The organism is Bradyrhizobium sp. 147 (genome assembly GCF_023073935.1).
Classification (GTDB): Bacteria; Pseudomonadota; Alphaproteobacteria; order Rhizobiales; family Xanthobacteraceae; genus Bradyrhizobium.
This window is the reverse complement of the sequence record NZ_JADPKL010000052.1, coordinates 1-57671: the sequence shown is the minus strand read 5'-3', so window position 1 is coordinate 57671 and position 57671 is coordinate 1. Positions and strand designations below refer to the sequence as shown.

The window sequence follows — 57671 nt, the reverse complement described above, 5'->3', positions numbered from 1 at the left end:
TCAACGCGAGGGTTGGCGGCGCGTCTGGAGCCGAACGGTGGAGCATCGTCATCCAAAAGACCCGCCAACTCAGGATGCAAAAGAGCGAGATCAGATTGGTCAGACGCTGGGCGGTCCTGAGCTTTGACTCCTCAGCTTTGCAGCCTGATTTGAGGATCTTGTGGAACACCTCGATCTTCCATCTCAAAGCATACCATTCGAGCTTCTCAATGGCGTCGGTGCGGGAGCTAACAGGTAGATTTGTGATCAGCTTCCACTGGATTTTCTTTCTATTCTTCGGCGTCACGCGTTCTTCGGCATGGATCACCGTCAGGGTCAGCGCTGGATAGCGCTTCTGCTTTCCGATCGGCGGCAGGACGCGAAGCTTGCGATATCTGATCTCGAGGACGGCTTCATCGGGATCGCCGTTGTTGTTTCTGACGTTGATGCGATGCCGTCCCTTGACGGCAACCTCGTCCATTTCGTCGGCGATCGTGTGATTTCCATCCCCGGCCAAACGGCCAACGCAAGTCCTAATTACGAAATGCGTTCCAGCCTCCCGGGCCGCGCAGAACAGCTCATAGATGTCGCTCTCGCGATCACCGACATGGATGCACCGTCCCGGATCGCCCAGCAGCTCTGTGGATTGACGGACATTGTCCAGCCACCGAATGCTCTCCTTCTTCTCGATGGGAACGCGCGTCGGATTGATCTTCTTCTTAAGCGCGGCAGTCCCCTTGAATTTCTTCCGGGTCCAGAATTTGACCGCCGTCAGTCCAAGCGGCAGCCCTTCGGTTGTCACCGCCAGGCTCGAGTGCATCAGGATGCCGCAAACCGTGTGCGACCTCAGGCGGCCCGCCTTGTCGCGCCCACTGTTTATGCTCTTGGTGATCCCGATCGCGTCTGAGTTCTCTCTTTGATAACTGAACTCGGTCGTATCGTGGAGCACTAGAATAGGCCCGTCGGTGGCAATCGTGCGCTCCCGCGTCGATTGAAAGTGGCCGGCCAGAATGTCCGCCTCACTGACCCGGTCGTTGGAGAAAAAACGATACGCGGCCTTGGTATTAGCCCAGTCCTGGCACACCAGCGGAATGCTTTCTCCCATGGCGCTCCCGATCTGCGCTACCAGTTTGCGGAGCGGCTTATTCAGGCGCTCGTCGGCAAGGTTGCAGCCAGCGAGCTCGCGATCAAACCATCCGTCGGCTTCTTCGTCCATTGGCACCGCCCCATGCGAATCGGTGCCAGACAAGGAATCACGGTCGATTCCTGCGATGCAATAGTTGGTGCGCTCCCTAAGCCCTCTCGGCTAAATGTGGGTAATTGAAAGCCTCACCGGATGCTTACATTGAAAGTGACGCCGGAGAAATACGCTCGCAATATCCTTAAGAACGACAAACTATTTGTCTCGGATGTCGCGGCAGAGCACCCTCATTTGCTGTCTGTAATCGCTGAGTTATGGCTTGCGGCAAGCACCAGCTGACGGTCGATCGAACGTCTAGGAGCAGCGTCGGCATCGTTTGCCGCAAAGTGACATTGCCGCCGCTAAAAGTTGGTACGCCCACCTCGAGCTCGCGTTCACGCTCGTCCTCGCTCTCCCACCCGACACCCTCAAACGTCCGGGTCGCTTGATCGAGCAGCTGCTTCTTCAGACATAGATCTAGCTTGGGCGAACATCATAGCGCTGGGTCAGATCAGCCACCGTCGTCGGCTGCTCCCGCACAGCTTCCACCGCCATCTTTGCTTTAGTGCCGTGTCGATCTTGCGGCTCGCCTTCCTCATGCTTCCCGTCTATCAAACGGAGCGGCCTCTTCCAACCGAGCACGTGGTTCCGAGAGCCGGGTCCATTTCACTGTTCCATTTGGTGGACGAAACGAGGGGCTCAATAGGTGTAGAGTATCGCTTCATAACGAACATCTATTTGTCGTTGTCGTAGGAAAGGAGCACAGAAGATTCGAATGCGACGGATGGCTGTAGTTGCGCGGTCAAGGTCGCTATTGTGCATCAAGGATCACGACCAGAGCATTCGTGCTTGTATTGAAGGCGCGTTATGACTGGCATCAGCGGACTCGGGAATCGCATTTGGCAATCTACAAACGACAGCGCTGAAGTCGCGGTCAAGTCTTACGCAGATAGGGTTTCTAGCGAGGAGGGGCAAACGAGCGGTTCTGTCCTCGGGCCGAATGGAGCCTGAGCCTCAAGATTTAGAAACTTATTCTGCTCGTGTCCCTTTCGACGATACGGCTGCGCAGTGCGGGCATCGTGGAATCGCCGAGATCCCGTATAGATCTTATAGTCACGCACCACGTTGGGCCGAAAGTTCGTCGCGTTCTGACGGCGAGCCCTGGCGGAGCGATCGAGCAACCGGAAGCTCGCGCACAGAGGCGAGCCGCCTGCATGGGCAATCCGTGCCCGACCGGGCGGCTGAATCAGGAAGACGGCGTGTCGATGATGTCGCCACGCAGGGCGTCCATGGTACAGGCTTAGGGCGCCCGTATAGGTCTACGAATGCGCTTAACAGCGCGCTAAGGGATATTGATCGGGCTCACGACGTCCGTGGATTCTCAGGTGCAGTGGTGAACTATGCCAAGCGGCTGCAAATTCCAGAGAAGGCAACGTTCCTGCGCAAGGCCGCCGCTGATTTCCAATACAGATTTGTTGGAAGCTTGCAAGGCCTTGGCAGCTCGAGTATCGAGGCTCGATAACGCGCTTATGTATGAGATCGAGGACCGAGCCCTTCCGCTCTTCGCCGCATCATTCGGTCGACACTCCCAGGTGTCGGCATGCCGCAGGGGCGCGATCAAATCGCGGAATTTTGTTGCGATGAATGCCGCGGACTTCGAAGGCAGACTAACCAAGGGCTGTCCTTACTGGTGAATGGCTTCAGCAAGTGGCCGGACGCGACGGTCTGTCGCGAGGCCACGGTCGCGATCGCCGGTGAGGTTATTCGCTGGAGCGGCAGGCTCTCTGCTATCCCGCAGGGGCTATCAACCTGGTGAACGGCTTTAGCAAGTGGCCGGAGCAGGCGGCTAACCTTCGAGCGGCGATCGCGATCGCCAGTGAAGTCCGTCGCCGTGCCGACCGCACCGACCGGCTTTTTGATTTTTCTCCGCAGGCGCTCGCGAACCTGGTGAACGGTTTCAGCAAATGGCCGGACGCGGCTGACTGTCGCGAGGCTGCCGTCGCCATCGCCGGTGAGGTGCCTTCCCAGCTCTCCAATTTTAAGCCCCAGCAGCTGGCGAATCTGGTGAACGGTTTCAGCAAATGGCCTGATGCGGCTGACTGTCGCGAGGCTGCCGCTGCCATCGCCGCTGAGGTGCCTCTCCAGCTCCCCAATTTTAAGCCCCAAGAGCTGGCGAACTTGGTGAACGGTTTCAGCAAGTGGCCGGACGCGGTGGGCTGTCGCGAGGCAGCTGTCGCCATCGCCTGTGAGGTGCCTTCCCAGCTCTCCCGTTTTGACGCGCAGGCGCTGGCGAGCCTCGTGAATGGTTTTAGCAAGTGGCCGGAGGGGGCGGGCTGTCGCGAGGCTAGTGTCGGCATCGCCTGGGAGGTGCCTTCCCAGCTTTCCAATTTTACGCCTCGGGCGCTGGCGAGCCTGGTGAACGGTTTCAGCAAATGGCCGGACGCGGCGGGCTGTCGTGAGGCTGCCGTCGCGATCGCCGGGGAGGTTCCTTCCCAGCTCTCCAACTTTGCGCCCCAGGAGCTGGCGAGCCTGGTGAACGGTTTCAGCAAATGGCCGGACACGGCGGACTGTCGCGAGGCCGCCATCGCCATCGCCGGGGAGGTGCCTTCCCAGCTCTCCCGTTTTGACGCGCAGGCGCTGGCGAACCTAGTGAACGGCTTCAGCAAATGGCCGGACGCGGCGGCCTGTCGCAAGGCTGTTGTCGCCATCGCCTGTGAGGTGCCTTCCCAGCTCTCCCGTTTTGCCCCGCAGGCGCTGGCGAGCCTGCTGAACGGTTTCAACAAATGGCCGGACGCGGCGGCCTGTCGCGAGGCTGCCGTCGCGATCGCCGGGGAGGTTCCTTCCCAGCTCTCCAATTTTAAGCCCCAGGAGCTGGCGAACCTGGTGAGCGGCTTCAGCAAATGGCCGGACGCGGCGGGCTGTCGCGAGGCAGCTGTCGCCATCGCTGCTCTCCCGTTTTGACCCGCTGCAGCTTGCGGGCCTGGTGAACGGTTTCAGCAAATGGCCGGAAGATGCGGCATGCCACCAGGCGGTAGTGGACATCGCGCGCGGCCTCGGCGGACCGGGCCGAGGCTTTGGTTCGTTCACGATGGTTGAGTTCGCCAGGATCGCCAATGCTCTTGGGGCGCAGTGTCATAAGCGGCGAGAACGGTGGAGACGTTGCGGAGACAGCCCTGCTGAAGAATAGCTTACATCGGCTGGCTCATTACCTGCACTATGCCGATGATCGGCTGGAGCAAGCCAACGTTCTGAGCATCGCCATCATTTTCAAGGCGCTGGCGAAGGTCGGGCTGTTTGAGGACCTCGGTTTGCTCGCACCAACAGGGCTGGATCGCCTTAGGGAATTGCATCGTGCCCTTGGTTTTGCCGCGGAGAATAACCTCGAAACCACGGGCAATCTTTGCGCTGCCCTGCTGCCGCTGGCGCGCAGCCCGCATCTGCGCTCGCACCGCAGACAGGCTCTGAACCTGCTGAACGACATCCAACCCGTCGTGGAGCGCAAGATCGAGGCGCATCTCAACGCAAGCGAGGCCGAGCGGACTCGTGGGCCGTTCGCGAGCCGCTGCCCGGCTTTGTCGATCTATCAAGTGCTGAACGCCCGTGCGGTCCTGGAAACGTTGTTCAGGCGGCAGTATGTCGAGGGAAGCAAAATCGATTTGCTCGTATGGCGGGACGAGCTGAGCGCAAGACCAGGAGATCTTGTACAGCACGCGCGATCTCATCAAAAGCGATCTTTCCAATAAGAGCTGGAACCTGATCGCGCATATCGAGGCGGACGATCCCGTCGACGCGCTGGACTCGTTTATGGGGCGCAGGACGCAGCGAGGATCCAGGCGCAACATCCGGCATCCGTCTTCGACACGCATGATGTGCTGCGGGCGATGGACCATAAGCCCAGACCGCCGCAGGGTAATGCGGGGCCAATGCAGCTTTTGGTTGTGTGCCTGCAGGGGCGGCGAGTGGCGACGGAGCCTGAGACACGCTATTCGATTTTCCATCGCCTGACCTCCGGGGCATTGCCGGTGGTCGCGGTGCAGCTGCCGGGAAAGCTCAGCACCTTCATGTTGGCGCGGTCGCTCACCGTCGATGGTAAGATGGAGCAACTAGTCGAGCGCGCGCGCGAAGTCTGTAAGGTCGTTGCGATACCCGAAGGTGTCAGAACCAATCCCCACTGGTCAATCGAAGGGGCGCGTACAGGTGGCTTACCTCGGACTCCGAGGCCGTCATGCCGAATTCTGTTCAACGAAGTGGGTGATCTCTGCTCTTGAGCAACGATGAGCATCGACCGACCAGGGACACTCTCAATCTCAAAGCGATGGTGGTCGTGTCGCTCGAGAGGGTTGCGCTTGCTCGGAAGCAACTTTTGGATTTCAAGAAGCTCCTCTTCGAGGGAAATGACAAGGAGAATGTTGTTCTTTCCGCGTGCCTTTACGGCGGCTGAGTCGCCCTGGCGAATGACGAGCCGGATTCGCCGTACTGCGTTTGATAGCGCTAGTCGTTTATACGCAAACGATTGCTTGCAATTAGTTTCGCGATTCGCATAAATACTATGGAATATCCGAAGCGGAGTTTTTGTGAGAATCCATCTGCCGAAAGGACTGTCTAGCTAAATTACTCTCGTCGGTTTGCGAGCATCGCTACAGTAGTTGGCCGGCCACATCTCATCAGGCGCCACGATCAGAATGCCTTTGGCAAAGAAGGTTGGATCATCGTCCCCCAGCAGCAGGAGGAACAGGCGGCGCTAGCCGAAAGGTCGCCGCTCGTTGGCGAGATCGCGCAATCGGCCACGCAGAATGCGACGGGGAGCCCTAGGCGGTGTGGACACTTATCGCATCCATAAGACGATGGCTGCGAGGGTGACGACGGCGAGGTAGTTTCGTGCGGTTGTTTCGAAGCGGGTTGCGACGGGGCGGAATTGCTTGAGCTTTGAGAAGCAGCATTCGATGAGATGGCGCTGGGCATAGAGATGCTTGTCGAGCGGATGCTTGAGGGCTCGTGACGGGTTGTTGGGAATGACAGCGAGCGCCCCTTTGGCTGCGATGGCTTGGCGCAGGTGATCGGCGTCATAAGCTGTATCGGCCATGAAAACCTCGGCAGGCAATCCCTCGATCAATTCGGCGGCTTGCGGTGCATCGCCCTTCTGGCCTGCGGTGATCGTGAACCGTACAGGACATCCCAAGCCGCGAACGGCCATATGTATCTTGGTGCTCAGGCCGCCGCGCGAACGGCCAATCGGCTGATCTTCAGACCCCCTTTTTTGGCCCCGGCAGCATGCTGATGGGCTCGAACAATGGTGGAATCGACAATCAGGTATTCGAAGTCCGGATCGTCGGACGTCGCCTCGAAGATCCGCCACCAGACGCCTTTGGCACTCCATCGGCTGAAGCGCCGGAACACGCTGTTCCAGTCCCCAAACACCTCCGGAAGATCACGCCAGGGAGAGCCCGTACGAACGATCCACAGCACACCTTCCACGAACATCCGATTGTCGCGCCCAGTCGAGCCCTTCTGGTCAGGCCGACCTATGATCAGCGGCGCCATCCGCTCCCAAGCCGCGTCGCTCAACACCAGCCGATCCATCACACCCAAGACTGCCTCCCGAAACGCAGCTTTGAATCTGATTTGCTCCTACAAGGAATCCTTAGAGTCCACGCCGCCTAGGGATCAATCGGATCTACCGACTTTATCGCGAGGAAAGGCTCACCCTGCGGGCTCGCCGCAAGCCTGTCGGGACTCGGGCCCCGATTCTGATCGAGGTGAGGCCTAACGCGCGCTAACGTCTTCGTGGCGCATCACGCTTTGCTTGCCGATAGTCTCACAAGGCCTGACAGCGAACACGCATCTGGAATCGCCAGCCATAATCCTAAGATATGATCTCAGAGCGAAGATCTATTTGACGCAGTGCATCACTATGTACCAAGTATGGCAGAGCCACAATGCGGGGGTTCGATAAGTGCAGCGCCCCAGACCTGCCTCGCTCTTAGAGCTGAATCGAAGCCAAATATTCGCTGGTCTATAGAAGGTGAATTGTGAGAGCTATAAGGGAGCTTGGCAAGGAGCCGATCCTGGGGTTTGGCGCCCACGAAGCTGAGAGCGCGGACGACTCGCACACGGCGCCAATTGGCAGCCTTGAAGCAGTAGATAGATCACTTGCCGTTGTGGAGCACTGGCACGCTGAACCTTTGGGATCAAGCGCACCATTATCTCGCAACAACCTTCGCATCATCGGTGACCTTGGTGCACCGCCGGACTTTATTCCACCACCACCGGATTTGCTCCATTTGCCGCCGGATTTACTCAAAATTCTAGTTGAGCAGCTGAGGCTAACCGATCTGGTGAGTCTGTCGCAAACGAGTCGCGATCTGCGAACTGATGTCCCCAGGCTCTACGATTCTGATCGTCACAAGATGACCCGGATAGCTATTCGGGTTCAGGCTGTCTGGGACAGATTAGTGACTCCCGCCCCGGGCATCGCGGGCCGGTTTGCCGAGCTATTGATACATGGTGTAGTCCAATCACTCGCGATCAACATCAATTTTCTGGCATTGACGCAGCAGGAGCACCTCGTGGCGCTCGCCGAAGGGCTAAACGCCCCCGAGCATCGCGGGTTGGCGGTGAGAACCCTCGGAAGGTGCCTCAAGGAGCTTGCGCCAGCACTCCAAGAACGTCTTGTCGCCCTGGCCGAGGGGATTGTCCACCCAGCGCATCGTGCCTGTCTCCTCCACGCCCTAGGTGCGTACATAGGAGAGCTTGCACCCGCGCTGCAGGAGCGCCTCGTTGTGCTCGCAAAGGACCTTGGTGATAGGAGGCGGCTACAGGTTATGGAGGGCCTGGTAGAACATGCGGAACGACTTACGCCCGCGCTTCAGGAGCTTCTGGTTGTGTTCGCAGATGAGTGCGTCCTGCCAGAGGACCTCGGCAAGGCTTTGGAGATCCTAGGGCCAGGCGCGGGACAGCTTGCCCCCGCGCTCCAGGAGCGTCTGGTCGACCTCGTGGAAGAATTAGACACGTCCGATCGTGTTAAGGCGCTGTGCGGCTTCGGGCGGCGCATTGATAAGCTCGCGCCCGCACTCCAGGAGCGTCTAGTCGACCTCGTGGGGGCGTTAGACACATCCGATCGTGCTGAGGCGCTGTGCGGCTTCGGGCCGCCCATGGATAAGCTCGCGCCTGCACTTCAGGCGCGCCTAATCATGCTCGTCGTGGGACTAAGCGGTTCATCGGAGCGCGCTAAGGCCTTGATGGCCCTTGCAGAGTGTATAGACCGGCTAGCGCCTCAGCTGCAGGAGCGCCTTGTCGCCATGGTGGACGGCTTCGAGCCCATCGACGTGGCTTGGGCCATCCGAATTCTGGGAAGCGCCCTAGCACGGCTTGCACCGGCGCTCCAGCAGCGGCACGTGGAGCTCACCGAGCAGTTGATCGAGCCAAGGCACCGCATCCTAGCTCTGGCCGGCTTTGGACACGGCATGGCAGGGTTGGCGACCGCGCTCCAACAGCGGCTCGTTGTCATCGCCGAAACATTCAATCATCCAATAAATCGCACCCGGGCCTTGAGCAGCCTAGGAATAGGCCTGGCGGCTCTGACGCCCCTACTCCAGGAGCGGCTCATTACGCTATGCGAAAGAATTGACGACCCACATTATCGTGCTGAAGCCTTGGCGAGTCTCGGAGCACACCAAGAAACTCTTGCGCTCCCGCTGCAGGAGCGTCTCGTCCTCCTTGCGGAGCGGCTTGGCCCGTCTGAAGCTGGCCTTGCGGCTCTTCAGGGGTTTGGAGAGAGCATTCAGTGCCTTGCCGGGCCCCTTCAGCGACGCCTCGTCGTCCTTGCCGAGCGGCTTGACTCACCTCAAGATCGCATCTTGGTTCTTTACGCGTGGAGAGCGAACATTCAGGGGCTTCCGGCACCCCTTCAGGAGCGCCTCGGCATTCTGGTCGAAGGACTGAACGGCCGCGGCTGGAAGCGCGCCGCGGTATTGGCGCTGGGAGCTCGCGTCGCAGGGTTAGCGCCCGGATTCCAAGGCCGCCTGATCACACTTGCCGAGAGGCTTGACGCCAAAGATCGTATCGTCGCCCTAGAATGCCTTGGACCAGGGATTGGAGAGCTTTCGCCCGAGCTTGAGGCGCGCCTAGCTGCTCTGGCCGACGGGTTCGAGCAGCCCGTGCATCGGGCTCGGGCATTGGCGGCACTGTTGCCGATGGAGCCCGGAGCCATAGCGGATTATCCTCCGGTCCGCCCCCACAATCGAGCTGGCTCGCGGATCGGGGGGGCTTATGACGGCCTGCAGATACGACCACAGCGCGCTTGGCGGCGGGCCCTACCATTTTTTTGAAAGGAGCTCGCAAAGCGCGGCCGCATCGAGCATCTGCTCGGCCAGAAGCCTCTTCAGCTTCGTGTTCTCCTCTTCCAAGGCCTCAGCCGCTTCGCTTCGGAAGCGTCCACGCCACCGAATTTGGCGTTCCAATGTAGATGGTCGCGTCGGAAACACCCTGCTTGCAAGAGGTCGGCTGTCTTCGTCCCAGCCTCATGCCCCTTCAATACCGTGATAATCTGCTCTCCCGTGAACCTTGCTCGCTTCATCTGTCCGTCCATCTTTTGATCGGAGGCGGGCAAACTGGACCATTTTGGCTAGAGTTTTCGTATCGATTCCCCGGTTGGGAGGAGCGAAGGACGACGAAGGCCTCGAGTTTTTCGGACGCCCAGAAGGCGTTCATCCTGGAGCAGGGCTGTGACGGGATTGCGGTGGCGGAGATCTGCCGCAAGTCCGGGATCAGCCAATCGACCTACTTCAACTGGAAGAAGAAGTATGACGGACTGCTGACGACCGAGATACGACTATAACCGCCAATCCCCACAAGGTTGAGGTGTGCACAGGGCGGAATGAGGTGGCGTGAAGGATCGACTGAATGAGGTTCTTCAAGCGTACTATTACGTACCCGCACCGACCCGGCAAGGCTGCGAGCAGTATTACCTGAGCCGCTGGAATTCGATGAGCGCCAAGCGCTTGTGAATGCGGATTCCGATCGATGTCGTCCAGGATTGAACGAACCCGCTACGCGGGAGTGGGAGCAAGCCTGGTGAACTGAGGTGTCCTGTCTGAGAGGATGTTGGTCTTCGCACCCCTCTCAAGACAGGAGACCCAGATGGCTACGATGAGCCCTCTTCGGCAGCGCATGATCGAGGATATGACGGTCCGCAATCTGTCGCCGTCGACTCAGCAATCCTATATCTATGCGATCGCAAAGTTTAGCGCCATTTCGGCGACGCCCCGGACCGGTTGAGTTTCGAGCAGGTCCGTGCCTACCAACTGCACCTCATCGGCCAAAAGCGTTCGTGGTCCCCCATCAATCAGGTGGCCTGCGCGCTGCGCTTCTTCTACGGCGTCACACTCGGGCAGACGGAGGCATTCGAGCGGATCATCGGTGGCCAGAAGCCCGACAAGCTTCCGCTCGTGCTTAGTGCCGAAGAGATCAAGCGTTTTCTGGACGCGGCTACAGGGGTGCGCAACCGCGTCGTGCTGGCGACGGCTTATGCGGCTGACCGCCACGAACATGTCTTCGCGTTGACTCAATCACTGGAACTCTACGACGTTTACCAGGCAAAGATGCTCGACTGTGATCGCAAGCTCGAAGTCCTGATCAGTGCATTGAACACCAAAGGAGCAAGACCGGTCAGAAAGCTAGCCAAGCCACGCGTAAAGACCAAACAGGTCAACACCCCCACCTTCGATGTCAGGACTGCACTGTACGGCGTGCTCGGCGTCGATTTGACTGAGATCCATGGGTTGGGTCCGTCGCTCGCATTGAAGCTAATCGGCGAGTGCGGCACGGATTTAAGCTCATGGCCGAGCGCCAAACACTTCACTTCCTGGCTCTGCCTCGCACCCGGCAACAAGATCTCCGGTGGCAAGGTGCTGTCCGCGCGCACACGGAGATCCTCAAGTCGCGCAGCTGCGCTGTTGCGGTTGGCAGCCACAACCGTGTGGCGGAGCGAGACAGCGCTGGGAGCATTCTATCGTCGGCTGTCCTCACGTGCGGGTAAATCGAAGGCCGTGACGGCGACCGCTCGCAAGATTGCGGTTTTATTCTACAACACACTCCGGCACGGCATGAGCTACAGGGATCCTGGTGCCGACCAATATGAGCAGCAATATCGTAGCCGCGTCCTCGCCAACCTACAGCGCCGGGCGAAATCGGTAGGCTTCGTGTTGCACGCCATTCCGGGCGACGCCAATCCGGCTGTTTCTTAGGAAGTCGATCGCAATCTTTGCCGGACCCCGGACATGAGCTTCCGTTTCATCGAGGACCATCGCGACGCCTATCCGGTGCGGCTGATGTGTGCCGTGCTCGAGGTCTCGCCGGCGGGCTACTACGCTTGGCGAGAGCGCCCGGTGAGCGAGCGCGCGACCGCCAATGCCGCTCTCCTGACGCGATCAGGCAGGTTCATCAGGACAGCGGGTAGCGTTACGGCAGCCCGCGGGTCCATGCCGTGCTGCGAACCCAAGCCGCGGCGCCAGCCGTGGGCGGATCGAACGCTTGATGCACCGGCATGGCATCCGCGCCATCATGGCGCCGCCGCGCCGGGTTCGCACGACCGACAGCCGCCATGGCCTGCAACTTCACCGCTGCCGCGCCGGCTCGGGTCTGGCTCGCCGACATTACCTACATTCCGACCGCTGAGGGCTGGATCTATCTTGCCGCCATCATCCTGGATGCGAGCGCCGATGCGGCTATTTGGCTCGACACGTGGTCAGCTTCCCGAGAACTAAACCTGCTAGTCCTAAGAGGTAGAAATAAGTGGGGCTGAGAAATAACTGGAGGCAGATCCGCGAACCGCATCAAAACTGAAACATCATCAACGGAGTTACGAAATGGATCGAGTCCATGGTGCGCTCAAAGCGGCGACATTGAGCCCCGATGCTACATTACACGCCGCTCAGCAACCTGAAGCGATAGGCCAGGGGGCGTGTGATCAACGCCTGAGCGAAATCCCACTGCAGCTAGAGCAACAAGCCAGCGGAGGTCCTTCCCAACCTGTTATCTCGAAGGACCTTAACGATCGTCTCGATTTGGTCGGCCGGCCACCAATAATGAAGCTGGTCGTCATTTCGAACCGCGGCGCTCGCTTCGATCCCAATATACCCCAGACCGGCGGACTTGCAGCCGGCCTCGAGCCAGTCTTGGAATGTTCCGGGGCCATCTGGATGTTCTCCTCGGATATCCGCGGCGAGGGGACTGAGAAGCCCCTGCCGCTCGAGAAGGTTGGCAAAGGTCGTGTGGCCAAGCTCGATCTTCCGGTTGAGCACTATCCCGGCTACTATCGAGATTATTCGAACTCGACGTTGTGGCCGGCATTGCACTCCCTGTCCGACCGGATGTCGAGCACGCAAGAGGGGTACCGCAGCTATCGAGAGATGAACGACTTTATCGCGCGCGCGGCGTTTGGCTTGCAGGATAGGGACGCATTCTGGGTGCACGACTATCATTTATTTCCTCTCGCGGCCGATCTGCGTAAGCTCGGCATCGAAGGGCCGACCGGCTTTTTCCTGCATACGCCATGGCCCGCCCCTGACATGATCAAGCTCGTGTCCAATCATCGCGAACTGATGAAGTCGATGTTGGAGTACGATCTGCTGGGTTTTCAGACGAACCGAGACGTGAATAACTTCCTCGCTTGTCTGCGTTCCCATCTCGCGCTGGAGAGCAAGGATGGCGTTGTGATCTCGGAGCGGGGCCAGACGCGATGTCAAAAGTTCCCAATCGGTATCGATCCGAAGCGGTTCGCAGAATACCTGGCTGCAGACTTGTCTCCCGCAGAGCAGGAGAAAGTTTCGTCCCTTCTGAAAAGCGTCGAGGGCACCACGTTTGCGATCGGCGTCGATCGGCTCGACTACACGAAGGGCATCGACCAAAAGGTCGAAGGGTTCAATCAGCTTTTGGTGAAGGCCGAGCCGCGCAGCATCTCGCTGTTGCAGATCGCGCCTCCATCGCGTGCCGACGCTGAAGAGTATCAGAGGTATAGAAACGAGGTAGAGAGCCGGATCAACCAAGTCAATGCCGAGCACGGCACGGACGAGTGGAGCCCGATCCACTACATTAACGAATCGTTCAGCCAGTCGGCACTTGCGCGTCTTTACCGCGCTGCGCGTGTTGGCGTCGTGACGCCGTTGCGGGACGGCATGAATCTCGTCGCGAAAGAATATGTTGCTGTGCAGAATCCAAAGGACCCCGGCGTTCTGGTGCTCTCGAAGTTCGCGGGTGCGGCTGAAGACTTCAACGACAAGGAGGCGCTGCTGGTGGATCCGAACCGTCCTGAAGAAATCAGGGAGGCAATTTGGCAGGCGGTCAACATGCCGCGAGAGGAGCGTATCAGGCGCTGGCGGTCGATGATGGACAAACTTGAAGCGTATACGATCCACCACTGGTCGGCGGACTACCTTCGAGAGTTGGACAAAAGCCAACTTCGCGCCGCTGCAGTGATCGCCTACGACAAGGTCAATCCCGCCCGCACGGAGCTGAGGGGGCGCCTATGCGAGGGGAGTCTTTGAGGCTTTACCGGACCCGGTGAAACACACACAGGATAGCCTTTGGGCGCCGCCGCCGACGACGGCTCCGACCATCGGCCCCAACGGGCAAGAGCCGGCCGCCAGCGACCGATTGGACGAAAAGTAGTGCCCAAGGGCGAGATTCCCGATATTGCCGGTCACGAAGATCTGAGGCTGCTCGTGATAGATCCACCGGTCCATATGACAGCGCCCTCATCTCCTCTGGCCACCTCGCCTCGGCCGCCGAAGCCGTGAGTGCCCTGCTGATTGCGCAGGTGGGGAAAGTGCTCGAAGTAAGACCTCATGTCGGATGCAAACTGATCGCGGTATCTGATCTCTCTTCAAAACCCGAGTCTAATACTGCCAAGTGACAATTCAGTGCGAGCGGGTTCACCTACTGGAGGCGATAGGAAGTGCGTATCACAAATAGTCAATTCGGAACGGTGTTTCGGGCGGCGCCACGCACCGAGATCGCACGACAGGGCTTGATGGTTCGGCCGCGCACGACCAAGTCGAATACGACTCCACCGACCAAGTGCCTTGCCACTCGACAGATCCCTCCTGGTCTTCGTGGGTCCAATCAACGCTCGAAATCCAGTGGCGGAGAGGAAGCACGCGGAAACTGCAACTTGCCGGGCTTGGCCTCTCGCGTGATGAAGTATGCTTTTGGCGCGCTCGGAGCGGTCTTTTTTTATGACAAGATGGCCAACGACTTTTTCCTCTCCACTACGTCTTTGCACGACGGAAAAGGGGGCTTCAGCAGCGACACCAGACTTACCAAGGCCGAAAAACAAGCGGAAGAATACTTTCAAAGTTATTGCAGCCTTTCCGATGAAGAGAAGAATCGCATTGCCAGCCAGGTCAAAGCCCCTAGACTCATTGGCGCTAACAGGTTTGCATCCATGATAGACTACCGTGCTGCCACCAAGGTTCACATCAAGAACCTGGTAAATACGGAGCAAGCACACATCTCCATCATGAAAAATATCAAATGCCTCAAAGGGGGTCGGATGACAATTGAGGGTATCTCGAAACATGCTCCAACGATCGTGCCGGACAGCGTGGATTTGACGAGTTCACCAGAATACCTGAGGAAGAACAAGTACTCCCTGTCAGGTGTTAGAAATGAACAAACCGGCTCGACCGGTTATGCATCGAGGACGATAACGAAGCCATTTATTGAGAGAGGGCTGGATCATTTCATTGCAGAAGTTGAAAGCGACAGATCTCTTTCACCCAAGCAAGCCGTCGAGGCACTGGAAGCCCACCTCAATAGCGACAGACGCCTTGGTGAAAACGCTCAGCTGATCGCGGGCCAAGCGTTTTTGATTGTTAGCCGGGCCTATGAGAGCAAGTGGGGAACCGCACACAAGGTTTTGATGCCTTATCTTCATGAAAAGGGATGGCTGTCTCTGGCGGAAAATGAGAAATTAGGCAAGACGAGGCCATTTGCTCGGGAAGATATGGAAAAGGGCTTGCTCAGGAGAAACACCAGCGTGATCGGCCCGTTTTTTCATGATGCGTACGTCCGTGTGCATAGCGCACTTTCTGAAATGGAGCTGGTATCATCAAAAGACTTTTCGCATAGGGAAGTCAGAGAAATGAGATACCTTCCGATTGCTCATTTTAGGCTGAATGATAGCGAAGATGGATTTGAAGACTGCTCGGGTCTAAGCGACTCGTTCACATCGTTCAACATTGCAGTTTGCATCAATCACGCGAGAATGATGAATGGCGACGAGCGTTTGTCAAAGGATGACGTGGTGGCACTTGTTGGATGTCTGAATGCGGTTTTTGATAGTGCGAGCGGAGTGAGGCATACTCTACAGGAAAACGCGAGAGGATGCTTTGCCGGGGCTGGATACGCGACGGAAGACGCAGACGACTTCTACAGAACTGTATGCAAGAATGCGTCTGATGAGTTTTATGGTGGCAAAGCCAGATACGCTAACCGGAGATTTCTTGGGTTCTGAGGTTGTGAAGATCGAATCCAGCAAAGAGTTCAATTGAGTGTCGGCTTCGCCTCTGCTTGCGCAGTCAGCGCTCTTGATCCTCGCAGAGGACGCTTCAACTATTTGCGGATCTTCATAGTAGCGAATCCACCTTGGGCTGCTCGCGGAGTGGATCCTGAAATCCAAGTTGGCCTTTGTTACTCCATGGGGACGCGAAGTTTCCGGCGCGTGCCACTGGTCGACCGGGAGTTGGCTGGTGACGAGGGTGGAGCGGCGGCCGTAGCGATCCTCCAGGATCTCCAAGAGGTCGTGGCGGGCGCCGGCATCGAGCGGCTCGAGCCCCCAATCATCGAGGATCAGCAGATCGACACGGTCGAGGCCGCGCAATAGGCGTGGATGGCGGCCGTCGCCGCGCCGCGAGAGCGAGGTCATCGAACAGCCGCGGAACACGTTGATAGAGCACGGAGCGATTGTCCCGGCAGGCCTTGTGGCCGAGCGCCGAGGCGAGCCAGCTCTTGCCGACGCCGGCCGGGCCGCAGATCAGCAGGTTAGCATGGTCGTCGATCCAGCGTCCCTCGACAAGCTTGGCAAACAGTGGGCGGTCGAGGCCGCGCGGGTGCGGTAGTCAATGTCCTCGACGCACGCCTGCTGGCGCAGCTTGGCGTAGCGCAGGCGAGTGGCGAGCCGTTTGTCGTGCCGCAGCGAGGCTTCACGCTCGAGCAGCAGAGCAAGCCATTCGGCGTGACCGAGGCTGCCAGCCTCACCGGCAGCCTCGATGGTGACGAAGGCCTTGGCCATGCCGTGGAGGCCGAGGGCGTTGAGGCGGTCGAGGGTCGAATGGGTGAGCAAGGGATGGGAGCCGGAAGAGGCCGCGTCACCCGGGCGACATCATCCCGGAATACTGGGCGAGATCGTCTCGGAACGGGTGGGCGACTTCAAATCGGAATAGTGGGCGAGATCATCTCGGAACGATGGGCGACATCGAGCGGAATCCGCAAGCTTACGGTTCTTACCGACACCGATTGCAGTGTCATGCGTGAATCATTTGGGCGCTGTTCGGCTCTGCTCCATAGTCAGCCAGGAGAGATCAACCCAAGGCTGGCTGCACCTTCCGTTATCGAAGCCGAGATCGATGCGCTGGAGAAATGGATCGCCGACATCCGGGCCCGCCAAGAGAAAGCTGCTTGATCACGCTCAGAACGGGCATGTCAAAAGCGGCACCAACGGCGCCGCCGCGACCCCAGCCACTACATGAAAAGGCTGGCTGGGTTTGCAAGGCTAGGGGCATCTGGCAACCTGTGGTAGAGAGGAGCTGTCAATCCCTCTCATTTGGCAAACCTGGAAGCCCTGTGACGATGCTCGTGGGCGCCGTCGCTGACGCGCCTCGCTCAAAAGTCAACAAGAAGCGCGTACTCAACAAGTCGGGCATCAATGCCGAGATCGCCGACACGCTTGCGGACCGCAGTAGGCTCACCGAAGTAGCTTACTTTCCAGCGCGACCGACTTGCATCGATGTTACGGATCACTTCTTGGAAATATGGATAGTCGACCTCCGAGACGGAGTGCCCCATGACTAGAATTTTCTCAACCGTCGCGAGCTTGCGGAAGAACGCTTGATACCTCTGAATGATCTCCTCAGTTGGCTTGAATGTCTCTTTGAAATAGGAATCAACCAAGGCTTGGCCTTCCACGACACGTGTATCAGCATTCTCGGGGTCGGTGCTAATCCGATAGGGATCAAGATTGTCGTCGGGCTCCCAGCCGTGTCCAAGCACGAGCAGCGCCTCCGGGTCGCTCGCCGCTCCGTGGATGTGCAGGATGTTTTGATCCGGCACGTTGTAGAGGTGCTGCAGTGATCTGGTATAATTGAAGTTCAAGAAGGAGGCTGATGGATCAATCGGAAGCCGCAGGTTCTCAATTGGCGGAGCGTCTGGGATGCGCAGCTGCCGGATCCAATCTCCAAAACGCGCTCGCAATGTCTTCGAAATCCCATCGACAACTTGCTCGATCTCGTACTGGTAATCGTGGTGATAGGCGTCGCTCCATTCTTCGGCGCCATAAGGCATTAAGAAATCGGATGCGTCCTCGATCAACGTATCACTATCGAAGTGCGCGAGCCGTGCCTCGAACTCGGCCCAAAACGCCGCGTTGACGTCGAAATAGCGTTCCACGACCTGATACGTCGCGTGGTCGACCGCCTTCAGGTATTCACCGAATGCCCTGTAAGACGATTGAATTCCGTGATGCAAATCGAACCCATTGCCAATGATGTAGAGTGTGTCGCTCAAACCGTCGTCATCTTTCTCAATAGCGAGCCGTGCCTAGCAGGACTTCGATCAATTCCGCGGCTCGAGCCGAACAGAGTGGATGCGTCAACCCTCTACCCTCTTCGTTGTTCGAGCATCATTCGACTTTTCACGCAACAAGAAGGCAATACATGCTAGCGCCGAAGAGGCACTTCCACACAACCTGCGTCCGTCGGGAGTGGTTCGAAATCGTGCCGCCCGACATCCTGCCCTTTCTTGCGCGAGCCGGTCGGGGCGAGTTCGTCGCCAAGAACGCTTGATGCCTTCCAAATCGTCGGCTATGAGCGCGCCCGGTCTCGGTGTGTGGAAATGGGCTGACCTAGAGATTGATGATTGCTGTCCCTTGTGGGGATGTCTGTGCGGCATGCATTTTCAGGAAGCCTCACAGATGGGATTACAGCATGCGCTGCGACATGCTGTGCGATTTTTAGAGCTCGGGCTGCACGACGAATTTCCGTGGCGATGTCGCTCCTTCCTAGGAAGGGGGCGTGACAACGTCGCGTTTGCATCTAACAGGTGCGGAACCAGCAGTCCCGGTTTAGTCTTGCCGTAGTAGAAAACTGCCTTGTGACGGCGGTTTTACAAAAGAGAAAACTATCGGCGCTTTTTGGACGCCAATCGGTGGCTTGATCGCAAGCAGCCTTGCATCCGGGCGCGGCGAGGGAATCGGTTCGCCATAGATGCGGCGCGTCTCTTCGGTGTAGAACTCGACATAGGCGCCACCGATATCGACTTCGCCTAGCGCCTTGGAGAGCGGCTTGCCCTGCTCGGAGGTGCCGATCGCCAGATTGTTTTTACCAAAGGCGAGGTGAGCCGACTCAGGCGCGATCAATGTAGCAGCCCTCCCGCAGAAGTGACGGGTCCTTTCAGACGCTAGCGCGGGATGGACGAGCCTTGCGCGGGTTGTGCGGCGGCGGTCGGGGTCGTCGCGTTGCTCCTGGAGGTTTTCAAATCCGCGCAATCAGATCTTCGTCGAGCGTGAAAAAAGGCCGCGCGAGATACCGCGCGGCCGAGTCAGGGAGGAAACGCCCCGAAGGGCACTGAATAGGAGCTCGGCAAGTAAATGAACTCACTGGGAACTCCAATCTTGCACGAAACCTCGTCAGATCGTGCAAGCGGATATCGGATACTCATTTACCTGGGAGGATTGGAGGCGTTCGCAGCCATATCTTGCAGTTTTTGTGCGCAGATTTCGTCAAGTTCGCAGCAACTGCTATCGTGAAGCGTTTCTCGCGAGAATATTCGCTTGCGTACTGTTCATTGAGGCCTTCGAACACTCGCTCGGTGTACGCGTCCGTACCCTCGATAGCTCGATTTCAGGATCAATCTAAATTAGTCAGCGCTCGTCAACGAGCGGCAGAGAAACGTTGAGCTCGGCGATTTAGCAGGATAGCTGCGCGACAGTGCGAACCAGCATCGGGCGCGTCCGGACAAGTCATTTGAGAGGCAAAATGCACAAAGTCGCGATCAGAGATCGTTGGACATCATCACCGCGTCGCGGATTCCACGTTGGGCTACTCGAACAGCTGGCACTCCCGGGGATTTCAGGGGTCATTATCACAGGCGCAATCTGCACTGTCGCACGCTCTACGGGAGCGTGGCGCAACGTGAGTCGAATGCCAGCAACGAATTCAAAGGTCATGTCGTATCGTTGTCATAAACCTTCTTGGAATCCGGGCAAATTGCAACCGAATTCGAGGGCAAGCCCAGTGAAGAATCGATCAAGAAACATGCCGACAATCATTAGCGCCAGCTCGCAGCATCCAGTCGTATTGAGGGATTCGTGACCGATTTGCGCGACGATGACCCCATGAAGGAGGCGACCTCCCTGCGGTCTGTCATCAATCTCTATGCAACACGCTTCCAGAACGTGGTCTCGGCCCAACGAAACCTTGGCTTCAACGAGAATTAAGGAGTTCAATGCAAGTTACGAATGGCCGTGCGCGCAGTTGAGCATCGGGTGAGCGAGCTCAATTAGCCTCAGCGCGCGATATTGATGCTGAAGATGCGCCGCCACGAGAAAGAGTTCATGTAACGCGGCGAGGACAAAGCCATCGCGATGAAAATCGTCAAAAAGAGCCTCTTCGAGGCTGGATTCCATCACGGAGGTGGTTCCTCGGCACTGACGTGGCGGAGCAGGAGCATCACAACTATGCGCCATGAGGAGGACACGGCCGCGACGTTTCAGGTAATCAACAAACAACGGCAACTGTGGTGAAGTTCATAGTCTTGGAATCAGCTAGTAGTTCATTCGAAAGTTTCAGCGTACTTCCTCGTGCTACCATTCTTTGCGCCTTGCGGAGTCGCCAAGTGTTGGACGCAACGACCACTGCGCTTTTGCGTGCTGTTCTTGAGGAGGTTTGCGAGGGTCTGCCTCGCAACGAAACCGGCACTCGGGCCCATGTCGCTTCCAAGATCTTGGACGCCGCCAACAGAGGTGAGATCACGGCGGACCGCCTTAGGCAGGTCGGCATGGAAGCTCTTCGCTCTGCGCCAACAATGTGGCGGTAGGTGCGGACAACAGTGATAGTGTTAATGTGAACTTCCAAGTCACGGTGCTGAAGATCCTTGTGAGCTACCCGGACGGGTTCGAATCGATGCCGGACCTCAAGCGAGACATGGCCATTTTGGCCACGAGCGGTCCCGATTGGGCGGCGCGCACCAAGAGAATGGGCGCCCGCGTGCCCGAGCTCGACCTTTTTTCGCAGCGACTCGTCGAGCGTGTGAATGGAGGGTGGCGCATCACGGACAAGGGACGAGCGGTGCTCGAACTGATGGAGCCGGGCCCGATCACGCCCCAAGTCCAGGCCAGAGGACAGGAGAGCTCCTGAGCTGCCATCGCCAGTGCCGGCACGATCCCATTCTGTCGAACTACGTCGGCGCCAGCCTGAACGACTGGGGCCGCGCCGGTCCTCGAAGAGCCGAACGTGCGCACCGCATTCTTAGACCGACTATCTAGGCGATTAAGGCCGCGCCCGACGATCAGGTTGCCGAAGGAGAATTTTCGATGCCGTTGTGGAGTTCGAGCTTTTTATTTGGAGAGCTGGAACGAGAAGTGCTGATATCTCAGCACATATCAGGGAAAGGTGCTGTTGCTTCGATCAGATCCAAGATCCCGGGATGGCAGTGCGCCATTCATGTATGGACCTCGAGTTTCGGCGCGTGAGCCGTTGGCTGGAGCCACGGCGCAGGCGCGGCCAAGTGGGACGGAGTGCCTGGGAGCCTCGCCGCCTCTCCGGCAACAGTATCGCTGATGCCGCTCGGCATAAAGCGATCGATGGCCGACACGCTTGGTTCGCATTGACTCACGTCAATTCGCTCCCGCCTCGTTCTTGAAGCATCCCTCTTAGACCGTCGTCCGTGAACAACGCCTAAGGTGCTGATCAGGAATCGGTTTTCCGGACGGTGGCGCGTTTCGGATTGCAGGCTTTGATAGGTTTGAGCATCGGAAGCCTGCAACTTGCAGTTTGAGACTCCGTCGAATCGCGAAAGCCGGATTCGATGGCCGCATCGGAGGAGCCGATGCGACCGAAGAAGCCGAAAGCGACCGAAGAAGGCGATCTATTTCGTGCCAGGCTCGACCAGATCATCAACATGAAGCACGAGCTGGTGCAGCTCGCCGGCAAGGTCGACTGGGATTGGATCGATGCGCAGATTGCACCGCTGTACAGCGACAAGGGGCCGCCCTGGGATCGAGACCCGCTTCGTGGTTGGGCTGCTGCTGCTCAAGCACATTTATGACCTCTCCGACGAAGTCGCGTGCGATCGCTGGGTCCATGATCCGTATTCCAGCACTTCACCGGCGAGGCGTTTTTCCAGCATGAGTTTCCGCATGAGCGCTCGGATCTCAGCCATTGGCGCACGCGCTTTGGTGCAAGCTCGAGCTTCTGCTGGCCGAGAGCCAGAGGGTGGCGCACTACGCCGGAGCACTGCGCAGGCGCGATCTCAAGCGGGTCACGGTGGATACCACGGTGCAGCCCAAAGCCGTCACCTTCCTGACAGACGGCAAGGTGCTGTGCGAAACAGCATCACCCAGGGTCTTGCCAGTCCGGACAGGGCTCGGCCGAGGCGCGCCGAAGCAAAAGGTCTCTCTCCGATCAGCTCCATGAGCTTGGCTTGTGCTGCGCGAGTTAAGTGCCACTGCGCCAACTCGGCACGAAAGACTGGCTGAGCTGCCTCCGCGCAAGCGCAGAGTAACTGCTGGCTAACGAGGCCGCCGCAAGACCAACCTGAACTCTCACGATCTCCGCCGGCCGATGGCCCGTCGGATCTGATTGACCAGATAAGTCCCCCAAATGATCATCATGTCGCCGACACGTTCCGCGCGCTTGCTCTCAAGGAACGTTGACCGGCGGCATGGCCGCGGTCGGGCGCAACACGAAGCGTTCTTGCTGCTGCCCGCGCGCCGCCAAGATGATTGCAAAAACCACAAGGAAAATTAGAGACCCACGCATGACCAAAAACTACCTCCGAACATGAACCCCTCACATCCGGGCCAAACGACACGCATCGCGGGCAGGATGTCGCGCCGCTCTTCAGGTGCCGTTTGCTGAGCCGAAAGCAATAGCGATCATTCGTGCCGTAACACGGCCGAGTAGCCTTGTGCGGTGCTCAAATAATGCATTTTCGAGGCGCAACAGCCGGAATTATGTGCGCAATCAGGATAAGAACTCACCGCGCGGGCGCAGGAAGGGGGCCCGGTTGCAATTCAGGCCGCAACTAGGGGCGCTCATGCGCGAGCATGATTTTGTTTCCGGCCGCCTCCTGGGGGTGACCGCCGCGGGACTTATACTCCTATGTTCCAGCCTATTCGCCTTCGTCTTCTTGTAGAGCTTAAGCAATTTAAGGCCTCGTATCGCCTCTGACGCCAAAGACCATAAGTTTTTTCGACTGCCGACTTGCCACCTTGGCCAGCTTGATGTGCCTCGCGAAGAGCTCTTCTGCTTTTTTTCTGCCGGAATGACTTGAAGGCGCCGCTGAGCGGTGTGATTCTGATGCTTTTGGAACAGTGCGCAGGCCCTTGGGCTGCTCGGAGGCACAGAGCAGGGCGACGGCGCTGCCCAGGACGATGCCCTGCTCGATAGCCGCGCGGGTCGCATGCATCGCGTCATCAACGCGATCCTTGCGCTCCTTCGACTTTGGTCGCGCCGCCAACGCGGATCACCGCGACGCCGCCGAGCTTGGCGAGACGCTCCTGAAGCGTCTCAAGGTCGTAGTCCGAGGTGGTCTCCTCGATCTGAGCCTTGATCTGGGCCACGCGCGCCTCGACGTCGGCCTTCTGCCGGCGCCGTTGACGATCGTGGTGTTCTCCTTGTCGATCATCAACTTCTTGGTGCGACCGAGCATGTTGAGCGTGACGTTCTCCAGCTTGACGCCGAGATCTTCTGAGATCGCCTCGCCGCCTTCGCTTGATCCGGGTGGCGGCGCAACCAAGGCGCTCGAATTGAGGGAGGATTAAGTGCTGATCTATCTCGACAACAACGCGACGACACGGACAATCCGTCCATCCTACAAGCCATGTCGCCGTTCTTCTCCGAACAGTTCGGCAATGCCTCCTCCGCCCATGCCTTTGGCCGAGAGGATGCGGAGCCGTGAAGCAGGCGCGTCGCAGCGTGCAAGGATTGTTAGGGAGCGCGCATGATCACGAAATAGTCTTCACATCCGGCGAGAGCGAGGCCAATAACACCAAATTCCTTTCTGCGCTCGCGACGCAGGAGCGCCGCGACGAAGTCGTCACCTCCGTCGAGCATTCCGCCATCCTTGCGCTGGTCGAGCAATTTGGCGACAACGACGGTTAAGACGCGCGTGATCCCTCTACATTCATACGGCCGGCTCGACATCCGGGCGTTTCGATGCGCGCTCGGACCGCGTACTGCGATCGCGTCTGTTATGTAGGCCAACAACGAGACCCGGCACGATTTTTCCGGTGGAGTTTCTAGCCGGGTGACGCGAGAGGCGGGCGCGCTGTTTCATACGGATGCGGTGCAAGCCGTAGGCAGCTGCCCATCAAGCTGAAGGACAGTGCCATCGACATGCTGTCGCTGTCCGGGCTCAAATTGCACGGTCCTAAGGGGATCGGCGCGCTCGATTTGCGCGAGGCACAAAAAAATTCAGGCCGCTGATCTCGGGCGGCACACAGGAACGGCGGCGCCGCTGCGGAACCGAGGATATCCCCGGCATGGTCGTCGGGTCTTGAAAAGCCGCAGAGCTTGCGGCGGCTCGGCTCGAGCCGGAGCGCTTTCGCATTGGTGCATTGCGCTACCGCCTCCAGCAGGGGATTTTAGCCACCTCCGACTGCATGGCGCTTGGCGATATCAGCAACCGGCAACCAAGTAGGACAAACATCGCTTTTGACCATCTCGAAAGCGCGCAATTCTCCACCATCTCAATCGTGTGGGCATTGCCGCTTCGCTCGGATCAGCCTGCGGATCCTGCTCAATCGAGCCGTCGCATGTCCTGCACGCCATGGGCTTGCCGGAGAAGAGCCTGCACGGCGCGGTGCGCTTGCCCCTGTCGCGTGAGACAACCCTCGAAGAGGTCGACCAGGTCGTCTCCGTACTGTCAAACATTGTGGCTCAGCTGCGCGCCAACTCGCGGGAGCATGCTAAACCACGCAAGTATACATCGCGGTCCAGAAAATTGACCTCATGAAACTCTTGAGTCGCCGCTCTCTTGATGCGGGCCGTTCGCAAGAAAGCTCTCGAAGAGCCGATCGTGGGATCCGAGTATGAAACGCTCTCGCGCGGTTGGATCAGAATGGCCAATGGCTGGATGACGATCTGCCCGAGATGGCGAGCGACACGCCGCTGCCGATCACAATAAATGCCAGGACGCGGGGGAGGACGGGCGAACTGATGAAGGCGCTCCCGCGAATTGAGTTTGTCAACGCAGCCGACGCGAAGGTGATTCTTACCGATCTTGCGGTGAGGATGAGAGCCTAGCATTGTTCCGTATCTCGGACTTGGCCTCGCCGAGTTGATCGGACCACATATGCCAATGACACAGGAGGCCTTCTGCCTTCTCCAGCAAAGTTGCGCTACCGCGCCAGGCCAAAGGCAATGTCTGGGCGCCGGCGCAGAATGTCGAGAGCGACATACATCGCTCCACCGTGACGGCTTTGATGGTCCAGGCGTTCGCCCGCCGGTGGAGTCGACACCACTGCATCATCATCTAGCATCCTTACTGCCGGTGATAGTCGACTCTTGGTACGACGGCCCGATGCGGACGGCACTCGGTCGACGGATGGGGTGAGATGCAAAGTATCGCGCGCTCCGGCATCCACGTCGATTGCTGGTATCCAATTTACGATCCGGCGAGCCAAAAGGTTGATCATGCCTCGGCGACCCATTGGCCTACTGTGCTGCGCAAGGCGCACGGCAGCGTGCTGCCGGTCAAGAGCTTTCTGATTACTGACGCTGATTATGTTGAGGTTCTGACTGCAATCGGCATCCAGACACCAGTTCCCAATCTCATCAAGGAAAGGCGGAACGGACGGAGCTTCCTCTTCTTCGGCTGTCTCTTCAATGATCGGCTTTTTGCTATTTATGCGCGGCAGATCACCAAACGCTCGGCTGACGTCCATTACGCATGGTCGATCCGCAAGCACTCTCGCGCAACGAACTCTACTTTCTGATCGAGCAACACCTCACACCGATCGCGATATGACTCCCGCACGCGATAGAGATGTTGAGCGCCAAGTAGCGGCGCGAAGTGGGCTGCTCGCCGCGGTCCGCTAGTAGGAAGAGGTCGCATCGCAAACGACGGGTGCGGGTTGGGAGAATTCACGCGAGCTCAATGAGAACCCAGCGGCCATCTCCGTCACAATTGCGACGCCTGTCGCATTTGCTACGTGTGAACTGTCGCTGACGCGTGCACAACTGTGCGGATCACGTCTAGCTAACTCATTCACAGGGCGGGGAATGCCAGCCATCCGAGATGGCACGAGAGTTGCTAACTCTCGTTCTGTGGCCGCTCAGGCTGTTCGCCAGGTGCACACTGGGTAGAGAATTGAATATGAACGCTGTTGCCGGACGCGGAAAACATGTCAAACATGCTGAGGATAGCGGCGGGATGCGGGTCATCGCCGATTATAAGGGTTCCTGGAGCTCTTCGAAGAATGGCAAACGGAGCTATGGGTCACAGGCTGCCCCAGGCGATCTGCCGTCCGAAATCTCGGACAAAGTTAGGACTCATCCCTGCTATAGCGAAGAAGCTCATCATCCTTACGCTCGCATCCAAAACTCGTCGGGCACCGTCGTGGCCAAGATTGGTGGCTACCCAAGAGACATTCTGATCAATGCTGGGATCGAGCCGATCGATCAATCCGAACACGATCGTCGAGAAATCGGCGATCGGATGGTTCAGGGGCTATCTCCACAAAATCAAGAGCGGTGAGATCCGGCACGTCAAGCGCGGCGACGCCGCGATGCGGCAAGAACCGTGACCTCGGTCGCGTAAGAGGTTGTATCGATGCCATTCAAGATCATCGCCTCGCAATGTACGAGTTCCTCGGCTTGTGAACCCTTATGCCCGAATGTTGCAATGTCGGTGAAGGCCGGAAACTTCGTAATTGAATCCAAGAAGTGCACCGAATGCATCGTCTATTTTGACGAGCCGCAGTGTGTCGCTCTCTGTCGAGTTGAAAACACCAACGTCATCGACACATCAGTGCCGCGTTACCAGGCGCCTGCCTAAAGGGGTGTGCTCGTGAACTTCATGCCGAGCTCCGTCACTGCAAAGTCGCGAGTATCGCCGTGTGCATCGACGGCTCCGCAGGCGTCGACTTGCAACTTCCTGTCATGGCCATGGATTGCTCAGGATCAATCGCCAACATCGATGCGTAGGCGGCGCCGCGGGGCCCGTAAGAAAGTCATGGAGCGCAACGGTCCAAAGTTGCGCCCCGATGCCGAGCACCCACTAAGCAGCGCTGTCATCGATTTGACCCACGCCGCTGTGCTGACGGGGCTGTTCTTCGCCGGGCCAGGTGCACCGCCTTGCAACGTCGAAGGGGCCACCTGTCAGAGGAGGAAAGCTGTCCATGAACATGGACCAAGTCATTCCACTATCAGGCAGCAAGGGAGCGTTGGTCGCGCACACGCGGCTCGACGAAGGTCTGCTACCCGGAGCCGAGGATCAGCAACAGCAGACCGGACTCTTCTATCACTCTGGACAGAGTGGCCGAAAGCACCTGCTCGAAGCAGAGACGTTGGCTTCTGTCCCGATCGAGCTCTACCGCTCCGACTTCGACAGACTCGCTGGGCCAAGACGTCGGAGGTGGCAAAGCTCTGCATTTTATTGCGGCTGTTGGATCGGGACGCAGCGCATCGAGTCGCGCCGGCTTGGCTGGCTGATGAATGATGAGGCCATTGAGTTTCGCCGCATGGTGGCACGACGTATGCGGCTGCTTGGCATGGTGAACGACCCCGACACCTCCGTGCACCTCGAGTTCGCGCAGCGACTGTCACCTCATTCGGTAACCGCTCTGAACCGCGAACCTGAACGGCATACCCGCTACGAAGTGGCGATTCGCCTCGCGGATGACGAGTCGGTATGTCTCACCGCAGACGAGGACAATATGCTTCAGAAGAGCACCTCTGCTCGCGTCTCCGTGCGCCCTGCAGGTTCGCGAGGGGGGCGGTGCATGAACATGATCGTTCGCGACAGTGATGTGGTCCAGCTAACCGGGCCGCCCGCGTTCAGCTTCGGCGAAAAGGTGCGGGCCAGCAGTACCATCCGCAATGACGGTACCCTTCGCGGTAAGGAGATCGGCGACATTCTGGCCAAGAAGGGCGACGTGGGTTATGTCGTTTCCATCGGCACGTTCCTGCAGAAATTCTATATCTACGGTGTCGAATTTCTTGAAAGTGGCTACCGCGTCGGCATGGGGCGCAAAGAGCTCGACCCGGTCGACGAGGGCGTGGATGATCTGCCATTGCCGGAAGTGGCTGTGTCATGACAGAGCCGCGCGTTCCAAAATATCGATCGGGCCAGCGCGTGAAAACCGCTGTCAAGCTCATCAATGACGAATCAGTTGCCACCGCGCCGCCTGATGGGATCCTGGTCGGCGCCGGTGCTATCGGCGAGATCGTCCGGGTCGCGATGCATACCGAAGCCAGCGTGCCGATCTATCTTGTAGATTTTGGTGAGCGGCTGGTCGTTGGTTGTCTTGAAGAAGAGATCACAATCCTTTGAGGGGATGTTCTCGCAATGAGAGTGTCGAGAGAGGTACCGGTCGGGCTGATCCCGCATCCGAACGAGCTAGATCGCAAGCGGATCGAACGTGCTTTGATCTCGCGCAAGCATTATCGCTATGTCTTTCCGAGTGTGACGCCGGTAAAGGCTGGCTATCTCATAGAGAGTCCCTGCTGCTCGCGCAATATCGACAACGATGGCGGTCAGATCGATGTCGCGCTATTTCATTACGATGCCGTGAGCGGGATCTGGAAACTGTTCTTCAAGAATCATGCGCGAGGAAGCTGGAAATTTTACAGCATTTTCCACCGGCTTGCGTCGGCGATCGATGAATTGAACACGGATCCCGAGCGGCTCTTCTGGCAGTGATGCTCACTTGGCAGTAATCATATAGGAGCCACAATGGCACTAGCCACAGAACAATTGATCGAAATAGAACGCCTGCTTGCGACAGCTAACACAGACACTAGCGCCGTTGCTGACCTAAGGCGCCGCTTTCCGCAGCTCACCTTGGTTCGATGTGATGCATCGGATGTGACGCAGCAGCCATTCCGGCGTCTTCCGCAGTTTGACCTGCATCTAATCGATGGATCGGACCACTGCATGCAGATTACGGCCGACCAGGCGCGAGCGACTGGGTTGGTGCTGGCTAGAAGGCATGTTGGGCGGTGATCGGCACTGGACCCGCAGAGAATCGCCTCGATGACGCCGAGGCGGTGAATGCAGTTCCGCTCTCGGATCTTTATATCATTGTTGCCGACTCTCTGCCGTCGAAGCGCTATTGTGTTCGCAGCGAATTTCCAGTCGGTCGACGACTGAGACGCTCGAACGAGCTTTCGGGGTCTATGTTGGCCGCAAGTATAGCGTTGCGGTTCCAAGCGCACGATTGGGCTGCTGCTTGGCCTGTAGGCCCTCGTTATCGAGCGGGAGCAAGAGGTAATCAGCCTCCTCCTATTCGTTTCTCAGACCCTCCATGCCATCAATCTCGCGGACGCGCGGGCGGAGTTTGCCGACATCGACTGTTGGCCCGAAACGTGACTCAAGGCAATGCTGAAGAACGTATGAGGCCTAACACACAGGCGATTGTCGCCGCCAAGCCGAACGGACCACCCGGCACCAATGCAGGTGCGAAGTTCAAGTCGCGGCGCGAGGTCCACCCAAAAGGGGGCGAAACTGAACACGTCACGATCGAGCAGCCCACCGGTCTCTAAACCTGTCAAAAAAACGGGAACGATATGAACCCGCAGATCATCATTCACGTCCGCTTCGCCCCGAATGGCAGAGTGATCCAGATCAGCGAGCGCCCGGCGAGGCTCACGCCCGACCAATGGTTTGATGTTCTCAAGGCCCGAGCCGGCTCTGCCTATCGCCCACTGTCCCGTGGTTGTGGCGTTTTTCGGCTGACCCGGGCCGCAGTTGATACCTTCAAGCAAGAAGCTGTGATGCTGGCATGAGCGAAGAGATCATCGATATCGTGGCTGAGCCATAAGATTGAGGTGTTCGCAGGCTGTCCAGCCGATGCGGTCGAGCGGGTGGCGCTAGCGCGTACAGTCTGTCGCAGATCGAAGACATCGGCGAGGGCCTGCCGGTTACAATTCTTGTGATCCTGACTTTCGGCAATGACACGATTAGGCCAATCGTTGCTGGCACGACGGAGTCTGGCTTAAGATCAGTTACTGCGGGTTGTTCTCCGGATCGGTCATGATTCAGATACAACGGCACGGTGCGACCTTGGAGGTCGACAGTGGGTTTTGCATCGGGGCCCCGGAATGGACACGCGCTGAGATCGGTTGCACTCCACGCTGTAGTCGACAGTTGGGTCCGAGTGTCCGGGGGTGCGTATAGTCGCGATCCGTCGACTTTGCGAAACACCCACGTGCCGGCGGTCTCGTTCCTCCGATAACCGATCGACAGGCCTCGTCCGATTGATACCAAGACGGGCGTTTTGCGCACCGGCTTGTCCCGCCGCGCACTGCGGCTTTCGAGCGTCTTGTCCCTGATGCGCCTGACCATCGCCGATGCCTCAGCTTCATTGCGAAGTGTCCAGCCGGAGTTCAGTGGACAAGAATGTATACGGGACTGATACTGGCGGACGCCAGCGCACTCGATTCCTTGAGACGGCCGGCAAGTCGAAGATCTCTATAATAGGGCGCCGTGTCCCTCTCTCAGCTGAACAAGAACAAGCGTCGCTCAGAAGCATGCCTTGGCCGCGGAAGGAGCCCATGGGAGGGAGACAAAAGCTCGCTAGCGTTTCTTTCCTGCGGAGCCTTTAGCGCCGTCTTCTTTTCGAAAGCTGTACAAGCGGAAGACACCGATCAGCATATGTTAGGTGAATCATCCCGTTCACGTCGCGATACGCGAGAACCGACAAGTCTGAGTTGACAGCTGAATTAGACGGTTGCGTCTTACAAGGGATATTTTCTCAAAATTACCCAGATTCAGAGTTCGGTCGCCGCGACCAATGCGACCTCATCTGGAATAATCACGATCGGGCAGGGCCGTAAGGTCGAAGCAGAACAGTTCGAGTCATCTCCAAAACGCTGAGCGAAAAACACCGCGTATCCACGGACGACCGCTGGGACAAAGGTCCATCGCTCCGATCTCATTGGCAAAGGCTGCCGCAGAGCCGGAATGATCTCGTGGGATTGCGCATGCCCTGCATCGGAAGAGATAAGGTAAAGCGGGTTATGGCATGAGCTACACCAACGCAGCCTTTAGTTTCTGGTGGACCCGCTGGAACAATAACTACGAAGTCTTCGCGGTGGCTGGACGCCCGATGATTGGTTCGGCCTCTCTTGCAGGCGGCGAACACTGCGAGGACCATTCTCGGATCCTATTATCTGTTCGAGGCGCATCGAATGTTCTTGATGACCTGAGCGAGCCCAAAGATATCTGACCATCAAGAAAATCTGCTTGTTGGACGCCTGCTCATGGCAAATGCAAGGAAATACGCCTATGGCCGCCTCTTCCCAGTCGCACCGGCTTTCACAAACCGGAGTTCGTGCCCTTGAGAGGCAGCGCCGCGTGCTCGAATGCATGATCGACGAGCGCGCCGATGGATCTGCATTCTGGCTCATTGTTCCGAGCAGTTCCTGTTATCGGAGCAGGAGTGCGATATTTTGGTTGATTTGTCCCTGGCTCATGTGGGTAGTCGCAAGGCGGTCATGATCACATGCAAACATTTCAGCACGCAATTTGCAATCGAGCGCGTCCGCTATGCGGCCGCGCGTGGCGCAAGCCTTCTGATGCTGATGCCGCCCTACCACGGCGTGAGCCTCAACGCAGACGCGCCCTCGGTGCTCGATCGTTTCGGCCGCATCGCAGATGCAGCCAAGATTTCGATCCTGGTCCTGAATGCGCTGCTCAGTGGCGTGACGTTAACAATGTCCTTTCTGGTGCGCCTTGCCCGGGAGATGCCGCGCTTTGGTTATTTCAATACGTGATATAGCTGAAGGAAATTCACCCCGCACTAGCTCGCCCGCGAGGTCAATCCAATGGCGCTCCATTGGTGACGCTAAGCCGCCCACATGTCCGCTCCCGAAGGGACTACATTCAATCAGCTGCCAGGGATCAAGAGAGGTGCGGTACAGACAAATTCACCTCCACCAACAGCGCCTTGAGGAAAAGAGCTTTAGCGGCTTATTGGAATTGGGGAACGCGACGCAAGCCGACCGGGCGCGCACAAGGCCGGAACCGGTGGTTGGCTGTCCCCGATAAGGTTTGAGCCTTTCAACTCGTCAGTGCGCGCTTGTCGGCTGAAGACGTACATTCGTAGAGGTGCTAGGGAGGAGGTTTAGAGATGACCGGGACGCTCAATGGCACTACCTCGCATGCCTGGAGGAGGCGGTCGCGCTCGAGAGTCCGCAATGCAGCCATGGAAATCGACAAAATCGATGCTCGTCTTCTTGATCTCGTTCAACGCAACAATCGCCTAAGCAGTGAAGAACTCGGCGCGAAAGTTGCCCTATCTGCATCCGGAGTTCAGCGCCGGCTAAAGCGCCTACGGAAAGAGGGCGTGATAGAATCAGACGTCTCAATCATTTCGCCAAGGGCGATCGGCCGAAACGTGACTATGCTGGTCCTCATTTTCTTTGAGCGCGATCGCGCCGACATCATTGATCGCTTTAAGCGGGGCATCCGCACTATGACGGAGGTGATGAGCGGAGTTTACGTCACGGGCCAAGCTGATTTCATCCTGTTGGTGACTGCAAATAACATGGAAGAGTACGAGCATTTCACCCGACGCTTGATAAATGAAAATCCAGATATAAAGCGCCTCGAAACTGTAGTTGTTCTGGACCGAGTCAAAGCCGGTTTCATTTTACCAATGGGGTCTCTGGCATGCTGGTGACCAATCTCGCCGTGACCCTTAACGCCCTCATCTTGGATCAAGCATAATCGCTTTCCACGCGGTGAGAGCGGTAACGACCATCTCGCACTCTCGGCCCGCGTCGATGCGGTCCGATTAAATGAGGCCGCGTTCCAGCACTTCCATCTGGCTCGGCGCATGCTCCTCAACAGCAATGTCCGAGGCTAACACTATGAGGCTGCACTTGTTGTGCGGTTTCGGACTGCCGAACAAGTCAGGTCAGGTTCAAGACGCCTTGCGATCGACAGGTCGCTAATTTTTCCGGGCATAATCAGAAGCTTTATTCAGCAAGGCGCTGGTGCGGGATTGCTGCAAGCACTCGTCAAGGGCGAGCGTCAACGCAGGCTCGCAAGAGCGATCTCTCCTTTTGAACCCGGACTGGTTCGAATGGCGCGCTACTTATCGGTTGATAGGAAGATTGATACAATCGCGCTCCCAAAGACGGCATGGGCAGTTCGATCACGTCCCAGAATACGCCGGCAGCAACACGGGCAAAGCTCTAACTGACGCGGGCGTCGGCGGCGTCGAGGGGCCAAAATGGAGATGGGATAGACGATCGGAATATCGGCTGAGTGAGGACGGGTACCCCAACTGGCGACGTCGCTCCGGCTTAGCACCTCTATTAACTTCCTGGAAGAGTGCGGCACCTGTGAAGACATGGATGACATCTCGTGCGAACCGTCGACATACGTCGACTGCAACGGCATTTGCGATCTGATTCGCAAGTTCAAAGCGCAGGAGATGTAAATCGCGATATTTGGTGAGAGGATGGCAATGTATGCCGCCAGCAGCATTTCAAGAGACATTCCGAAGCATGCCAGCTCTGGCGTCGTGCAGCTCGGCGGTCTGCTCTGCAGACCGAAAAGGAGGCGCATGGGCCGAGAAGCGCTTGTGAGTGCCGCTCTGTTGAGCTCTCTTTCCTTCTCGTCCACGGAGCGTTCTCTCCCGTGTCTGAGGTTTAAATGACGCGTTCTAATGCTTCTCCTTTCAAACGGCGCGAGCATCCAGAGATAACAGTCGGCGAATCCTTGACTTACCAATACCGGAATTGGGCCCCCCATCTCCCCCCTGTGCAAACCACACAGCGACCAAGCCGACTTGGAGGCAAGCGAAAGTTGGGTTGTCGGCAGATCAGAGCCCGACATTTGCGCGGTACCGGCATTCATAATGAGGATCCGCGGCATCAGCGACCTCGGGGCAACGTTATTCGACCGAAAGGCGCCGAAATGAACAACTCACAGCTGCCGTGTTCGCATAGACGCGGTGACCCGTGGGGTTCTCGCGGCCCTCAGCGGCCATGCCTGCGGGGTAAAGGAAATGCCAAACCCGATCGAAATCTTCATTCGCCGTCGTTGTGCTGGCTTGATCGTGTAAGACCCTTCAGCGCGAAATGCTGGATCTTGCCCAACGCCGTTCGTGACAATTCTTCCGTGAAAATAATTTCGCGCGGCACCTTAAAGCGGGCGAGCTGCGAGCCTGCATGCGCCATTAGTGCTTCCGCGTCAAACAGAACCCCCGGCCGCCTGATCACATAAGCGATCGGCACCTCATCCCAGCGCCGGATCGGGTCGACCGACAACGGCGCAGTCTGCGACATCGGGATGCTCCATAAGCGCGCGCTCTACTTCCGCCGGGTAGATATTTTCTCCACCGGAAATTACGAGGTTCCTTTTGCGATCATGAACCCAAAAGTATCCACCGGTATTGCGGCAGCCGATGCACCGGTGAGATACCAACCGTTGTGCAAAGGCTCGCGCGTTGCTTGTTGAGCGCCCCAATACCCGCTGAAGACATTGGGGCCCCGTACGGCGATCTCGCCCGGGCTGCCTGCCTGCAACTTGTTGCCGGTATCGTCGAGAATAGCCGCTTCGCAGCATAGGCCGGGCAAGCCGCTCGCGCCCTTACGCGTAAGATCGCCGCCGAGCCTCGTATAAACAGCAATAGGCAGGTCTCGGTCGAACCGTAAACCTGCAGCACTGGCACCCCACGTGCGACAAAGCGATAAGGTGCTGCGGGACCATCGTTGAACCGGTGCAAATTGCCTTCAGTGAAGAGAGGTCCGTCGGCTGCCACTGAGGATGGTCAGTTAGGAATTGCATCGTGGTAGGCACCAACGCGGCCAGCGTAGGTCTGCCGCGTTCGATCGCAGCAAGCGTCGCCTCGGGCGTAAATCGCGTGTGAATGGTGACGGTCGCGCCGTGATGTAACGCCGGCGTGGTCTGGATATTCAGGCCGCCAACGTGAAACAGCGGAAAGACTGTCAGGACATGATCGGTCGAGCCGAGCTTATGCATGTGCTGACTCATAATTCATTCCACAGCAACGCTTCTTGACGCAGCACAGCGCCTTTCGGCGGCCCTGTGGTACCTGAAGTATAGACAATCAGAAGCGGCAAGACAGGTCCGTGTGCCGCCTCGGCCCTGGTCTACCAAGCAGTCCCACTTACTTCCGCCGAGAGGCGAAAAGTCCAACCCGGCAGCAAAGGTGTCGGACAATTGCCCCGCCAGAGCTGGTAGCAGCGCATCAAAGGCCTGTTCTAGAACTAGCACTTTGGGACCGGCGTCGGAGAGGATGAACAACTGTTCCGCGACCGTAAGCCGCCAATTCAATGGAACGAGCATTGCGCCGAGTCGCGCGCAGGCATAGAGCAGGGCCAGGTAGTCGGGCCGGTTGAGGCCAAGGATCGCGACGCGGTCGCCTCTCTCGATGCCGAGCTGTTGTTTTAGAGCACGAGCGATTTGCTCGATCCTTCGAGTGAAGGCGGGGTAGCTTAGGGGCGCCCGTCGAAGTGGATCGCGGGTTTGTCGGGAGTAAAAGACGCGTTACGCTCAATCAGTGTGCAAAGATCCACCTTTTTCCCCCTTTTCGCTCAGGTTCGTTACGTACTTGCAAAAGTTGCTTAAACCCCTGACTTCCTGAGTCGTTCGGAAGCTCTTGATCGCGATCAGATCGCATCGGATGGCCTTCAGGCACGCGAGCAGTCAAGCGATCTCAGTCGGAAGCATACGGTCTTGACGACGTCATTAGCCCGGGCTCGATGTAAATCTCTTAAAGCGTAAAGACGGAGGCGCTTCGTCACGGGCTCCGTTTTGTCCGACAGCGCTGCCGTGCATCTGCGCGTAGTGATAAGCGCACCATGACGTTATCTTCTTAAGGTTTCCGACTTGCAGGCTCACCGCACAAATAGGAGATCTGGAATCTTCATCTTTCAAGCCAAGTATGGCTCGGCATTGACCTTCAGTGTGGTCGACCAACAGAACGTTCTTGGCACCGTCTGGTTTTTTCATCGTGCTGCCCCGAAATGCGAAGCAATCTTTCGCGATTGTCGCGCCGGTCATGCCGACCGACATTAGCCGCCTAAGCTGATTGGAACTATCGGAGGCCGGATCGACCATCCTGCATTTCCGAGATGATGGCGCCGTGCGAGCTCCAATCGGGCTGAGCGAACACAACCGAAAACTCCTTGGTTCAACTGATCTCCACGGGTGTCCCGACCCAGAGGAGGAACTCGGTTTCCAATCTGCAATAAGGGGAGCCGCACAGCGCGGTGGGGGTGACGTTGACGTCCTCTGAATTGACCAGCTCTCCAGCGATGTGGATCAGTGAAGGCATATGGTGCAGGCCGTAGATTGTTGAGCCCATCAGGACCACGCGCAAGCCGCACTGTCCGATAATCGAGGTAAGACGGTGCGGTGCGATTCTGACATGCTCGAACTTCGCAATCCTTATCTCGACCAGCCCGAGACTGCTGTACCTTGAGATCGTACAGTTTAACCTTACGTTCGATTCAAGCCCCTTGGTGTTGTCGCTGATCAAACTTTTTCCGAGGCTCACCTGGCAACGCCCACGGGAAAAGTGGAAGAGCTCGCTGTGCCAAGCTTAAATTACTAGCCGAGAAGTACACAGTACCACCTCTTCCGCACTCGACTCTCACGCCATAGCGTGCCTTTTGTCCCGCCAACGCGATTCACGAGATGCACCCCAGCTGCGGCGCCTGCCCCGAAAGAACGAGCCGCGTGAATGCGCGAGCGCGCCGCCGTACGGCCGCAAATGGCGATGCCAGCTATCGCGTCACGCAGCAGTCATCGCAGCGTCTGATAGAGCCGATGCTATAGCCGCCCAGGCGATTCAACTAACGAAATGTAGAGCTGCTCATAGTGGGTATGCGCGCCCTTGCCGTCACGGCGAGGCCGTTGAGTCTTGCGGTACGCGACGCTGTAAAATCGCCGTCGGAAACGCCGTTGGTGAAGACGTCGACCAAATCGAGCCGAGCCCGGCGGCAAGGGTTTGGCATGATCGAAGAGCGCAGCTCCGGCGCTTCACTTCTCATAGGGTGCGCTCCAGCTCCCCGTCGCTTCGAAAGCGGAGCTGCTGCGTCTGTGACGCAACCGCGGTAAGTGCCTCGACGTGTGGCAGAGGCAACTCGCGCTTTGCGCTTGCAATCTCCTCGCGCTCGTTAGCTTCGATGTTGGTGTTAAAAATGTCGTACATCGGCCGTGTCAAGCATTGGAGATCGCGATCAGGTGTTTCAATCGCGCGGCTGCCGCACCGCTATTAAGGGATTCGTGCCCAAGGGCGACGCCGTCCTTCAAGCTGCTTGCGTGGCCGGCCACGATCATTGCCGCGGCGGCGTTGAGAAGAGCAACATCGCGGTACGGACTTGGCATGCCGTCGAGCACGCTTTGCAGCGCTATTGCATTGGAATCGGCGTTGCCGCCCCTCAGCGCCTCGTTATGGCAGCGGGCGAGGCCCGCTTCTTCGGGGGTGACTTCGAAGGTGCGGATCGCATCTCTTTCTAGCGCGGCAACAAACGTCGGCCCGGTGAGGGTGATCTCATCGAGTCCATCTGAGCCATGCACCACCCAGACGGACTCAGCACCAAGGTTCTTTAACACCTGCGCCAAAGGCTGCACCCACTGCCGCGAAAACACGCCGACGATCTGCCGCTTGACTCCGGCCGGATTTGTGAGCGGGCCGACTAGATTGAAGATCGTGCGGGTTCCAAGTGCGGCTCGGATTCGGGCAACGTGGTGCATAGCCGGATGACGGATGGGCGCAAGCATGAAGCCGATGCCAGCTTCGTGCACACAACGAGCGACGCCTACAGGCGGGAGGTCGACCTTCACACCGAGGCGGGCCAAGACGTCAGCAGCGCCTGATAGTGAGGACACGGCGCGGTTGCCATGCTTGGCCACAGGAACGCCGGCCCCGGCGACGATGAATGAGGCGCATGTCGACACGTTGACTGAGCCCGAAGCGTCACCGCCCGTACCAACGATGTCGACAGGATCGGGGGGCGCACTGACCCGGAGCATTTTGCTCCTCATGGCCGAGGCTGCGCCGGTGACTTCTTCTACGGTTTCGCCACGTACCCGCATCCCCATTAATAATCCTCCGATCTGGGAGGATGTCGCCTGGCCCGACATGATGATTTCAAAGGCCGTTGCGGTCTCCTCGCGGGTCAGCGTGGCACCTGTAGCAACTTTGCTAATGATCGATTTGAGGGCGTTCATTGCTCTACACGTGCTTAGTCGTTCCAATTGGCCTCATTCGAAACGGGCGTTAATGAGGGCATGCAGCTCGGCAACCGGTCCGGCTCGGACCGCGTATGCGTTGTCGAGGCATGCGTGGTGTCAGCTTGAACGTCAGTCGGCTCTGCAATCCTACAACCTGACGCTACGTAAGAATCAAGCTATCCATGGCGTTCACTTGCAAAGGAGCAAGTGTTCTTTGCTCGAGATCAGATCAGACGATTGGACGGCAAGACGGTGGGTGGTTCCATAGTCGAGCATGGCGGGACAACCTCTTCTGCACCCCGCCCGTCGTGGAATAGTTGACTGAGATCGGTATGATGGCTTGCATGTCTCCTCCCAAGGACCGTTATCGTCGATGATGAATGGACCCAACAATTCATCAGTAGGGCGCACCTTAGATCTAATGTGACTGACGCGTTCGTTAGTGGATCAGAGTCAGCAGGGCAGCCCGCGCTTGCATCCATCGCGAACTCCAGATGTCGATGGCTTCGACCCGCAGGAGCCTCGCAATACACTACGCAATACTAGAAGGGTAACGAGCAGATTATCTCGAGTGTTACGCAATTTGCGTAGTCCCCACGCGAGGTTCGATGCGCGGCCAATCAGGGCTATGCGACCCCAGCTCGGCCTACTTCGGCGCAACCCGTTATCCTGATCGACAACGTGGTCACCGAATTCAACGCACCACTTAGAAACGGGCTGGTCTAATTTGACCAAGGTCGCGAATTCGAGTTCTGCCCGGAATGTGGACGACACCAATCTGGCTCATGCCGGGGACAGGCCGATGCGTCGATTTGGAGCCCAGCTAGGGAGTAGAATCTACAGAGACGGACGTTCGACTCCTGCCGGCTACATTCGGAATACGCCATAATGGGGCGCTTCGATGGGAGCATTCAGCGAAGCGCTCAGCGCGATCGGGAGTACACTTCGGGTATCGACTGGATCAAGAATTCCGTCGTCCCAGATTTCGGAGGTTGCATAGTAGGCGCTGGATAGTTGCCGATACTCGTCGAGAAGGGGACCTCGAATGGCTGCCAGCTCCCGCTCTGCGAGCCGCCCACCGTCACGGGCCAGTTGTCTGGTCTTAACGTGGTTTCAGCACACCTGCCGCTTGCTCGGCGCCCATCGCAGAGATCTGAGACTGCGGCCAGGTGAAGACGAACCGAGGATCGAAAGCACGTCCCGCCATAGCGTAGGTACCTGCTCCGTGCGAGCTGTTGCAAACGACCGTAAATTTCGGGACCGACGCCCCCGAGACGGCCATGATCAGCTTGGCACCATCCTTCGTTATGCCACGGCGCTCGTACTCGCGGCCGACCATGAAACCCGTCGTATTCTGCAGGAAGAGCAGGGGCCTCCGGTTCTTGTCGCATACGTTGGATGAAGTGAGCGCCCTTCAGCGCACTTTCGCTGAGCAGCACGCCATTATTTGCAAGAATCCCTATTTGATATCCATGAAGCCGCGCGAAACCGCACAGCAGGGACGTGCCGAAACGCGGCTGGTATTCGTGAAATCGGCTACCATCGATCATGCGGGCGATGATCTCCCGCATGTCGAACTGCACTCGAGGGTCCTTTGGAATAATGCCGTATAGTTCCGATGCGTCGTAAGCAGGGGGCTCCGGGGCGGCTTGATCAATCGGAGTCTTCGCGGGACGATGGAATCGGGCAACGATATCACGTGCGATCGCAATGGCGTGCATCTCGGAGCTTGCGGAATAATCGCTCGTGCCCGACACGCTCGTATGCATGTAAGCGCCCCCAAGCTCCTGTACCGATACGTCTTCACCGGTAGCAGCTTTCACGACTGGAGGGCCACCGAGAAATATAGCTCCCGTATCCTCGTCCATAATGTTGAATTCGCTAAGCGCCGGGACGTAGGCCGCTCCCGCTGTGTAATGACCCAATGCGATCGCGACCCGCGGTACTTCCATCTTGGAGAGAATGGATTGGTTACGGTGGATCCGACCCGCGAAGTAGCGATCAGCAAAGAACTCTGCCTGAAAAGGTAGGAATCCTCCGGCGCCGCCGCACAAATGAATCACTGACAGACGATTCTCGATTGCGACGTCCAAGGCTCGCACTATCTTCTCGACAGACAACGGATACCATGCGCCGCCCTTTACGCTTGCGTCGTCTGCATGAACCATCGCCTCGCGACCCGCGACGATCCCGATGCCGACGACCTGTGCCGCGCCGGGCACTTCGCCGTTATAGGCCTTGCTAGCGGCCAGCGTTGAAAGCTCGAGGAACGGAATTTTTGGATCGAGCAAGGCGTCGATACGATCTCGCACAAACAGCTTATTTTGGCGTCGAAGGCGCTCGAGCTCCCGCTCGGGCCGCTGGAAGCGGACAGCACGTTGCCGCTCCTTTAACTCGTCAACAAGGCGCCTGTTGTGGAGCTAGTTTTGACGAAAGTCTTGCGAATTGACGTTCGCCCCAGAAGCGATTCGTAGCATTTCAGCGCCCTTCTTTCGATAGCGTAATCAGCACAGCATCCCGCTCGAAGCTCTCTCCTTCTTTGAAATGGATTCGATCGACTACGCCATCCTGTGAAGAGCGAATAATAGTTTCAGCTTCATGCTCTCAATCATCATCAGCGCCGCGCCTGCGGATAACGGTTGACCAGGCGAAACCGCGATCGTAACGACTACTCCCGGCATCGGTGCGCGGGTCGTGAGCGAACGTTCCTCTTGGTTCACGCAAGCGAGCGTTCGCAACGGGTCGCTGTAGCGCAAAACGCGCATCATGCCACGGATGTGGACGTGAATCAGGTCGCCTTCGACGACGAAGCGGACTCGTTCGGTCTCGCCAGCAATGGTCTGGACACCTGAATTCTCGCCGTATTGGGCAAACGCGACCGGGGAAATGACTTGGTCGCGCAAGTGAAGATGATAGGAGCCGGATTGGCAGGGTGAAAGCCATAACCGATAATCGACGCCATCAACCTCGACGGAGTGATACACCTCAATTTCTCTAATGGCCGAGCGAAGCGTGAAGCGCGGGCACGGCATCGGCCGATTCGCGGACTTGTCGGGTCAGGAGAGCAGCTGATGCCAAGAATGCCGGTAGGCCGGTAGCAGAGTTACCACCGGCAATGTGCGGGTTTTCCTCCAGATGTCCCGTATGAAACTGTCCGCGGACAAACGACTCGTCGGCAAGGATGCGGGCGAGGAAGCTAGCGTTTGTCTCGCAGCCGAGAAGAATGACCCCCTGAATCGCGTGATTGGCCGTGGCGGTGGCCAATGTGCGCGTCGGCGAATGCGCGATGATCTCTGCGAGCATGGGATCAAACGCAGTGGTGATTGGCTGACCCTGCGTGATGCCGCTGTCAATCCGTACCCCGCTCGGATACTCGAGAAGAAGTACTTTTCCGGACGTCGGAACATAGCCTGGTTCGGGGGCTTCAGCGTACAGCCTTACCTCGATAGCGTGGCCGTTCGAAACGATATCTGACTGAGCAAAACCAAGTTCTCGGCCCGCGGTGGCATAGACCTGTTCGGCGACAAGATCGATGCCGCTGATCATCTCAGTCACGGGATGTTCGACCTGTAGGCGCGTATTCATCTCGAGAGAGTAGAATTCTCCTGCATCGAAAATGAATTCGACGGTTCCTGCGTTTTGATAATCCGCGGCGCGTGCGATACCGACCGCGGTCTCGCAGACGCGTTTCCGTAGTTCTGGCGACAGGGCTGGCGAGGGCGCTTCCTCGATGATCTTCTGGAAGCGGCGTTGCACCGAGCACTCCCGCTCAAACAGGTGTACAATGTTCCCAAAAGAGTCGCCGAGTACCTGCACTTCGATATGCCGCGGGTTCTCAATGTATCTTTCGACGTAAAGCCGGTGATCCCCAAAATACCGTTGCCCCTCAGAGCGAGCCTGCTCAATCGCGCCTTCCAGAGCATCGACGTCGCGTACAATCCGCATGCCCTTGCCGGCCGCGCCCCCTGACGGTTTTACCAGCAAAGGGGTTCCAATTGCACGCGCCCTGGAGACGAACGTCGCTGGATCGTCCTCCTCAATTTGCAGATGGGACCACTGGAAAGCCGCTCGACTGGACGAAGCTGCGGGCCCGAATCTTATCGCCCATCAGTTCAATAGTTTCGGGTGCGGGGCCGATGAACGCAATGCCGGCCTTTATCACGGCCGTGGCGAATTGAGCCTGTTCGGAAAGAAATCCATAACCTGGACGAACAGCGCCGGCGCCGGCCTTATGAGCGGCGGCAATAATTTGTGCGATGTCCAGATAGCCGCGATCGGCGTGTGACCGCTGATAAGAATCGCTGTGTCGGCCATGGAAGACTGCCGGGCTTCGCGCATCGACCTCGTGGTAGACAACTGCAGAACGAAGGCCCAGCTTTCGCAACGTCTTGATGATGCGGGCGGCGATCTCGCCTCTGTTGGCGATAAGGACTGTATCGAAAGGCATTGTGTGCATTCATATCCAAACAAACAACTCAAACGAGACTTCGGTCACTTGCGAGCGGTTGGTCCGCTTTCGATGGCTCCGCTCGCTTATCTGTTGACAGTGAGTCGGCCTTCCACCGCTTAATTATTACCTTGCGGCTCGGTTTGGGGAGCGCCGCGCGGGGACGATCGAAGGTGCAGGATGGTTCGTAGTACCTCAATTCGAGTCTCCTTTTTCTTTGGCGGTATCGCCAATAGAAATCACGTCGCGACATTGATGAATCAAGCTCGCCTGCCTGGCTCAGAGACTGTGCCTTGCGCAGGAACACCAATACCGCAACGTACCGACCTAAAGAGGATATCGTGACGCGCACACAACGAACGCATTGGTTTTGCGTCCCAAAGCCAAGTGCTGTGCAGTAGTTGTGCAACGGCATCTCTGTGCTCGAGTCGGCGGGTGCGCGAGATCAGCCGCCGAACGACGCGAAGAAAGACGCTTGCATGGAGGACGTGTTTCGCCTGGGTAGCACCCACATCCCGGATCGCACCGCCATCACCTGTCTACAGGAAAAACAGGCCGGAACCGTTCAAGTCGTTGATGGCTCGGAAGTGTTGCTTTGTATGCCAGAACCGAAGGCTGCGATGTGTTGACGATTTACAATCAGCATCCCGATGTCGGCGTAACGCGTGTTGTCTTGCCGGACTCGACCTCGCAAGTTTGCCTGGTTCCGGACGAGCTGATCGAGCAGTTGCACGTCGACAAGGCACTAACGTCTTCCCGACGGCAAAAAAGGCCCGGCCTCATTTTGAGAAGCCAGGCGAAGTCAGTCTGGGAGGAGCGACGCTGCTACGCATCGTCCCGACCGTCGGCAAGGGAGAGTTGCCGCCGGCTCATTTACGGCGAGCGTTCGCCGCAAATTCGAAATACGACAAGATCGTTATGCCATCGTCCCACACCCTAGGAGTAGCTTACGTTCGTTTGTCAGAGGTCGCGATCTCATTTCATGATCGTACAATGTGACGTTACGTGCGATTCAAGGCCTTTCAACGAAATGATCGCACAAATTTGTCCAAGCTCCTGGCTTCCCGGAAGTAGCCAGGTCCGTACGTAACGCACTATCCATTCTGTCTAGGGGTGGGGGCTTGCCCCGTGTGTCAAACGCCATCCGGAACTGCCCACTTTGCGTCATGAAGAACTGCCCCCACCATCCGGATTGTGATCTCGGTTGAAGGTTGTTTCCGCCGGTGACGGGCCGGAGGGAGGCGGAGCCGACCGGAGGGCCGTCACCGGCGGTCGGCGTCTTGACGAGGCCGCTTTTGCGCTTGGCGCGGAGCCGGTAGCTGTCGCCGCGGATCGTCAGCACATGGCTGTGGTGCAGGAGCCGGTCTACCCGCATCATTTCCTGTTTGGGCAACGGCTTGAGGTGCTGAAGGAGCGGTCGGGGCGCGGTCCCGCCCACGTCGTTGTCGCGCTGCCGGACGGACGGCCGCGGGCGGTTCGGATCGCGTCGACGGATCTTGCCGAGACGCCGATCACGCCCCACCCGAACGCCGCCGATCTGCCGCGCATCAGTGCACGTACGCTGATCCTATTGATGCAACATTTGAGCGCGAGTCTCAGCCTTCTCGACGAGAAGGTGATTCGCGATGACCCACCGACCGCTTCCAGGTCGCGTTGCGTATCGACCACTGCCGACGTCGGCAAATCCACCCGGCCGACATTCCGCGCCTGTGGCCGAATCTATCGACCGCGACGCAAACCCAGATCGCTCAAATCCTCGCCACGCTGCTGCGGCGAATGCAAGCGGTTCCCGGCACGCCCGGAAGGGGATTGAGCCGTGCTGATCAGCTCGACCGTCGCTGACGAGCGGCTCACGACTGCGCACCGAGCCAAGTTGGCCTATGTCTACGTGCGGCAGTCATCCGTGAACCAGGTGCGCCAGCACCAGGAGAGCAAGCAGGTGCAGTACCACCTCGTCGATCGCGCCATCGGTCTGGGCCGGCCGCCGGAGCGCGTCCAGGTCATTGACGAGGATCTGGGCAAATCCGGTGCTGGCGCTGTGGATCGCCATGGTTTCCAGAAGCTCATTGCCGAGATCGGCCTTGGCAACGCCGGCCTTGTGGTGAGCCTCGACGCTTCTCGCTTGGACCGCAATAACCGGGACTGGCATCAGCTGCTCGAACTGTGCTCGGTGTTCGGCGTGCTCATTGCGCATGGCGAGCGGCTTTACGATCCGCGCGCCTACCACGACCGCCTGCTGTTGGGCTTGTCCGGCGTCATGAGCGAGGCGGAGCTGCATCAGCTTCGGATGCGCCTTCACCAAGGAGAACGCCAGAAGGCGGCACGGGGCGAACTGCGGCTGCCCCTGCCGGCCGGGCTCGCCTATGATCGAGCCGGCACAATTGTTCTCAATCCCGATGAGGAGGTGCAGGCCCGTCTTCATCTCGTGTTTGCCAAATTTCGGGAACTGCAAAGCGCTCGCCGTGTGATGCGGTACTTGGAGAGGAACGGATTATCCTTGCCGGTTCGGCCGCTGCTTGGACCATCTCCACACGAGATCGTCTGGCGTGCGCCAGATAGTGCACGCGTCCTTAGTATCCTTCAAAATCCGGCCTATGCTGGGGCGTATGTTTATGGCCGTCGGCAAAAGGATCCGAGCCGATGCCGGCCGGGATCGCTGACGGGAACGGTCAAGGTGGCGATCGGGGGTTGGGCGGTTTGCCTCCACGCCGCTCACCCAGGCTATATCAGCTGGGAGGAGTTCATGGCCAACCAGGGGCGACTGGCAGATAACATCTTCCGCTATGAGGCAGGACACTCTGGCGTACCGCGCAAGGGGGCAGCCCTGTTACAAGGAATTGCGATCTGTGGCCGTTGCGGACGGCGCATGAGCATGCGCTACACGGGCCCGAATGCCGACTATCCGGTCTATTGCTGCCGCTCGGATCGGAACCAGCAAGACAGTGCACTATGTCAGGAAGTCCGGGCCTTGGCGGTTGACGCGCTGGTCGAACGGATGCTCCTCGATGCCCTGGTGCCGGATCAGATTGAGATCGCACTCGCGGCGGCGGGCCAACTGGAGCAAGAGAGCCGTCAGCTCGAGCGCCAGTGGGCGCTTCGCGTGGAGCGCGCCCGCTACGAGGCCGAGCGCGCTCGGCGTCGGTATGACGCCGTCGAGCCCGAGAACCGTCTTGTGGCGCGCTCTCTTGAGCGGGCTCGGGAAGACAAGCTGCGCGTCGTCGAGGCGGTCGAGCAGCAGCATGCGCGTTGGCGCGCGCAAGAGCCGCTCCTGATTGGCCCGGCGGAACGCGCCGGGCTACAAGCGCTCGGCGAGAACCTGCCGCGGATTTGGAATGCGGCCACCACGTCGGCAGCCGATCGCAAGCGCATTCTGCGATTTGTCATCCGCGAAGTCGTTCTTGATCAGAAGCGGACCCGAGGTCAGGTGTGGCTCAAGATCGTCTGGCAGACCGGCGCAACCAGCGAGCATCACGTACAACGGCGCGTTCACACCTGCCGCGATTACATCGACATTGATCGGTTGCGGCGACGGGTCGTCGAGTTGAATGCTGAGCACAAAATGGATGGCGAGATCACGGCAATACTCAATCAGGAAGGCTTTGTCGCGGCCCGAGGCTGTGCCTTCAAAGGCGAGAACGTCTGGCTTTTGCGTACCCGCTGGGGCATTCCCACCGTCAAAATCAACGGCGTGGACAAGAATCCGATGCGCTGGCCTGATGGTAGCTTCTCGATTCAGGGCGCAGCGGCCGAGCTTGGCGTCACCCAGAAAACGGTGTTCGATTATCTCGCGCGCGGATTGCTGGCAGGCCGTCAGTTAGCCAAAGGCCAGCCATGGCAGATCGAGCTCTCAGACGAACAAATCAGTCGGCTGCGCAATCGGATACGACGTACCAAGCGTTCAAAGACGGAGGCATCATGAAGTCATCGGCTCGGCAATGACATCGTGCCATTGCGACACGGGCACCTGAGTCGTGATCAACAGCGATCCCTTGTCGTAGCGATCGGTTGAAGCTGGCTTCGGCATAGGTGTAGTTCGAGGCGCCGAGCACGGCGACGAAGATCTGCATGCTGCGCGCCTCGCCGCTGAGCCCGTCAACCACCTCCATGGTATGGCCGGAATAGTCGACGAACAGCTTCTCGCCGGCGACATGGACCTGGCGCAGGGTCGGCTTGAGGCGGCCGGTCCACTCCTTGTAGCGTTCGCAGAACCGCGCATAGCTGAAGCTGTCGGAGTTTGCGTCGCAATACTCCTCCCACAACAGCATCAGCGTAACGTTCCTCCGCCGCAACTCGCGATGCACGAGCGCCCAATCCGGATGCGGGCGCTCGTCGCTGGGCCGATCGGATGGTGGCTGATACAGGCGGTTCTCGAGCCGACATCGTCATCCAGCTCCGGCGGCAACGGCCAGGTCAGGCCGGCGCGGCGGGTTCGGTTGAGGTACTTGCTGACCGTGCCCTGGGCCAAGCCCAGACTGCGGGCAAGGGCGCGTTGCGACATGCCGACGCTGTAGTGCAGGCGTAGAACTTCACGGATGTGGCGCATGGACAGTCTCTCGGTCGGCATCTCGATCCTCTGCGGTTAGGCAAAAGACCAAGCTACCCGGGTGGCAGACTGTCAGCGGCGCGCGCCTCCTAATTGCCCCGATCGCATCGCTGGAAATAGCGATCACGATCCGCTTGGAAACGGTGATCACGAGCTCAGGAATGGGTGATCACGATGCCCTGGAAGCCGTGATCACGATCGGCTGGAACACGCAGCAATACGCCCAACGACTTGAGTTGTAGGGCGTGTTCGTGAGACGTCACCGTCTAGATCACTGCGTCTCAACAATCTCCGTTAGCTCGGCCACCCCTCGATGATTCGAGCCTCGACGCTCGGGCCGCTCTCAATCGAGTATCGAGGATGAGCATCGCGAGTGCTCTGGGCGCCTGATCTGTCCCACCTGATGGCCGCCGCTAACGTGGTAGCCCTGTGCCAAATCCCGTCCGGCTGGTCCGGGTGCGACCATAGCCGTAAAGCGGATGAACGCCGTAGGGGTAACGACAGTCGCGCCAACGATCGCGAAGATCATTTGCCAGGTCGGCGAAGGCCTTTCGCCATCTGGGCGATTCCATGCGTCGCGTTGTAACCGGCGAACATGGCGGGCGCGACATAGACAACGGTGATCACGAGCCGGAGCCAAGTAGACGTCACGAAGGCGAGCGCGAGTTGGCCTATACCGAACCTCGCGCCGCCCGCCACGACGGCCACCACGATGCCGCCGAGCGCGCCGGCCCCCGTGTAGAAGGCCCAAAGGCCAATCGTCACGCCTGCGAAGACGGGCAGCGCGAAGACTGCGAGCGTGAAGAGCAGCCAGGCGGAGAAGCCGATGACGAGGAAAACGAGCAGTCTTATTGGCAGTCACAAGCGCTTCATGAACACCGCGCGCCGGCATGCGCGGATGCGCAAGACCTGGACCGCGGCCGGCCGCCATGCTGCGGATAACTGCAAGGCCGTCGTCAGGGGTTTTACAGTCGTGACTACCCGCTGTCTATCGCTGCGACCGCGGCAGCGTTATGCTGGGTCAGCGTCGGAGTATGATGTTCGGGGGACTTCGCATCGATAAAGCGGCGCTGGCCGATCTCTCAGATCGATACTTTCATGCCCTGGAACTTCCAAGCCTGAACGGCCAAAGCTTCGCGCTTACGCCGCTGCCAACACGTCTTTGGTATTCATCGGCGGCGGCGCCTGGCGCATTAAGGTCCTTGAAGCGGCGGTAGATCACCAAGCTGCGAGGATTTGCCGCATCCTGAAACGGGTATGAAAGCCAACCAGGCTCGACGCGACAGCACTGGGGCTTGAAGTCTACGTAGCGTCAGGTTGTACAGTCTGAATCATACATGCGGACTTCGCTCTGAAGCGTCATGATCACTAGAAGAGGCTCGTTGGTTGTAGCGAATGTGAGGACGTTGAACTGAAGAACTGATGAGGAAGCAGAGCTTGCAGTGCAAGTATCGAAACCCGGACGCCTTCCATCAGCAATGGGGCGGCCCAATTTCGATCGCGATGTGCCGCATGCGAACTTGCCCGGAAGGAGGGCGGCAACAGGTGGCTTTTGGATTGTGCGAGTATTTGGGTTTCGTTTCTCCTGGATCGTTTTGAGGTTTGGCGAGCGATTACCTGTTGCCCAGGAAGCCGGGGCGCTCTTCTGCAGCAGCCAAGGCTGGGCAGGTGTGAGTAATGCACGAGCTCGGAGCGGCACTAACGGTCCCTTTTTGTTCAATTTGGCGAATCTTGACGTCCGGCTTTTTGAATCCGGTCTCTGTGGTCAGTGCACCGGAGTGTGGCCGCGGGGCAGCTATGAAGAGTCACCTCATCTAGGGAGAGTCGTGTGGAACCCGTCTATAACAATCCGGACGATTGGATGCGCTGGTACGCCGAGCTGCAGCGGCAACAGACCGACGTTGACCCTGCAGATCAAGCTGGCTTCGAGCAGCAATTGGGCGAGCTGCAACTCCGCTCTGCTGAGGAGAGTTCCGGGGTTAGTTCGCCCGACACTCCAGCCGCACGGTCGCATGAAAACATCCAGCGTACGGACGTTGGTGGTTCGATGCGAATGCGGCCAAGGTCCAACCTGCGGGACAACTCGTTCAGCAGCACGCGTCACAGTGTCGATGTTCCTAGCGCTCACCTTGGCGCGGGTGCGACGGCCTCGCAGTCTAGCTTGCGTGACCAGTTGTTCAGTAGCACGCGCTACACAGCGCCATCGGAACCGCAGCCTGCGGCGCGGACGAAGGATAGCAAAAGCCGTGGACTGTTTTCTCGTGTTAAGTCAGGGTTCGGCAAAGTCTTCGGAGGAAGTGGTGGCGAAAAGTCGTCCGGCGGCTCGACGTCCGAGGTGGCCTCTTCAGAGCTTCGGATGGATTTCGCCAAGCGTGGTCGCCCCGCTGGCCAGGACATGCATCCCGAAGACGAGGCCCGCATCGAGCAGTTCGCGGAAGCAGTCCGAGGATATGAAATTCTCCCCGACGGTAGTACCGGCCGAGGGGACGGAAGGGTTTGCGATGGTACCCTCAGGACCAATTTAGGGCTTCTTAGGGGGTTTGCTCGTTGGCTCCGAGCAGAGAACAGGGGTTCGATGGCTTCTCGGCTTTTAAACGATCCAGAGTCACTAGCCGCTGATATCACGGATTACAGGGCGGGCGGTGGGGACAATCATAACCGTCTCAAGTCGGCACTGTCTCATTTCAGGAGGTTCGCGCCCAACGAGCAAGAACTCCAAGCCGTCGGGCCCGGGCCGCGCCTGATGGGGCGCCAAATACATTATCCTTATCCCGAGGACGCCCACCTCATTGATGGCCTGGCCAATGAAGAGCTGAACAAGCTGGGATCGGATTCGACTTCCCAGAGGAGAGGTGTCTCGGAACGGGCCAGCAAACAACGTAGGTTTAGTGATTGGCTCCAAAGGGAGGGTAGGGGGAACATAGTCAGCCGACTCACCGGCAGTGATCAGCAGCAACGGTCGTTGATGGAGGATTACAGGGCCTTTACCAAAGCCGAGGGAAAAGTGGTCGTGAGTTTCGATCGGCTTCGGCAGTATCTAGGCACCGAGCCCCAATTGAAGCATCATCATCCTTATCCTTATCCCGACGACGCCCGCATGATTGATGGCTTGGCCAACGAAGAGCTGAGCAAGCTCGGACCGGACTCGACTTCCCAGAGGAAAGCTGTCCGGAATATGGCCATAAATCAACGTAGGTTTAGTGATTGGCTGCAAACAAGGGGTAGGGAGAGCATAGCGAGCCGTCTCAACGGCAGTGATCAGCAGAAATGGTCGTTAAAAATAGATTACCAAGACTTCCGAGACTGCACCGAAGCCCTCAGAGGATTTTCCGTGGGTTTCAAGCGGCTTGGGCAGTACCTACAGGTCGTTGAGGCGAACGCGGCGTCGGGGTTGTCCCCTCAGCAGGCAAGTGGGCGGGAATCGGCCGGTCCGGAGGCCGCTTGGATCAACCTACCGGGTTCGGATCAACCTGGCCGCTGCAGCAGGTTGATCCATCGATTCAAGGCCGCAGCGAATTATCGCTTGGCCCCAAGGATTGGTTGGGCGACGAGCATATCCAGAGGGATTACGAGCTCCTGGAACAGGAGTTGCAGGGGAACAATCCAGATCTCGCCGCCCGGACGCGGTTCGTGGATCCCCTCATAGCCAATTATCATCTGCGCTTGGGCCCCGAGAGCGTCGCGCTAAGCGCATTCCAGCGCATCGTCCATAATCAGTACGGTAACGACACAGCCGACTTCCTGTTCGTGCCAGTGAACGATGCCAGTGCTACGGATCGTCATCGTCGTGGCACCCATTGGTCGCTGCTGTTCGTTGATCGCAGCGACCGCGAACGGCCGGTTGCCTATCATTATGACTCCTTCCTAGGATACAACGACAAGCTTGCAAAAATGCTCGCACAAAGGCTGGGTACGCGTCTGGAGCCTGTCCGCATGACCCGGCAGGGGAACGGTTGGGATTGCGGAGTCTTCGTGGTTGACGGCACGCGGGCGCTTGTTAGGCGACTGGCGCAAAGACGGCCGCCAGCCGTGCTGCACCTCGACAACCTCGTCGCCGATCGGCAGCAACTCCAACGACGTTTGAGGACCGCTCCCAGCAGTGCGCGAGCGGCGGCTGCAGCGGATCGACCGGGACCCTCAACGCAACTTTTCGATTCGCCAGAGTTTTGGCGTGGAGTGGATCAAGCCGGCCAGCCTTCCGCCGATAGCTGGAACACAGCGAACTTCTGGCAGGATTTGTCGTTACCCGCCCATTCGCCAGTGCAAAGCGTCAATCCGCCAAGCCCACCATCATGGGAGCAAAGCTTCGGGACATCGATAGCGGATCGACCGGGACCCTCAACGCAATTTGTCGATTCGCCAGAGTTTTGGCGTGGAGTGGATCAAGCCGGCCAGCCTCCCGCCGACAGCTGGAATACAGCGAACTTCTGGCAGGATTTGTCGTTACCCGCCCATTCGCCAGTGCAAAGCGTCAATCCGCCACCATCATGGGAGCAAAGCTTCGGGACATCGATCTTCGCGCCACAGTACATGCCGCCAGCGCAAGACTTAGGAGGATTCGTCCCTCCGAGTTGGCAACACGGCAATCAACCGGCGCCGGAGAACCTCCGGCGCGGAATGCACTGGCATAACGTGCTGCCGAGCCCGGACCGACCACAGACCCACATCAGGATTCATGATGTGCCCTACACGGCCACTCTGGGGCGATCAGGCAAGCAGAACGACATTCACGTTTTCCTGGAATAGGGAGGAAAAGATCGAGCAATAGATGATAGTCGTCCGTGAAGAACCAAAAGAGCTATCGCCCAAAGTTGGTGACGGCGGGAATCGGAAAGGCGGCATATCGTGGGGGTGCTTGAGGCCTCCACTTCTCCACCGAAGGAGCGATATGCCTTGTCCAACGATAACGTCATCCATCTGATTCAGCCTGGAATCTTCGACGATCAACTCACAGAAGTCTTGCGCAATGGGGCGCGTGTCCTGCTTACCCAGGTGGTCTAGGCCGAGGTTGCAGACTTTCTCGGCCAGCATTCCGATTTGAAGACCCGGGACGATCACCAGCGCGTCGTCCGCTAAGGTCACCTGTGCGCATTTGCCGATGGTGAGCAGCGGCTTTGACCGACATGGTGATTGGTTCAGGGGTTTGGGTTGACGCCAAGAGTTTGGTTGCGGCCGTTCTGCTTTCGCATGCTTTCTCCGGAGAGTTGGAGGCGGTGAGCGTTGTGAACGAGGCGATCCAGGATGGCGTCGCCGAGGAGCAACGCTGCGGTTCGACGTGATCAGCATGGCGCCGGTTTCGTAGCGCCGGCTCACCAGTTGGAAGAACAGATGCGCCGCGTCAGGTTTAAGTGGCAAGTAGCCGAGTTCGTCAACCATGAGCAGCTTTGGCTTCGACAGCGCGAGCAGTTTCTCGTCCAGGCCTCGCTCGCCGTGCGCCTTGGCGAGGCCAGCGACCAGCGTCGTCGCCGTGGTGAACTGCACCGTGTACCCGGCCAGGATTGCCTCTCGCCCAAGCGATCGACAAGTGCGTCTTGCCCACGCCTGGCGGGCCGAGCAGCAGCACGTTCTCTCCGTTGGCTATCCAAGGTGACGCGGCAAGATCGCGGATCTGCTTTGGATCGATTGACGGCTGCGCCTCGAAGTCGAAGCCAGCAAGCTCCTTCACGGCCGGGAAGTGTGCGAGCTTCAGCGCCATCTCGATGCGGCGATGATCCTTGCGCGCGATCTCGCGCTCGCACAGTAGGATCAGCGTCTCACGCGCCGACAGGTTCGCGCGCGCCGCCTCGTCGAGCAGGCTGTCGAGCTGGTCGCGGCCGCTGCGGAACCAGCGCTAACCCAGCGCCTTACCTATGGAGTTGCACCAACTCAGTTGCGCAGATGTGTTCGCCCTAGCGCCTCTCGTTGCGCTTGATGACACCGCGATGAGCGTTATCCAAAATGGCTCCGAGAAGGAGTCTAAAGGGTCGTTACGGCAACCTGATCAGGATTTCGAGACAACGTCACCGCCTCCCAAACAGCCGTTCTTCAGGCGGCATGCGATCCATTAGATTAGGATGAGTGGAGCGAACGCGGAGCCGCGCGCGAACGGCTTTACCGCCGGAATCCATCGATGTGCGCAGGCAGCGGTGAGCACGAACGAACTGGGCATCCTGGTCACTAGCGCTCCTCAGGTAATGTAGCCCGATCGAAGTTGTCATCGGTGCGTGCCGAATGGGATACCTGTCACATTCCGACGCGGCTAAGAACGGCTCAAGCCTCATTCCAATTTCAAGACGAACTTCGCGCCGTCCCGCAGTTCGCAGACCAATTCCCCCTGGTTCATGATCTTGGCCGGCCCGGCCACCAGCTTTGAGGCCCGCACCGTGAGTTTGCCTTCGCGGCTGAGGCTGTGGCGGATGTATTCCGTCACTGGGTACCCGGAACTGTCCACGGTTTGATGAGCGTTGGAGAAGTTGATGCCGTTCTGGGCAGTCACCCTGAAGGCATTGATAATTGGCCCGCCCGGTGTGGCCGAGCCGGGTTTTGTTGCCCGCCGGTAAGACCAACCTCTCCCTGGCACGCCCCATCGATCTCGGAGGTCGGTGAGTAGCGGATCACCATTGGTGGCCGCTCTTAATGAACAATCAAGAGACGCTGCCCCGACGATTTTGACGAAAGTCGAGAGCCTGTGCTTGATTCGGTGGAGCCAGTTCTTGTTGTTACCCGACGGAACCTGCGCAGGTGATTGGGTATGTGGGCCTAAGGGTGCGTAGCGCTTGCAAATGATTATGATCGATCCCGCGGAGTGCGAGTCACTTCGTGCAATGCCTGCGAATTGCGAGAACGACTGGCGTCTCGGCGGGCTTGTCACTGGATCCTCCGCATTATGACGCGCCGTGCTGACATGTGCTCGCGCTCGCTGCACCAACCAGCGGCAAATTCTCCGCGCGAGGGCCTTTCTTGAGCACGTGCCGTTGCAAGTTAGGCGCGCCATAAATGTTTCTAGCGCGATTACGGACCGGTCTGTGAAATGCCAGAGCAGGGCACCTCTGCTCCATCGGTGAGTAGTGTAAAGCTCATCACAATACTTTCGAAGCTAACACTGCATTGTCAGGTTTGAGCCAAGGGGCGCGACCGAGCGGCTGGAGAACCGCCAATTTTCAGGCGGCACGCTGCTTGCTTCGTTCGGACCGGCGGGCACAGTCCCGCCCATGACCGCTGTCGAAACCGAATGTACGTCTTCTGTCCGCTTTCGGCCAGCTCGCAAGTCGCGCGAGCCGGGCGGCCCACCCAGCCCAGGATTACTCCCATGAAACACTCGCTCCTCGCCGCCGTGTTGCTCTCGCTGACGTGTTTGTCCTTCACGGCGGTGCCCCAGGAGTGGGCCGCTGCGGCCCGGGTGGACGATTCCTTCCTTTGCCTCGAGGAAATCGAAGAGCCACGCGCACTGGATTTGGCCCGCGCCGAGAATGACAAGACGCTCGGCGCGCTCCAATCAGATCCCCGCAATCGCCGCTTCTATGAGGAGGCCATCAGCATCCTTCAGGCCAAAGACCGGATTTCCTATGTTTCGTTGGAACGGCGGGGTCTCAGCAATTTCTCGCAGGACGAGAACCACGTGCGCGGCATCTGGCGGCGTACTACGCTTGACAGCTATCGCGGCCAGGACCCGCACTGGGAGACCATCCTCGATATTGACGCGCTGGCGGTCGCGGGTAAGAAAAGCTGGGTCTTTAAAGGCACTACCTGCCTGCCGCCCCAAGTGCGCCTGTGCCTCGTCCAATTTTCTGATGGCGGTAAGGACGCTGTGCTCGTCCGAGAGTTCGACCCGGACACCAACGCCTTCGTCACGACCGGTTTCGCTCTTCTGGAGGGAAAGCAGGCCGTCAGCTGGGTCGACCGCCACACGGTCCTCACTGCACGGGATTGGGGAGAACGGACCCTGACGCAGGTTGGCTGCCCTTTCCTCTTGAGGGAGCTCAAGCGCGCTCAGCCGCTCGTTCGAGCGCGCGAGGTCTTCCGTGGGGAGCCGACCGATGCCGTGGCGGCGCCCTTCGTGCTGCGGGAAAATGAAGGCAAAGTTCATGCGGCTGGCGCCATGCGCGCCATAAGCTTCTTCGAGCAGGAGTATGTACTCTTTGCGCCCAACGGACCGATCAAGCTAAACCTGCCAAAGAAAGCGAACATCAGCGGCATCGTCAGTGGCCGCCTGCTCGTGACGCTCAATGAAGACTGGATACTGTCCGGCAGCACCCGCTTTGCGGCCGGCTCGATGATCTCATATGGCTTGGACAAATGGAAGCAAGATCCGCTGCGCGCGATGCCATCGCTCGTCTTCGAGCCCGAGCCTCGGCAAGCGCTCAGCGGGTTCGCGGTCACCAAGAACTTGTTGATCCTGGCGATCCCTGACAATGTTCAGAGCAAGGCATTCACCTACAGGTACGACCAGGGCACTTGGCGGGCCACGCCGATCCCGCTCCCTACGAACGAGAACGTCAGCCTCTCTGCCGCTAGCGAAGAAACGGACGTGGTGCTGTTCACCGTCTCCAACTATCCGGGGCCGACCTCCCTCTGGTACTTCGACGCGGCGAGCGAATGGCTTGAAATACTGAGGACGACACCTCCGAAGTTCAACGCGTCCAGGTATGTTGCGGAGCAGTTCGAGGCCACTTCGCTGGAGGGGACCCGGATTCCCTACTTTCTGGTGCGTCCCAAGAACGCGAGGTTCGGAGCGGAGATCGCAGCCCTTCTCAATGGTTATGGCGGATTCCAGGCTTCGCTCCTGCCATCCTATGCGGGAGCGGTGGGGCGGCGCTGGCCCGAGCAGGGCAATGCATATGTCGTCGCGGACCTGCGCGGCAGCGAGTTTGGACCGCGATGGCACGAGCAGTCGGCCCAAGCGGCAACGAAGCAGCGGACATGGGATCATTTCATCGCCTTTGCGGAGGACCTAATCCGCCGGAGGTCACCTCTCCGCGCCGACTGGGCGTGGTCGGCGCCAGCCAGGAAGGTCTGCTGGTGGGCACCGCGATTACTCAGCGCCGGGACCTCTTCAACGCAGCGATCGTGCAGGTGGCGCTGTTCGACATGCTTCGATTCACCAAGTCGGGATGGCGATCCCGCCATCGCGAGCAGCGCGGATGGATCGAGGCCTACTCGCCCTATCAGAAGCTTGTCCCGGGCAAGACCTGCCCAGTCCCCTTCATTCTCACCTCCACCAAGGACAGCGGCGTGCATCCGCCCACGGCCGTCAAGAGGCAGCGTGCGGCATGAGGTTTTGGACCTGTAAAGCGCTCACGGTCAACGCGATCTGTTCCCGGCTACATCAACGTAGCGAGTCGGTTCACGCTGATCACTTGAGCCATGATTGGCATCGTCAGCCGCAGGAAATTTGCGTGCGGGCTTGCGCTCCGACGGACAGGTGAATCACGAAATACAATGGAATCCATTCATGAGCGACATGACAACTCAGATTCATTCGCACGCGGTCGTGTGGATCGACCACCTCATTGCTAAGATATTCTCCATAGGTTTAACGGGCGTCAGCGCGACGGCCGTACGCGCGCATTTGGCGCCCCAGCGTCTTGATTGCAAAGCGCATACTGGCTCTGCCGTGAATGACGATCCGACGTTTGTCGTCAGGGTAGGTCGGGCGCTGAGTAGCTGCACTGATCTGCTGATCATCGGACCGGGAACCGAGAAGACCGAGCTGATGAACTTCCTGAGAGTGAACAGGCCGGATCTCACCCTGCACGTCGAGACAAGTAATCCTCCGACCGACCGGGAAATTGTAGCGGTTGGGCGAAAGATCTTCCGTCTCGATTGAGTTGGCGATGTTCTTCTTCTGATTGTGGACGGTGCAACAGATCGGACCAAATTACGAGAGATGAGGATCGCTCTTCCCGGGGACCACCACCTAGCTCGCGCATCCGTTTACAGCGATTGATAGGCGCGGGGACCGATGCTACTTAAGTCAGTAGCGCCAATGGGTGGCTACCGCGACCGGGCGTTCTCAGGTGTTCGCCTTGACCAGCCGCCGACGTTGAGGCCGCAGGGAAAGACCGTGCAGAACCGCGATCACCCGCTCGTCCTCCCGATGACATGCCTACCAGCAGACTCGCAAAGCCCCAAGCGGAACGACTAGCAACTGCTGATCGTCATTTCCGCAGAGCGCATAGCGATAGATCAGAACAACGAACTGAAAAAGTCGCGAGCAAAAAAATCCCCCCGGCATTTTTCTGCCGGGGGTCGCATTTTAGAGAGAGTTGGATCAGAAGTCCATGCCGCCCATGCCGCCGCCCGGGGGCATCGCGGGCGCGCCGGTGTTCTTCTTCGGCAGCTCGGCGACCATCGCTTCCGTGGTGATCAGCAGCGCCGCCACCGAGGCAGCGTTCTGGATCGCGGCGCGGACCACCTTGGTCGGGTCGATGATGCCCTTGCTGACGAGGTTGCCATACTCGCCCGTCTGCGAGTCGAAGCCGTAGGCGTATTGCTCCTTCTCCAGGATCTTGCCGACGATCACCGAGCCGTCTTCGCCGGCGTTGATAGCGATCTGGCGAGCGGGCGCCGACAGCGCCTTGCGCACGATCTCGACGCCGGTCTTCTGGTCGTCGTTCTTGGTGCGCAGGCCCTTGAGCTGCTCGGAGGCACGGAGCAGGGCGACGCCGCCG

Annotated in this window: 38 protein-coding genes and 18 pseudogenes (1 of these 56 running past the window's edge); 32 read left to right on the top strand and 24 right to left on the bottom strand. The window is 58.5% G+C overall.

From position 1 onward, the window contains the following. Positions 1–1195, bottom strand: the 5' portion of a protein-coding gene (locus IVA87_RS12160) for an IS4 family transposase (RefSeq protein WP_247333654.1). 221 nt of this gene lie to the left of the window's left edge; 1195 of the gene's 1416 nt are visible here — the first part of the coding sequence; it begins with the start codon at positions 1193–1195; the stop codon falls past the left edge of the window. 1776 nt (positions 1196–2971) lie between these two features. Here IVA87_RS12160 and IVA87_RS12155 point away from each other — a divergent pair. Then, positions 2972–4120, top strand: coding sequence for a hypothetical protein (locus IVA87_RS12155; protein WP_247333653.1), 1149 nt, complete (start codon positions 2972–2974; stop codon positions 4118–4120). 152 nt (positions 4121–4272) lie between these two features. Continuing rightward, positions 4273–4902, top strand: coding sequence for a hypothetical protein (locus tag IVA87_RS12150; protein ID WP_247333652.1), 630 nt, complete (start codon positions 4273–4275; stop codon positions 4900–4902). 1082 nt (positions 4903–5984) lie between these two features. Here IVA87_RS12150 and IVA87_RS12145 read toward each other — a convergent pair. Beyond that, a protein-coding gene (locus tag IVA87_RS12145) for an IS5 family transposase (protein WP_253075114.1) occupies positions 5985–6748 on the bottom strand; the annotation gives its coding sequence in 2 pieces (ribosomal slippage) (positions 5985–6410 and positions 6413–6748; 762 coding nt in all). A 440-nt stretch (positions 6749–7188) separates the two neighbouring features. On the opposite strand from IVA87_RS12145, the gene IVA87_RS12140 reads away from it, so the two are divergent. Further along, positions 7189–9486 (top strand): hypothetical protein, encoded by a 2298-nt coding sequence (locus tag IVA87_RS12140; RefSeq protein ID WP_247333651.1) that lies wholly within the window; start codon positions 7189–7191, stop codon positions 9484–9486. On the opposite strand, the pseudogene IVA87_RS12135 reads toward IVA87_RS12140, so the two are convergent. After that, positions 9478–9734 (bottom strand): annotated as a pseudogene (locus IVA87_RS12135) (transposase); the annotation flags it as partial. The gene IVA87_RS12140 and the pseudogene IVA87_RS12135 sit on opposite strands and share 9 nt — an antisense overlap. 132 nt (positions 9735–9866) lie before the next feature. Between IVA87_RS12135 and IVA87_RS12130 the strand changes: the two are divergent. The 5 genes and pseudogenes from IVA87_RS12130 to xopAG form a co-directional block, all read left to right on the top strand. Next, positions 9867–9974 (top strand): annotated as a pseudogene (locus IVA87_RS12130) (transposase); the annotation flags it as partial. Between the two features lie 323 nt (positions 9975–10297). After that, positions 10298–10435: a phage integrase N-terminal SAM-like domain-containing protein gene (locus IVA87_RS12125; RefSeq protein ID WP_247305721.1), complete on the top strand. Its 138-nt coding sequence runs from the start codon at positions 10298–10300 to the stop codon at positions 10433–10435. 257 nt (positions 10436–10692) lie between these two features. Further along, a pseudogene (locus tag IVA87_RS12120) lies at positions 10693–11403 on the top strand (transposase); the annotation flags it as partial. A gap of 621 nt (positions 11404–12024) precedes the next feature. Beyond that, positions 12025–13701 carry a trehalose-6-phosphate synthase gene (locus IVA87_RS12115; protein ID WP_247333650.1) on the top strand — a complete coding sequence of 559 codons (1677 nt, stop codon included), beginning with the start codon at positions 12025–12027 and terminating at the stop codon, positions 13699–13701. A gap of 626 nt (positions 13702–14327) precedes the next feature. Next, positions 14328–15671: a XopAG/AvrGf1 family type III secretion system effector gene (gene xopAG / locus IVA87_RS12110; protein ID WP_247305717.1), complete on the top strand. Its 1344-nt coding sequence runs from the start codon at positions 14328–14330 to the stop codon at positions 15669–15671. Between the two features lie 204 nt (positions 15672–15875). On the opposite strand, the pseudogene istB (IVA87_RS12105) reads toward xopAG, so the two are convergent. Then, positions 15876–16499: pseudogene (gene istB, locus IVA87_RS12105) on the bottom strand (IS21-like element helper ATPase IstB); the annotation flags it as partial. Between the two features lie 99 nt (positions 16500–16598). On the opposite strand from istB (IVA87_RS12105), the gene IVA87_RS12100 reads away from it, so the two are divergent. After that, complete coding sequence (locus IVA87_RS12100; protein WP_247305715.1) at positions 16599–16838, top strand: hypothetical protein; 240 nt, start codon at positions 16599–16601, stop codon at positions 16836–16838. 200 nt (positions 16839–17038) lie between these two features. Here the strand turns inward: IVA87_RS12100 and IVA87_RS12095 are convergent, their stop codons facing one another. From IVA87_RS12095 to IVA87_RS12085, 3 genes and pseudogenes are all read right to left on the bottom strand, one after another. After that, positions 17039–17938, bottom strand: a complete 900-nt coding sequence (locus tag IVA87_RS12095; RefSeq protein WP_247305713.1) for a bacteriophage abortive infection AbiH family protein — start codon at positions 17936–17938, stop codon at positions 17039–17041. Positions 17939–18566: 628 nt separating this feature from the next. Further along, positions 18567–18752, bottom strand: a pseudogene (locus tag IVA87_RS12090) (aldehyde dehydrogenase family protein); the annotation flags it as partial. A gap of 1131 nt (positions 18753–19883) precedes the next feature. Next, positions 19884–20060: a hypothetical protein gene (locus tag IVA87_RS12085; protein WP_247333649.1), complete on the bottom strand. Its 177-nt coding sequence runs from the start codon at positions 20058–20060 to the stop codon at positions 19884–19886. A gap of 206 nt (positions 20061–20266) precedes the next feature. Here IVA87_RS12085 and IVA87_RS12080 point away from each other — a divergent pair, with 206 nt between their 5' ends. The 3 genes and pseudogenes from IVA87_RS12080 to IVA87_RS12070 all read left to right on the top strand — a co-directional run. After that, complete coding sequence (locus IVA87_RS12080) at positions 20267–20467, top strand: hypothetical protein (RefSeq protein ID WP_247278006.1); 201 nt, start codon at positions 20267–20269, stop codon at positions 20465–20467. Positions 20468–20493: 26 nt separating this feature from the next. Next, positions 20494–20736, top strand: a pseudogene (locus tag IVA87_RS12075) (hypothetical protein); the annotation flags it as partial. Between the two features lie 742 nt (positions 20737–21478). Then, positions 21479–22059, top strand: a pseudogene (locus tag IVA87_RS12070) (transposase); the annotation flags it as partial. A gap of 874 nt (positions 22060–22933) precedes the next feature. Here the strand turns inward: IVA87_RS12070 and groEL are convergent. Continuing rightward, positions 22934–23359 (bottom strand): annotated as a pseudogene (gene groEL / locus IVA87_RS12065) (chaperonin GroEL); the annotation flags it as partial. Between the two features lie 55 nt (positions 23360–23414). Between groEL and IVA87_RS12060 the strand changes: the two are divergent. From IVA87_RS12060 to IVA87_RS12000, 13 genes and pseudogenes are all read left to right on the top strand, one after another. Next, positions 23415–24607 (top strand): annotated as a pseudogene (locus IVA87_RS12060) (aminotransferase class V-fold PLP-dependent enzyme). Continuing rightward, positions 24604–24807 (top strand): annotated as a pseudogene (gene nifT, locus IVA87_RS12055) (putative nitrogen fixation protein NifT); the annotation flags it as partial. The pseudogenes IVA87_RS12060 and nifT, both read left to right, overlap by 4 nt. A gap of 401 nt (positions 24808–25208) precedes the next feature. After that, the gene (locus IVA87_RS12050) at positions 25209–25589 is read left to right on the top strand and encodes an SIR2 family protein (protein WP_247333648.1); all 381 of its coding nucleotides are present in this window, start codon (positions 25209–25211) and stop codon (positions 25587–25589) included. Positions 25590–25969: 380 nt separating this feature from the next. Continuing rightward, on the top strand, positions 25970–26350 hold the full coding sequence (locus IVA87_RS12045) for a hypothetical protein (RefSeq protein WP_247333647.1): 381 nt from the start codon (positions 25970–25972) through the stop codon (positions 26348–26350). Positions 26351–26425: 75 nt separating this feature from the next. Further along, positions 26426–26650, top strand: coding sequence for a ferredoxin (locus IVA87_RS12040; protein WP_247333646.1), 225 nt, complete (start codon positions 26426–26428; stop codon positions 26648–26650). 946 nt (positions 26651–27596) lie between these two features. Continuing rightward, on the top strand, positions 27597–27911 hold the full coding sequence (locus tag IVA87_RS12035) for a nitrogen fixation protein NifZ (RefSeq protein WP_247333659.1): 315 nt from the start codon (positions 27597–27599) through the stop codon (positions 27909–27911). After that, on the top strand, positions 27908–28147 hold the full coding sequence (locus IVA87_RS12030) for a nitrogen fixation protein NifZ (protein WP_247305696.1): 240 nt from the start codon (positions 27908–27910) through the stop codon (positions 28145–28147). Before IVA87_RS12035 ends, IVA87_RS12030 begins: the two co-directional genes overlap by 4 nt. 15 nt (positions 28148–28162) lie before the next feature. Continuing rightward, on the top strand, positions 28163–28516 hold the full coding sequence (locus IVA87_RS12025; protein ID WP_247305693.1) for a DUF3024 domain-containing protein: 354 nt from the start codon (positions 28163–28165) through the stop codon (positions 28514–28516). Between the two features lie 33 nt (positions 28517–28549). Then, entirely contained in the window at positions 28550–28819 is a 270-nt protein-coding gene (locus IVA87_RS12020; protein WP_247305690.1) for a DUF6129 family protein, read from the top strand. 563 nt (positions 28820–29382) lie between these two features. Further along, positions 29383–29601, top strand: a complete 219-nt coding sequence (locus tag IVA87_RS12015) for a hypothetical protein (RefSeq protein ID WP_247305687.1) — start codon at positions 29383–29385, stop codon at positions 29599–29601. Positions 29602–30839: 1238 nt separating this feature from the next. Further along, positions 30840–31043: a hypothetical protein gene (locus tag IVA87_RS12010; RefSeq protein ID WP_247333645.1), complete on the top strand. Its 204-nt coding sequence runs from the start codon at positions 30840–30842 to the stop codon at positions 31041–31043. A gap of 223 nt (positions 31044–31266) precedes the next feature. Further along, complete coding sequence (locus IVA87_RS12005) at positions 31267–31590, top strand: hypothetical protein (RefSeq protein ID WP_247333644.1); 324 nt, start codon at positions 31267–31269, stop codon at positions 31588–31590. Positions 31591–32021: 431 nt separating this feature from the next. Continuing rightward, positions 32022–32498 (top strand): Lrp/AsnC family transcriptional regulator, encoded by a 477-nt coding sequence (locus tag IVA87_RS12000; RefSeq protein WP_247333658.1) that lies wholly within the window; start codon positions 32022–32024, stop codon positions 32496–32498. Between the two features lie 1357 nt (positions 32499–33855). Here IVA87_RS12000 and IVA87_RS35045 read toward each other — a convergent pair. The 10 genes and pseudogenes from IVA87_RS35045 to IVA87_RS11945 form a co-directional block, all read right to left on the bottom strand. Next, a pseudogene (locus IVA87_RS35045) lies at positions 33856–35367 on the bottom strand (AMP-binding protein). 172 nt (positions 35368–35539) lie between these two features. After that, positions 35540–35911, bottom strand: a complete 372-nt coding sequence (locus tag IVA87_RS11985; protein WP_247333641.1) for a hypothetical protein — start codon at positions 35909–35911, stop codon at positions 35540–35542. Positions 35912–35984: 73 nt separating this feature from the next. Then, positions 35985–36332 (bottom strand): hypothetical protein, encoded by a 348-nt coding sequence (locus tag IVA87_RS11980; RefSeq protein ID WP_247333640.1) that lies wholly within the window; start codon positions 36330–36332, stop codon positions 35985–35987. A 683-nt stretch (positions 36333–37015) separates the two neighbouring features. Next, positions 37016–38029 carry an anthranilate phosphoribosyltransferase gene (gene trpD, locus IVA87_RS11970; protein ID WP_247333639.1) on the bottom strand — a complete coding sequence of 338 codons (1014 nt, stop codon included), beginning with the start codon at positions 38027–38029 and terminating at the stop codon, positions 37016–37018. Positions 38030–39134: 1105 nt separating this feature from the next. Beyond that, positions 39135–39371 (bottom strand): carboxyl transferase domain-containing protein, encoded by a 237-nt coding sequence (locus IVA87_RS35040; RefSeq protein WP_253075115.1) that lies wholly within the window; start codon positions 39369–39371, stop codon positions 39135–39137. A 118-nt stretch (positions 39372–39489) separates the two neighbouring features. Beyond that, positions 39490–40344: pseudogene (locus tag IVA87_RS11965) on the bottom strand (carboxyl transferase domain-containing protein); the annotation flags it as partial. Between the two features lie 246 nt (positions 40345–40590). Continuing rightward, positions 40591–41016, bottom strand: coding sequence for a hypothetical protein (locus IVA87_RS11960; RefSeq protein WP_247333638.1), 426 nt, complete (start codon positions 41014–41016; stop codon positions 40591–40593). Between the two features lie 10 nt (positions 41017–41026). Next, positions 41027–42016, bottom strand: coding sequence for a hypothetical protein (locus IVA87_RS11955; protein ID WP_247333637.1), 990 nt, complete (start codon positions 42014–42016; stop codon positions 41027–41029). 52 nt (positions 42017–42068) lie between these two features. Then, entirely contained in the window at positions 42069–42479 is a 411-nt protein-coding gene (locus IVA87_RS11950) for a biotin carboxylase N-terminal domain-containing protein (RefSeq protein ID WP_247333635.1), read from the bottom strand. A gap of 1279 nt (positions 42480–43758) precedes the next feature. Further along, positions 43759–43848 (bottom strand): annotated as a pseudogene (locus IVA87_RS11945) (ATP-binding protein); the annotation flags it as partial. On the opposite strand from IVA87_RS11945, the gene IVA87_RS11940 reads away from it, so the two are divergent. Together IVA87_RS11940 and IVA87_RS11935 are read left to right on the top strand one after the other, a co-directional pair. After that, positions 43822–44292, top strand: coding sequence for a hypothetical protein (locus IVA87_RS11940; RefSeq protein WP_247333633.1), 471 nt, complete (start codon positions 43822–43824; stop codon positions 44290–44292). The pseudogene IVA87_RS11945 and the gene IVA87_RS11940 overlap by 27 nt on opposite strands. 3 nt (positions 44293–44295) lie before the next feature. Then, a complete protein-coding gene (locus IVA87_RS11935) occupies positions 44296–46398 on the top strand; it encodes a recombinase family protein (protein WP_247333631.1) in 2103 nt (700 codons plus the stop codon). Here IVA87_RS11935 and IVA87_RS11930 read toward each other — a convergent pair. The 3 genes and pseudogenes from IVA87_RS11930 to IVA87_RS11920 form a co-directional block, all read right to left on the bottom strand. Then, entirely contained in the window at positions 46340–46744 is a 405-nt protein-coding gene (locus IVA87_RS11930; RefSeq protein WP_247333629.1) for a hypothetical protein, read from the bottom strand. The genes IVA87_RS11935 and IVA87_RS11930 overlap by 59 nt on opposite strands. Continuing rightward, positions 46744–47022, bottom strand: a complete 279-nt coding sequence (locus tag IVA87_RS11925; RefSeq protein WP_247333622.1) for a helix-turn-helix domain-containing protein — start codon at positions 47020–47022, stop codon at positions 46744–46746. The genes IVA87_RS11930 and IVA87_RS11925 overlap by 1 nt, the downstream gene beginning before the upstream one ends. Before the next feature lie 427 nt (positions 47023–47449). Continuing rightward, positions 47450–47880 (bottom strand): annotated as a pseudogene (locus IVA87_RS11920) (hypothetical protein); the annotation flags it as partial. 2676 nt (positions 47881–50556) lie between these two features. Here IVA87_RS11920 and IVA87_RS11915 point away from each other — a divergent pair. Beyond that, positions 50557–51768: pseudogene (locus IVA87_RS11915) on the top strand (Ulp1 family isopeptidase); the annotation flags it as partial. Positions 51769–51867: 99 nt separating this feature from the next. Continuing rightward, a pseudogene (locus IVA87_RS11910) lies at positions 51868–52095 on the top strand (IS256 family transposase); the annotation flags it as partial. Positions 52096–52157: 62 nt separating this feature from the next. On the opposite strand, the pseudogene istB (IVA87_RS11905) reads toward IVA87_RS11910, so the two are convergent. Further along, positions 52158–52831, bottom strand: a pseudogene (gene istB, locus IVA87_RS11905) (IS21-like element helper ATPase IstB); the annotation flags it as partial. Positions 52832–53278: 447 nt separating this feature from the next. Continuing rightward, entirely contained in the window at positions 53279–53995 is a 717-nt protein-coding gene (locus tag IVA87_RS34960) for a VirK family protein (RefSeq protein ID WP_249816355.1), read from the bottom strand. Positions 53996–54232: 237 nt separating this feature from the next. Between IVA87_RS34960 and IVA87_RS11895 the strand changes: the two are divergent. From IVA87_RS11895 to IVA87_RS11885, 3 genes and pseudogenes are all read left to right on the top strand, one after another. Further along, positions 54233–55555, top strand: a pseudogene (locus tag IVA87_RS11895) (S9 family peptidase); the annotation flags it as partial. Between the two features lie 323 nt (positions 55556–55878). Beyond that, a complete protein-coding gene (locus IVA87_RS11890) occupies positions 55879–56274 on the top strand; it encodes a prolyl oligopeptidase family serine peptidase (protein WP_346015488.1) in 396 nt (131 codons plus the stop codon). A 178-nt stretch (positions 56275–56452) separates the two neighbouring features. Further along, complete coding sequence (locus IVA87_RS11885) at positions 56453–56827, top strand: hypothetical protein (RefSeq protein WP_247300228.1); 375 nt, start codon at positions 56453–56455, stop codon at positions 56825–56827. Positions 56828–57271: 444 nt separating this feature from the next. Here IVA87_RS11885 and IVA87_RS11880 read toward each other — a convergent pair. Continuing rightward, positions 57272–57671, bottom strand: a 400-nt coding sequence (locus tag IVA87_RS11880) for a TCP-1/cpn60 chaperonin family protein (RefSeq protein ID WP_276576808.1), incomplete at its 5' end; no start/stop codon positions are given.

Coding starts and splice junctions, on each gene's coding strand:
- IVA87_RS11930 (WP_247333629.1), bottom strand. CDS start 46,744: ATGCTGTTGTGGGAGGAGTATTGCGACGCAAACTCCGACAGCTTCAGC.
- IVA87_RS11950 (WP_247333635.1), bottom strand. CDS start 42,479: ATGCCTTTCGATACAGTCCTTATCGCCAACAGAGGCGAGATCGCCGCC.
- IVA87_RS12030 (WP_247305696.1), top strand. CDS start 27,908: ATGACAGAGCCGCGCGTTCCAAAATATCGATCGGGCCAGCGCGTGAAA.
- IVA87_RS12115 (WP_247333650.1), top strand. CDS start 12,025: ATGGATCGAGTCCATGGTGCGCTCAAAGCGGCGACATTGAGCCCCGAT.
- IVA87_RS12000 (WP_247333658.1), top strand. CDS start 32,022: ATGGAAATCGACAAAATCGATGCTCGTCTTCTTGATCTCGTTCAACGC.
- IVA87_RS11885 (WP_247300228.1), top strand. CDS start 56,453: ATGAGCGACATGACAACTCAGATTCATTCGCACGCGGTCGTGTGGATC.
- trpD (WP_247333639.1), bottom strand. CDS start 38,029: ATGAACGCCCTCAAATCGATCATTAGCAAAGTTGCTACAGGTGCCACG.
- IVA87_RS12025 (WP_247305693.1), top strand. CDS start 28,163: ATGAGAGTGTCGAGAGAGGTACCGGTCGGGCTGATCCCGCATCCGAAC.
- IVA87_RS12045 (WP_247333647.1), top strand. CDS start 25,970: ATGAACGCTGTTGCCGGACGCGGAAAACATGTCAAACATGCTGAGGAT.
- IVA87_RS34960 (WP_249816355.1), bottom strand. CDS start 53,995: ATGGCGCGCCTAACTTGCAACGGCACGTGCTCAAGAAAGGCCCTCGCG.
- IVA87_RS12015 (WP_247305687.1), top strand. CDS start 29,383: ATGAACCCGCAGATCATCATTCACGTCCGCTTCGCCCCGAATGGCAGA.
- IVA87_RS35040 (WP_253075115.1), bottom strand. CDS start 39,371: ATGGTCGGCCGCGAGTACGAGCGCCGTGGCATAACGAAGGATGGTGCC.
- IVA87_RS12035 (WP_247333659.1), top strand. CDS start 27,597: ATGAACATGATCGTTCGCGACAGTGATGTGGTCCAGCTAACCGGGCCG.
- IVA87_RS12150 (WP_247333652.1), top strand. CDS start 4,273: ATGCTCTTGGGGCGCAGTGTCATAAGCGGCGAGAACGGTGGAGACGTT.
- IVA87_RS11940 (WP_247333633.1), top strand. CDS start 43,822: ATGGCTGTGGTGCAGGAGCCGGTCTACCCGCATCATTTCCTGTTTGGG.
- IVA87_RS12010 (WP_247333645.1), top strand. CDS start 30,840: ATGAGCTACACCAACGCAGCCTTTAGTTTCTGGTGGACCCGCTGGAAC.
- IVA87_RS12040 (WP_247333646.1), top strand. CDS start 26,426: ATGCCATTCAAGATCATCGCCTCGCAATGTACGAGTTCCTCGGCTTGT.
- IVA87_RS12020 (WP_247305690.1), top strand. CDS start 28,550: ATGGCACTAGCCACAGAACAATTGATCGAAATAGAACGCCTGCTTGCG.
- IVA87_RS11985 (WP_247333641.1), bottom strand. CDS start 35,911: ATGGTCGATCCGGCCTCCGATAGTTCCAATCAGCTTAGGCGGCTAATG.
- IVA87_RS11925 (WP_247333622.1), bottom strand. CDS start 47,022: ATGCGCCACATCCGTGAAGTTCTACGCCTGCACTACAGCGTCGGCATG.
- IVA87_RS12125 (WP_247305721.1), top strand. CDS start 10,298: ATGGCTACGATGAGCCCTCTTCGGCAGCGCATGATCGAGGATATGACG.
- IVA87_RS12050 (WP_247333648.1), top strand. CDS start 25,209: ATGCAAAGTATCGCGCGCTCCGGCATCCACGTCGATTGCTGGTATCCA.
- IVA87_RS11890 (WP_346015488.1), top strand. CDS start 55,879: ATGGCACGAGCAGTCGGCCCAAGCGGCAACGAAGCAGCGGACATGGGA.